General features: G+C 68.1%; 47 protein-coding genes (2 of these 47 cut by a window edge). 26 read left to right on the plus strand and 21 right to left on the minus strand.

Going from position 1 to position 57,671, the window contains the following annotated elements; translation table 11 throughout:
• The 3 genes from FBZ90_RS17190 to FBZ90_RS17200 form a co-directional block, all read right to left on the minus strand.
• Nucleotides 1-640: the 5' end (the start) of an MFS transporter gene (locus FBZ90_RS17190; RefSeq protein WP_145733963.1), read on the minus strand. It extends 686 nt beyond the left edge of the window; the window shows 640 of its 1,326 coding nt (coding positions 1-640); its start codon is at nt 638-640; its stop codon lies beyond the left edge, outside the window.
• Between the two features lie 89 nt (nt 641-729).
• Nucleotides 730-1,935, minus strand: coding sequence for a D-mannonate dehydratase ManD (gene manD, locus FBZ90_RS17195; RefSeq protein WP_145733965.1), 1,206 nt, complete (start codon nt 1,933-1,935; stop codon nt 730-732).
• 203 nt (nt 1,936-2,138) lie between these two features.
• Nucleotides 2,139-3,296 (minus strand): LacI family DNA-binding transcriptional regulator, encoded by a 1,158-nt coding sequence (locus FBZ90_RS17200; protein WP_145733967.1) that lies wholly within the window; start codon nt 3,294-3,296, stop codon nt 2,139-2,141.
• A 178-nt stretch (nt 3,297-3,474) separates the two neighbouring features.
• Between FBZ90_RS17200 and FBZ90_RS17205 the strand changes: the two genes are divergently transcribed.
• The 5 genes from FBZ90_RS17205 (at nt 3,475) to FBZ90_RS17225 (ending at nt 11,849) form a co-directional block, all read left to right on the plus strand.
• The gene (locus FBZ90_RS17205) at nt 3,475-4,215 is read left to right on the plus strand and encodes a GntR family transcriptional regulator (protein ID WP_246130465.1); all 741 of its coding nucleotides are present in this window, start codon (nt 3,475-3,477) and stop codon (nt 4,213-4,215) included.
• 140 nt (nt 4,216-4,355) lie between these two features.
• Entirely contained in the window at nt 4,356-6,719 is a 2,364-nt protein-coding gene (locus FBZ90_RS17210; protein WP_246130466.1) for a glycoside hydrolase family 3 N-terminal domain-containing protein, read from the plus strand.
• Between the two features lie 5 nt (nt 6,720-6,724).
• The gene (locus FBZ90_RS17215) at nt 6,725-9,616 is read left to right on the plus strand and encodes a glycosyl hydrolase 115 family protein (protein WP_145733969.1); all 2,892 of its coding nucleotides are present in this window, start codon (nt 6,725-6,727) and stop codon (nt 9,614-9,616) included.
• A gap of 24 nt (nt 9,617-9,640) precedes the next feature.
• Nucleotides 9,641-10,576 carry a polysaccharide deacetylase family protein gene (locus FBZ90_RS17220; RefSeq protein WP_145733971.1) on the plus strand — a complete coding sequence of 312 codons (936 nt, stop codon included), beginning with the start codon at nt 9,641-9,643 and terminating at the stop codon, nt 10,574-10,576.
• Nucleotides 10,577-10,601: 25 nt separating this feature from the next.
• Complete coding sequence (locus tag FBZ90_RS17225) at nt 10,602-11,849, plus strand: SGNH/GDSL hydrolase family protein (RefSeq protein ID WP_145733973.1); 1,248 nt, start codon at nt 10,602-10,604, stop codon at nt 11,847-11,849.
• A gap of 126 nt (nt 11,850-11,975) precedes the next feature.
• Here FBZ90_RS17225 and FBZ90_RS17230 read toward each other — a convergent pair whose 3' ends face one another.
• Nucleotides 11,976-12,359, minus strand: a complete 384-nt coding sequence (locus FBZ90_RS17230; protein ID WP_145733975.1) for a DUF1636 family protein — start codon at nt 12,357-12,359, stop codon at nt 11,976-11,978.
• A 144-nt stretch (nt 12,360-12,503) separates the two neighbouring features.
• On the opposite strand from FBZ90_RS17230, the gene FBZ90_RS17235 reads away from it, so the two are divergent.
• Complete coding sequence (locus FBZ90_RS17235; RefSeq protein WP_145733977.1) at nt 12,504-13,682, plus strand: winged helix-turn-helix domain-containing protein; 1,179 nt, start codon at nt 12,504-12,506, stop codon at nt 13,680-13,682.
• Here the strand turns inward: FBZ90_RS17235 and FBZ90_RS17240 are convergent.
• Together FBZ90_RS17240 and FBZ90_RS17245 are read right to left on the minus strand one after the other, a co-directional pair.
• Nucleotides 13,665-14,249, minus strand: coding sequence for a DUF4865 family protein (locus tag FBZ90_RS17240; protein WP_145733979.1), 585 nt, complete (start codon nt 14,247-14,249; stop codon nt 13,665-13,667). The two genes, FBZ90_RS17235 and FBZ90_RS17240, sit on opposite strands and share 18 nt — an antisense overlap.
• Nucleotides 14,250-14,374: 125 nt before the next feature.
• Entirely contained in the window at nt 14,375-14,950 is a 576-nt protein-coding gene (locus FBZ90_RS17245) for a helix-turn-helix domain-containing protein (RefSeq protein WP_145733981.1), read from the minus strand.
• Between the two features lie 83 nt (nt 14,951-15,033).
• Between FBZ90_RS17245 and FBZ90_RS17250 the strand changes: the two genes are divergently transcribed.
• Entirely contained in the window at nt 15,034-15,564 is a 531-nt protein-coding gene (locus FBZ90_RS17250) for a GNAT family N-acetyltransferase (protein WP_145733982.1), read from the plus strand.
• Between the two features lie 28 nt (nt 15,565-15,592).
• Here FBZ90_RS17250 and FBZ90_RS17255 read toward each other — a convergent pair whose 3' ends face one another.
• On the minus strand, nt 15,593-17,092 hold the full coding sequence (locus FBZ90_RS17255; RefSeq protein WP_145733985.1) for a CoA-acylating methylmalonate-semialdehyde dehydrogenase: 1,500 nt from the start codon (nt 17,090-17,092) through the stop codon (nt 15,593-15,595).
• Between the two features lie 109 nt (nt 17,093-17,201).
• On the opposite strand from FBZ90_RS17255, the gene FBZ90_RS17260 reads away from it, so the two are divergent.
• The 3 genes from FBZ90_RS17260 (at nt 17,202) to FBZ90_RS17270 (ending at nt 19,273) form a co-directional block, all read left to right on the plus strand.
• Complete coding sequence (locus FBZ90_RS17260; protein ID WP_145733986.1) at nt 17,202-18,107, plus strand: LysR family transcriptional regulator; 906 nt, start codon at nt 17,202-17,204, stop codon at nt 18,105-18,107.
• A gap of 99 nt (nt 18,108-18,206) precedes the next feature.
• Nucleotides 18,207-18,656 carry a DUF3775 domain-containing protein gene (locus FBZ90_RS17265; protein WP_211102127.1) on the plus strand — a complete coding sequence of 150 codons (450 nt, stop codon included), beginning with the start codon at nt 18,207-18,209 and terminating at the stop codon, nt 18,654-18,656.
• A 110-nt stretch (nt 18,657-18,766) separates the two neighbouring features.
• Entirely contained in the window at nt 18,767-19,273 is a 507-nt protein-coding gene (locus tag FBZ90_RS17270; RefSeq protein ID WP_145733988.1) for a YciE/YciF ferroxidase family protein, read from the plus strand.
• A 39-nt stretch (nt 19,274-19,312) separates the two neighbouring features.
• Here FBZ90_RS17270 and FBZ90_RS17275 read toward each other — a convergent pair whose 3' ends face one another.
• The 3 genes from FBZ90_RS17275 to FBZ90_RS17285 form a co-directional block, all read right to left on the minus strand.
• Nucleotides 19,313-20,779 carry an alpha,alpha-trehalose-phosphate synthase (UDP-forming) gene (locus tag FBZ90_RS17275; protein ID WP_145733990.1) on the minus strand — a complete coding sequence of 489 codons (1,467 nt, stop codon included), beginning with the start codon at nt 20,777-20,779 and terminating at the stop codon, nt 19,313-19,315.
• 119 nt (nt 20,780-20,898) lie between these two features.
• Complete coding sequence (locus FBZ90_RS17280; RefSeq protein ID WP_145733992.1) at nt 20,899-21,759, minus strand: alpha/beta fold hydrolase; 861 nt, start codon at nt 21,757-21,759, stop codon at nt 20,899-20,901.
• A gap of 62 nt (nt 21,760-21,821) precedes the next feature.
• Nucleotides 21,822-22,730: a GntR family transcriptional regulator gene (locus tag FBZ90_RS17285; protein WP_145733994.1), complete on the minus strand. Its 909-nt coding sequence runs from the start codon at nt 22,728-22,730 to the stop codon at nt 21,822-21,824.
• A gap of 223 nt (nt 22,731-22,953) precedes the next feature.
• Here FBZ90_RS17285 and FBZ90_RS17290 point away from each other — a divergent pair, with 223 nt between their 5' ends.
• The 3 genes from FBZ90_RS17290 to FBZ90_RS17300 all read left to right on the plus strand — a co-directional run bounded on the left by FBZ90_RS17290 (nt 22,954) and on the right by FBZ90_RS17300 (nt 25,309).
• Nucleotides 22,954-23,739, plus strand: coding sequence for an enoyl-CoA hydratase (locus tag FBZ90_RS17290; RefSeq protein ID WP_145733996.1), 786 nt, complete (start codon nt 22,954-22,956; stop codon nt 23,737-23,739).
• 51 nt (nt 23,740-23,790) lie between these two features.
• Nucleotides 23,791-24,021, plus strand: a complete 231-nt coding sequence (locus FBZ90_RS17295) for a hypothetical protein (protein WP_145733998.1) — start codon at nt 23,791-23,793, stop codon at nt 24,019-24,021.
• 208 nt (nt 24,022-24,229) lie between these two features.
• Nucleotides 24,230-25,309 carry a branched-chain amino acid aminotransferase gene (locus tag FBZ90_RS17300; RefSeq protein WP_145734000.1) on the plus strand — a complete coding sequence of 360 codons (1,080 nt, stop codon included), beginning with the start codon at nt 24,230-24,232 and terminating at the stop codon, nt 25,307-25,309.
• A 13-nt stretch (nt 25,310-25,322) separates the two neighbouring features.
• On the opposite strand, the gene FBZ90_RS17305 is transcribed toward FBZ90_RS17300, so the two are convergent.
• From FBZ90_RS17305 to FBZ90_RS17340, 8 genes are read right to left on the minus strand one after another with little or no spacing between them, the layout of a single operon-like run.
• Nucleotides 25,323-26,834 (minus strand): FAD/NAD(P)-binding protein, encoded by a 1,512-nt coding sequence (locus FBZ90_RS17305; protein WP_145734002.1) that lies wholly within the window; start codon nt 26,832-26,834, stop codon nt 25,323-25,325.
• Nucleotides 26,835-26,860: 26 nt separating this feature from the next.
• Nucleotides 26,861-27,643, minus strand: coding sequence for an ABC transporter ATP-binding protein (locus FBZ90_RS17310; RefSeq protein WP_145734003.1), 783 nt, complete (start codon nt 27,641-27,643; stop codon nt 26,861-26,863).
• Nucleotides 27,643-28,494, minus strand: a complete 852-nt coding sequence (locus FBZ90_RS17315) for an ABC transporter permease (protein ID WP_145734005.1) — start codon at nt 28,492-28,494, stop codon at nt 27,643-27,645. Before FBZ90_RS17315 ends, FBZ90_RS17310 begins: the two co-directional genes overlap by 1 nt.
• Before the next feature lie 3 nt (nt 28,495-28,497).
• A complete protein-coding gene (locus FBZ90_RS17320; RefSeq protein ID WP_145734007.1) occupies nt 28,498-29,505 on the minus strand; it encodes an aliphatic sulfonate ABC transporter substrate-binding protein in 1,008 nt (335 codons plus the stop codon).
• A 16-nt stretch (nt 29,506-29,521) separates the two neighbouring features.
• Nucleotides 29,522-30,301: an ATP-binding cassette domain-containing protein gene (locus tag FBZ90_RS17325; protein WP_246130467.1), complete on the minus strand. Its 780-nt coding sequence runs from the start codon at nt 30,299-30,301 to the stop codon at nt 29,522-29,524.
• Complete coding sequence (gene ssuC / locus FBZ90_RS17330; RefSeq protein ID WP_145734009.1) at nt 30,298-31,077, minus strand: aliphatic sulfonate ABC transporter permease SsuC; 780 nt, start codon at nt 31,075-31,077, stop codon at nt 30,298-30,300. The genes FBZ90_RS17325 and ssuC overlap by 4 nt, the downstream gene beginning before the upstream one ends.
• Nucleotides 31,074-32,288, minus strand: a complete 1,215-nt coding sequence (ssuD, locus tag FBZ90_RS17335; RefSeq protein ID WP_145734011.1) for an FMNH2-dependent alkanesulfonate monooxygenase — start codon at nt 32,286-32,288, stop codon at nt 31,074-31,076. Before ssuD ends, ssuC begins: the two co-directional genes overlap by 4 nt.
• Nucleotides 32,285-33,250 carry a sulfonate ABC transporter substrate-binding protein gene (locus tag FBZ90_RS17340; RefSeq protein WP_145734012.1) on the minus strand — a complete coding sequence of 322 codons (966 nt, stop codon included), beginning with the start codon at nt 33,248-33,250 and terminating at the stop codon, nt 32,285-32,287. The genes ssuD and FBZ90_RS17340 overlap by 4 nt, the downstream gene beginning before the upstream one ends.
• A 374-nt stretch (nt 33,251-33,624) precedes the next feature.
• Here FBZ90_RS17340 and tyrS point away from each other — a divergent pair, with 374 nt between their 5' ends.
• The 7 genes from tyrS to FBZ90_RS17375 all read left to right on the plus strand — a co-directional run bounded on the left by tyrS (nt 33,625) and on the right by FBZ90_RS17375 (nt 44,672).
• Nucleotides 33,625-34,887, plus strand: coding sequence for a tyrosine--tRNA ligase (tyrS, locus tag FBZ90_RS17345; RefSeq protein WP_145734014.1), 1,263 nt, complete (start codon nt 33,625-33,627; stop codon nt 34,885-34,887).
• 267 nt (nt 34,888-35,154) lie between these two features.
• On the plus strand, nt 35,155-35,943 hold the full coding sequence (locus FBZ90_RS17350; RefSeq protein ID WP_145734016.1) for a hypothetical protein: 789 nt from the start codon (nt 35,155-35,157) through the stop codon (nt 35,941-35,943).
• Nucleotides 35,944-36,071: 128 nt separating this feature from the next.
• Nucleotides 36,072-37,538, plus strand: coding sequence for a S10 family peptidase (locus FBZ90_RS17355; RefSeq protein WP_246130468.1), 1,467 nt, complete (start codon nt 36,072-36,074; stop codon nt 37,536-37,538).
• A gap of 287 nt (nt 37,539-37,825) precedes the next feature.
• Nucleotides 37,826-39,982 carry a TonB-dependent receptor gene (locus FBZ90_RS17360; protein WP_186455872.1) on the plus strand — a complete coding sequence of 719 codons (2,157 nt, stop codon included), beginning with the start codon at nt 37,826-37,828 and terminating at the stop codon, nt 39,980-39,982.
• Between the two features lie 101 nt (nt 39,983-40,083).
• Nucleotides 40,084-41,811: a M61 family metallopeptidase gene (locus tag FBZ90_RS17365; RefSeq protein ID WP_145734020.1), complete on the plus strand. Its 1,728-nt coding sequence runs from the start codon at nt 40,084-40,086 to the stop codon at nt 41,809-41,811.
• Between the two features lie 174 nt (nt 41,812-41,985).
• Nucleotides 41,986-43,188 (plus strand): pyridoxal phosphate-dependent aminotransferase, encoded by a 1,203-nt coding sequence (locus FBZ90_RS17370; RefSeq protein ID WP_145734022.1) that lies wholly within the window; start codon nt 41,986-41,988, stop codon nt 43,186-43,188.
• 26 nt (nt 43,189-43,214) lie between these two features.
• On the plus strand, nt 43,215-44,672 hold the full coding sequence (locus FBZ90_RS17375; protein ID WP_211102129.1) for a S10 family serine carboxypeptidase-like protein: 1,458 nt from the start codon (nt 43,215-43,217) through the stop codon (nt 44,670-44,672).
• Nucleotides 44,673-44,685: 13 nt separating this feature from the next.
• Here the strand turns inward: FBZ90_RS17375 and FBZ90_RS17380 are convergent, their stop codons facing one another.
• The 3 genes from FBZ90_RS17380 to FBZ90_RS28145 form a co-directional block, all read right to left on the minus strand.
• Nucleotides 44,686-45,171 (minus strand): Lrp/AsnC family transcriptional regulator, encoded by a 486-nt coding sequence (locus FBZ90_RS17380; protein ID WP_145734024.1) that lies wholly within the window; start codon nt 45,169-45,171, stop codon nt 44,686-44,688.
• Between the two features lie 113 nt (nt 45,172-45,284).
• Nucleotides 45,285-45,770, minus strand: a complete 486-nt coding sequence (locus FBZ90_RS17385) for an Lrp/AsnC family transcriptional regulator (RefSeq protein ID WP_145734026.1) — start codon at nt 45,768-45,770, stop codon at nt 45,285-45,287.
• A 4-nt stretch (nt 45,771-45,774) separates the two neighbouring features.
• Nucleotides 45,775-47,700: an ornithine cyclodeaminase family protein gene (locus tag FBZ90_RS28145; RefSeq protein WP_211102130.1), complete on the minus strand. Its 1,926-nt coding sequence runs from the start codon at nt 47,698-47,700 to the stop codon at nt 45,775-45,777.
• A gap of 385 nt (nt 47,701-48,085) precedes the next feature.
• Here FBZ90_RS28145 and FBZ90_RS17400 point away from each other — a divergent pair, with 385 nt between their 5' ends.
• The 6 genes from FBZ90_RS17400 to FBZ90_RS17425 all read left to right on the plus strand — a co-directional run.
• Nucleotides 48,086-49,366, plus strand: a complete 1,281-nt coding sequence (locus FBZ90_RS17400) for an aminotransferase class V-fold PLP-dependent enzyme (protein WP_145734027.1) — start codon at nt 48,086-48,088, stop codon at nt 49,364-49,366.
• 119 nt (nt 49,367-49,485) lie between these two features.
• A complete protein-coding gene (locus tag FBZ90_RS17405) occupies nt 49,486-50,976 on the plus strand; it encodes a S10 family peptidase (RefSeq protein ID WP_145734028.1) in 1,491 nt (496 codons plus the stop codon).
• An 82-nt stretch (nt 50,977-51,058) separates the two neighbouring features.
• Complete coding sequence (locus tag FBZ90_RS17410) at nt 51,059-52,972, plus strand: alpha/beta hydrolase family protein (RefSeq protein ID WP_246130469.1); 1,914 nt, start codon at nt 51,059-51,061, stop codon at nt 52,970-52,972.
• 210 nt (nt 52,973-53,182) lie between these two features.
• Nucleotides 53,183-55,339 (plus strand): amidohydrolase family protein, encoded by a 2,157-nt coding sequence (locus FBZ90_RS17415; RefSeq protein ID WP_246130470.1) that lies wholly within the window; start codon nt 53,183-53,185, stop codon nt 55,337-55,339.
• 94 nt (nt 55,340-55,433) lie between these two features.
• Complete coding sequence (locus FBZ90_RS17420; RefSeq protein ID WP_145734032.1) at nt 55,434-56,954, plus strand: S10 family peptidase; 1,521 nt, start codon at nt 55,434-55,436, stop codon at nt 56,952-56,954.
• 16 nt (nt 56,955-56,970) lie between these two features.
• A protein-coding gene (locus FBZ90_RS17425; RefSeq protein WP_186455873.1) for an APC family permease crosses the window boundary here: on the plus strand, nt 56,971-57,671 show its 5' portion. Its footprint extends 622 nt past the window's final position; only the first 701 of its 1,323 coding nucleotides appear in the window; the start codon lies at nt 56,971-56,973; its stop codon lies beyond the right edge, outside the window.

Genomic DNA, 57,671 nt, shown 5'->3' on the forward strand with positions numbered 1-57,671 from the left:
CCCGCTCGGCGGCGGACAGGCGCCGGTCCTCCTCAGGACGGCGATAGAAGATCAGCCAGGCGGCCAACCAGGCGAAGCTAACGACACCGGTTACCATGAACGCCATGCGCCAGTCGGCGACGGCGACGAGGGCGGGAACCACCAGGGGCGTGATCACGGCGCCGACGTTGGACCCGGCGTTGAAGACGCCCACCGCCAGCGCGCGCTCGCGCCGGGGAAACCATTCCGCCACGCTTTTCAGGCCGGCGGGGAAGTTGCCGGCCTCGCCCGCGCCCAGCGCCATGCGGACCAGCACGAACTGGACCAGGCCGCTGGCCAAGCCGTGCGCGATGTGGGCCAGGTTCCAGATGACGAAGGTCAGGGCATAGCCCCAGCGGGCGCCAATGCGGTCGATGATCCGGCCGCACACCAGGTAGGCTACGGCGTAGGACGCCTGGAACCAGAAGATGATGTCGGCGTAGTCGGTTTCGGACCAGTGGAACTCCCGCGACAGCAAAGGCTTCAGCAGGCCCAGCATCTGGCGGTCGACATAGTTGATGACGGTGGCGGCGAACAGCAGGGCCACGACGATCCAGCGCCGCCGGCCTATCCGGGCCGGCGGGGGGCTGGGTGCGATGGTGGCTTCCGCTGGCCACGCCATGGACGTTTCACTCCCGTTTATCGCCGCGCCATCGTAGGGCGTGGCCTTTTTTAGCGATGGGCGCGTTCAAGGCCGCGCCCGGTTCCCGCTCACCAACTCCACAAAGTGCCGTCGGTCAGACGGGCCACGGGCAGGTAGGCGGGTTGGTAGGGGTACTTCGCGGCCTCGGTCTCATCGATGTCGACGCCATGGCCCGGCGCCTCGCCCGGATGCATGTAGCCCTGGTCGAAGGTGTAAGCGTGGGGGAAGACGCTGTTGGTCACGTCCTCATGCACCATACGCTCCTGGATGCCGAAGTTCGGCACCCACAGGTCGAAGTGCAGGGCGGCCCCCATGCACACCGGCGACAGGTCGGTGGCGCCATGGCTGCCGGTGCGGATCTGGTAGAGGTCCGCCAGGTTGGCGATGCGGCGCAGATGGCTGATGCCGCCGGCATGCACCACCGTGGTGCGGATGTAGTCGATCAGTTGGTTCTGGATCAGATCCTTGGCGTCCCAGATGCTGTTGAACACCTCACCCACCGCCAGGGGGGTGGTCGTGTGCTGGCGGATCAGCCGGAAGGACTCCTGGTTTTCCGCCGGGGTCGGGTCCTCCATCCAGAACAAGCGATAGGGTTCCAGGCTCTTGCCCAGGCGTGCCGCCTCGATGGGCGTCAGGCGGTGATGCACGTCGTGCAGCAGGTGCAGGTCCCAACCGAAGCGGTCGCGGGCGGCGGCGAACAGGGTGGGGGCGAAGTCCAGGTACGCCTCCGTCGACCAAGCGGACTCCGCCGGCAGCCCCCGCGTCGCCGGCTCATAATTGATGCCCTTGGCGACGCCGTAGACCCCCTTCAGGCCCGGAACGCCCGCTTGGATGCGTATCGCCTTGTAGCCCAGGTCGACATAATGCTGGACCTGGTCCAGCGCGTCGCCCACCGTCTGGCCGTTGGCATGGGCATAGACCATGACGCCGTTGCGGCTTTTGCCGCCCAGCAATTGATACAGCGGCAGGCCGGCCACCTTGGCCTTGATGTCCCACAGCGCCGTGTCCACCGCCGCGATGGCGGACATGGTCACCGGGCCCCGGCGCCAGTAGGCGCCCTTGTACAGGTATTGCCAGATGTCCTCGATATCGTGCGGGTCACGGCCGATGAGGCACGGAATGACATGGTCGGTCAGGTACGACGCCACCGCCAGCTCCCGCCCGTTCAGGGTGGCGTCGCCGATGCCATAGACGCCTTCGTCCGTGCGGATCTTCAGGGTGACGAAGTTTCGCGCCGGGCAGGTGACGATGACATAGGCGTCCGTGATTTTCATATCTTCAGCTCCGAAGGCGGGGTCCAGGCGGGCGCGTGGCCGACGACGCGCGGGGCGGTCGCGGGCAGGCTAGAAGGTCGTGTTTCGGGGCGCCCTGGGGGCGGCGATCTCTCCCTGAGCGGCAGGTGCCGCCGTTTGTCTGTTACCATTCATGTATACTACCATACCAGTTAGGTCAACAGGGCAATCGCGCCCGTCCGGTGTCACGCGCTGTCCCGGGAAACGATGGAAAATCCCAGATCCACCGGGCGCGGGGTTGGGCCCTGGCGCGGCCGGCCCCCCTCCAGACGGTGCAGCAGCAGCCGGGCCGCCCGCTGCCCCATGGCGCGGGCGTCCAGGCGAATGGTGCTGAGCCGGGGATGGGTGTGGGCCGCGAAGTCGGCATCGCCGAAGCCCACCACCGCCAACTCCCGTGGCACGCGCAGGCCCCGGCTCGTGGCCTCGGTCAGGGCGCCCAGGGCCAGCCCGTCGCTGCTGCATGCCACGACATCGGCACGGCCTTGCTCCCCATCGGCCAAATCCAGCATGTCCGCCACGATCTCCCGTCCATGGGCATAGGCATTGCCGGCGGGTACGACATGGTGGGGCAGGGGGCCGGATGCCCTGGCGCCGAAGTCCGCCCGGAATCCTTCCAGCCATGCCAAGGACGGACCGGTCCTTTCCAGGATCAGCAGGGGGCTTCGATAACCGCGTCCAGCCAGCAGGCGGGCCAGGGCCTGACCTGCGGCCCGGTGGGAACAGCCGACCGCCATGTCGATCGGCTCGCCGGGCAGGTCGCCGATTTCCACAACCGGCAGCCCGGCGCGGGCTAGGCGCCGCCTTACCGGGGCGTCGCCATGCAGACCGGCCAGCACGAGCCCGGCCGGGCTGTATGCCATCGCGGCGTCCACGGCCCGGCGCAGGCCGGCATCCTCCCGCTCGGCGGGAATCACCAGGGCGGCCATGGCATGGGCCGCCAATTCCTCCACCACGCCGGCCACCGCCTCCTCCGCAAGCGCGGGGGTGATCACAGCGATCACGCCAGGCGGTTTGGCTGCCCGCTGAATCGGCAGCGTTTTGCTGTTCTCCGCAACGACGATGCCGGAAGCGCCGGCGGGCAGCACCTTTCCAGCGCCTGGCGGCACAGGGGCGGCGCGGCCACCCTCCCGCGCCCGGCGGTGGGCCAGGCTGACAGCCACGGCGTTGGGGACGAATTGGGTCTCCAGAATGGCGTGGCGCACCCGCGCCGTGGTCCCCTCCGCCACCTTGGCCGGGTCATTCAGCACACGCGACACCGTGGCCGGTGACACGCCCGCCAACCGCGCCACGTCTTGCAACGTAGCTTTGCCCGGCTCCGCCATCATGGTTTTGCCCGCCGCCATGCGGCCCCTCCCTGTTTCAGCCGCCAACGCGGCCTTGCTTGTAGTCTAGTATGGTAGTATGTGTCTTGAGCCGGGGCAATGGTGTTGGGAAAAAAGGCGCCGGGTCGGGAAACGCGCCTCTGGAAGGCGACTGTCAAATGCCGCAGGGTGGATGTGTGGGCCCGCGGGACAGAATGGGGTGCGTCTGGTGTTGGCGGAAAATGACCGTATCATCCTGAACCGTATCCAGGCGGACAGCGCGGAGCCCGTGGCCCGGCGCGTGTTCCGGGAATTGCGGGCGGCCATCGTCGCCATGAAGTTCCGCCCCGGCCAGGCCATCTCTGAACAGGACATCGCCGACCAGTTGGGCGTCAGCCGCCAGCCGGTGCGCGAAGCCTTCATCAAGCTGAGCGAGGCGGGGCTGCTATCCATCCGCCCGCAGCGCGGCTCCTTCATCGTCAAGATTTCCGTCCGCCAGGTTTTCGATGCCCGCTTCGTGCGCGAGGCGGTGGAACTGGCGGTGGTGCGCCGCGCCGTGGCGGAGATGAAGGGGCGCGACATCGATCTTTTGCGCGACAACCTGCGCGCCCAGGCCAACGCCGCGGAAGACCGCGACCACGGCGGTTTCCTGGACCTGGATGAACGCTTCCACCGCGACATCGCGCTGCATGTCGGCTGCGAGTACGCCTGGCGGGTGGTGGAGGAGACCAAGGCGCAGATGGACCGCGTGCGCTATCTCAGCATGCCGGAGGCGACGCCGTTTTCGCTGCTGATCGCGCAACACCAGGCCATCGTCGATGCCATCGCCGACCGTGACGCGGATGGGGCGGAGGCGGCGATGCGCCAGCACCTTCAGGAAATCCTGACGTCGTTGCCACAGTTGGCGACCCGGTTCCCCGACCTGTTCGCCGACGACGTGCCTTTAAAACCCTTTGAATAACCCTTTGGCTGTTTGGTCTGGGCCGGCCCTGGCCGGTTCAAGGTTTTGTGACTATGGTAACGGTACCATAGCGGCCCTGACAGGGCCGGGTGTCCGGGCATCCGGATGCCTTAAAAGAATAACGATAGGGAGAAGCCAACGTGCATACCCGCCACACCTCCGTCCGCCGCCTGGTCCTGGCCGGCGTCGCCGCCGTGGCCATCAGCGCCGTCGCCCATGCCGCCGACAAGCCCGCCGTCTATAAGGACCCCGCCGCACCGCTGCCCGCCCGCGTGGACGATCTGCTGGCGCGCATGACCCTGGATGAGAAGGTGGCCCAGTTGATCGCCGTCTGGGATCACAAGCCCGCCATCTTCGACGCGTCCATGAATTTCGACCCCACCAAGGCCAGCGGCGTCTACCCCAACGGCCTGGGACAGTTCACCCGTCCCAATGATGAGAAGGGCAGCGGCTCCCTGCGCACGCAGCGCTGGCGCGACACCAGGGGCACGGTCGCCATGGTGAACGCCGTCCAGCATTGGGCGGTTGAAAAGACACGGCTGGGCATCCCCGTGCTGTTCCATGAAGAAGGGCTGCACGGCTATCCCTCCATCGGCCCCACCAGCTTCCCCCAGGCCATCGCCCAGGCCAGCAGTTGGGACCCGGACCTGATCCGCCAAGTCGATGGCGTTGTCGCCCGCGAGATCCGCGTGCGTGGTGTCAGCCTGGTGCTGTCGCCGGTGGTGGACGTGGCCCGCGACCCGCGCTGGGGCCGTATCGAGGAGACCTTCGGCGAGGATCCCTACCTGGCGGGGGAAATGGGCGTGGCCGCCGTCCAGGGCCTGCAGGGGGACAGCTTGCCCCTGGCCGATGGCAAGGTCTTCGCCACGTTGAAGCACCTGACCGGCCACGGCCAGCCGGAAAGCGGCACCAATGTGGGCCCGGCCTCCCTGGGTGAACGCACGCTGCGCGAAATGTTTTTCCCGCCGTTCGAGCAGGTGATCCACCGCACCAACGTGCGCGCCGTCATGGCCTCCTACAATGAGATCGATGGCGTGCCCAGCCATGTGAACACCTGGCTGCTACAGGACGTGCTGCGCGGGGAATGGGGCTATAAGGGCGCCGTCATTAGCGACTATTCCGGCGTCGACCAGCTGGTCAGCATCCACCATGTGGTGCCGGACCTGCCGGCGGCGGCCATCCGCGCCATCAAGGCCGGCGTGGACGCCGATCTGCCGGACGGCGAGTCCTATGCCAGCCTGGCGGACAGCGTGCGCGCCGGAAAGGTGAAGGAAGAGGTCATCGACCGCGCCGTGCGCCGCATCCTGGAACTGAAATTCCAGGCGGGACTGTTCGAACATCCCTACGCCGATGCCGACCAGGCGGAGGCCCTGACCGGCAACGGCGAGGCGCGGGCCGTGGCGCTGAAGGCGGCGCAGAAGGCGGTGGTGTTGCTGAAGAACGATGGCGTGCTGCCGCTCGACACCGCCAAGGTGAAGACCCTGGCCGTCATCGGCCCCAACGCCGCCGTGGCCCATCTGGGCGGCTATTCCGGCCAGCCCAAGCAGACCGTCAGCATCCTGGACGGCATCAAGGCCAAGGTGGGCGCGCGCGTGAAGGTGACCTATGCCGAAGGCGTGCGCATCACTAAGGGCGACGACTGGTATGGCGACACGGTCGAATTGGCCGATCCGCAGGAAAACGCCCGGCTGATCCAACAGGCCGTCGCGGTGGCCAAGGCCGCCGACCACATCGTCCTGGTCATCGGCGACAACGAACAGACCAGCCGCGAGGGCTGGGCCAAGAACCACCTGGGCGACCGCGACAGCCTGGACCTGGTGGGGCAGCAGAACGACCTGGCCAAGGCGCTGTTCGCCCTGGGCAAGCCGGTGGTCGTGGTGCTGCAGAACGGCCGGCCGCTGTCGGTGGTGGACGTGGCGGCCAAGTCCAACGCCTTGATCGAGGGCTGGTACCTGGGTCAGGAGGGCGGCACCGCCATGGCCGATGTGCTGTTCGGCGACGTGAACCCGGGCGGCAAGCTGCCGGTCACCATCCCGCGTTCCGTCGGGCAATTGCCCATGTTCTACAACAAAAAGCCCAGCGCCCGGCGCGGCTATCTGTTCGACACCACCGACCCGCTGTTCCCCTTCGGCTATGGCCTCAGCTACACCACCTTCGACGTGGGGCCCCCGCGCCTGTCAACGCCCACCATCCGCAAGGACGGCACGGTCACCGTGTCGGTGGATGTGAAGAATACCGGCAAGCGGGCGGGGGATGAGGTGGTGCAGCTGTACCTGCACCAGCAGGTCGCCTCCGTCACCCGGCCGGTCAAGGAACTGAAGGGCTTCCAGCGCATCACCCTGGCCCCGGGCGAAAACCGCACGGTGACCTTCACCGTCGACGCGCAGGCGCTGGGCCTGTGGAACCAGGATATGAAGCGGGTGGTGGAACCGGGGGCCTTCGACATCATGGCGGGCGACAATTCCGTCGACCTGAAGACCGCCGTGCTGACGGTCACGGAGTGAGATCCATGAAGCGCCTTGCCCGCTCGCTTCTGGTGGCCGCCGCCGCCATCGCGCTGTCGCCTCAGGCCTGGGCCCTGGGGCAAGTTCCCTATGTCGAGGGCCAGGCCACGCCCGGTGGCTTCGCCATCGTCCAGGGCGGTGTCGCCGCCCCCCTTCATGTCGATGCCCAGGATTATGCCGGCGTGCAACGTGCCGTGCGCGACCTGGCGGCCGACATCGGCAAGGTCACCGGCGTCACCCCCGCCGTCGCCACGGAGGGGAAGGGTGCCGGCGGCCTGCCCATCCTCCTGGTGGGCACGCTGGGCCACAGCCCCACCATCAACCGGCTGGCGGCGGAGGGGAAGATCGACGTCACCGCCATCAAGGGCAAGTGGGAGGCCTTTCGCATCCAGGTGGTGGCCAACCCGGCACCGGGGATCGCCAGCGCCCTGGTCATCGCCGGCAGCGACAAGCGCGGCACCATCTATGGCCTGTACGACGTCTCGGAACAGATCGGCGTGTCACCCTGGGCGTGGTGGGCCGACGTGCCGGTGCGCCACCGCGACAGCCTGTACGTCAAGGCCGGCACCTATGGCGAGGACCCCGCGCCGGTCAAATACCGGGGCATCTTCCTGAATGACGAAGCGCCGGCCCTGACCGGCTGGGCCCGGGAGAAGTTCGGCGGCCTGAACCACCAGTTCTATGAGCATGTCTTCGAACTGATCCTGCGGCTGAAGGGCAACTACCTGTGGCCCGCCATGTGGGGCAACGCCTTCAACGAGGATGACCCGCTGAACCCCAAGATCGCCGATGAATACGGCATCGTCATGGGCAATTCCCATCACGAGCCCATGCTGCGGTCGCAGCAGGAATGGAAGCGCCACGGCACCGGCCCCTGGGACTATGCCCAGAACGGCGCGGTGCTGCGCCAGTTCTGGACGGACGGGGTCCGCCGCAACAAAGATTATGAGAGCATCGTCACCATCGGCATGCGCGGCGACGGCGACATGCCCATGACCGGCGACGCGGCGGCGGCCAACACCGCCTTGCTGGAAAAGATCGTGGCCGACCAGCGCCAGATCCTGGCCAAAGAGGTCAACCCCGATGTCACCCAGATCCCGCAAATCTGGGCGCTCTACAAGGAAGTGCAGGAGTATTACGAGAAGGGCATGCGCGTGCCCGACGACGTGACCCTGCTGTGGTGCGACGACAATTGGGGTGACGTCCGCCGCCTGCCCACGGCGGAGGAGCGCAAGCGCCCCGGCGGGGCCGGCATGTACTATCACTTCGACTATGTCGGCGATCCCCGGAACTACAAGTGGATCAACACCAACTCCATTCCTAAGATCTGGGAACAGATGAACCTGACCTTGGAATATGGCGCCGACCGGGTGTGGATCGTGAACGTGGGCGACCTGAAGCCCATGGAGTTGCCCATCGAGTTCTTCCTGGATTACGCCCGCAACCCCAGCCGCTGGCCCAAGGAGAAGTTGCCGGAATTCACGGCGGCCTGGGCGGAGCGGGAGTTCGGGCCGGAGCATGCGGCCGAGATCGCGACCCTGGTCACCCGCTACGGCATGCTGATCAGCCGCCGTAAGCCCGAACTGCTGGATGCCAACACCTTCAGCCTGACCGATTACCGCGAGGCGGAACGGGTGGTGGCGGACTACCAGGACCTGGTGGCGAAGGCGGAAGCCATCCACCAGGCCCTACCGGCCGATGCCCGCGACGCCTTCTTCCAACTGGTGCTGCATCCCGCCAAGGCAGCGGCCCAGGTGACGGAGATGTATGTGGCCGTCGGCCGCAACCGTCTTTATGCCGACCAGGGACGCGCCTCCGCGAACGCGGAGGCCGCCAAGGCGCGGGCCCTGTTCCAGGCCGATGCCGACCTGACGAAGCAGTACCACGCGCTGAACGGCGGCAAGTGGAACCACATGATGGACCAGACCCACATCGGCTACACCTACTGGCAGGAGCCGCACGCCAACGTGATGCCGGAGGTGCGCGAACTCACCCTGCCGACCGAAGCGAAGCTGGGTGTGGCGGTGGAGGGGAGCCGGCAGGCCTGGCCCGCCCTGGACGGCAAGCCGGTGAAGGACGCCGCCGTTCTGCCGGACCTGGATGTCGCCAATAAGCCAAGCCGGTACATTGATATCTTCAACCGGGGATCAAAGCCCTTCGCCTACACCGCCAAGGCCAGCGCGCCCTGGATCATCCTGAGCCAGGTCAAGGGCACGGTGACGGCCGACACCCGCCTGCAGGTGGCCGTGGATTGGGCCAAGGCGCCGGCGGGTACCAGCCCGGGCAGCGTCACGATTAGCGGTGCCGGGAGCAGCGTCACCGTCCACCTGCGGGCCCTGAACACGCCAGCACCGCAGGATGGCCAGCCGGCCTTCGTCGCCGCCGACGGCTATGTGTCCATGGAGGCGGAGCACTACACCGGCAAGGCCGACGCCGGCGGGGCCGCCTGGGAGAAGATTCCGAACTATGGCCGCACCCTGTCCGGCCTGGCGCCGTTCCCCGTGACCTCCGCCAGCTTCGCGGCCGGCCAGGGGCCGCGCCTGGATTATCGCGTCTACCTGCCGGCGGGGGGGGCGGTGACGGTGCAGGCCATCGTCGGCCCCACGCTGAACTTTGTGCCGGGGCGCGGTTTGCGCTATGCCGTCGCCATTGATGACGAGGCGCCGCAGGTGGTGGATATCCTGGCCATGAATGGGGTCGCCAACTGGTCGAAGGCGGTGCAGGACAACGCGCGCAAGCCCACCAGCCACCACACGGTGGCCGGCGCCGGCTATCACACCGTCCACGTTTGGATGGTGGATCCGGCGGTCGTGCTGACCAAGCTGGTGGTGGACCTGGGCGGGGTGAAGCCCAGCTATCTGGGGCCGCCGGAAAGCGCCCGGGTGGCGGCACGATAAGAAAAGGGTGGGGAAGGAAACATCATGCGTCTGAAGCGATTGCTGGCCCTGGCCGCCGGGCTGATGCTGACCGCCGCGCCGGTCCTGGCGCGGGAGGGGGCGCAGGACGCGCCCGTGCAGGTGGCCTTGACTATGGACGACCTGCCGGTGCATGGCCCCCTGCCGCCGGGCCTGACCCGGGCGGAAGTGGCACGCCGCGTGCTGGCGGCCTTCAAGACCGCCGGGGTGCCGGAGGTCTATGGCTTCGTCAACGCCAAAGGCTTGGAGGAGGGCGACGATGCGGCCCAGGTGCTGACCCTGTGGCGCCAGGCCGGCTATCCCTTGGGCAACCATGTTTACGCCCATGACGACCTGCACGGCCACGACGTGGCCGCCTTCACCGCCGCCGTCACCGCCGATGAGGCGGCGCTGAAGCACTATATGGGCGATGCGGACTGGCACTGGCTGCGTTTCCCCTATCTGCATATCGGGGAAACGCCGGAAAAGCGGCGGGCGGTCGCGGCCTTCCTGAAGGACCACGGCTATCGCGTGGCCGAGGTGACGCTCAGCTTCAACGATTACCTCTACAACGCGCCCTATGCCCGCTGCATGGCCAAGGGTGACCAGGCGGTGGTGGCGCAGTTGCGCCAGAACTACCTGGACCGGGCGGCCGAATCGCTGACCATCGGGCGGCAGCAGGCGCGGACGCTGTACGGCCGCGATGTGCCCCATGTCATGCTGCTGCACATCGGGGCCTTTGAGACGGTGATGCTGCCGGAACTGCTGTCGCTGATGAAGGCGCAGGGCGCGACCTTCGTGCCGCTGGCCCAGGCGGAAGCGGACCCCATCTACGCCCCCAACCCGGACGCCCCGTCCGACGGCACGGGCGGCCTGCTGGACCGCGAGATGGCCAGCCGCCATCTGCCCACGCCGGCACACAGCCCCGATCCATCCCCCTGGCTGGACACCGTGTGCCGCTGACGCCCCTACATCGAGGATACGCCTGATGCGCTTCCGTTCCCTTTTCCTGGCCGGGGTGTTGTTGGCCTCGACCGCTGCTTTCGGGGTCGCCCAAGCGGCAAATGCGATCCAACCAGACGCCACCAAGTGGGTGGGCAGTTGGATGGCGTCCGCCCTGGCGGGCGGTGCCGATTCCGCGCCGCCGGCGCCCGGCTTCACCGACGCCACCTTGCGCCAGGTGGTGCACCTGACCTTGGGCGGCGCCCGTGTGCGTTTCCGCCTGTCCAACGCCTTCGGCACGGCGCCGCTGACCATCCCCGGCGCCCATGTCGCCCTGTCGGCGAAGGAGGGAAAGACGCCCAGCGCCGCCATCCGCGCCGGCAGCGACCACGCCCTGACCTTCGACGGCCAACCATCCGTCACCATTCCCGCCGGCGGCATGGTCTGGTCCGATCCGGTGGACATGGCCGTGCCCGACATGGCGGACCTGGCCGTCAGCCTGCGCCTGAAGGACGTGCCGGCCACGGTCACCGCGCACCCTGGTTCCCGCGCCACCAGCTATATCGCCACCGGTGACGCCCTGGCCGCCGCCGACCTGCCCGGCGCCGTTCCCGTCACCCACTGGTACATCCTGACCGGCGTGGATGTGCAGGCGCCAGCGGCGGCCAATGCCGTCGTGGTGCTGGGCGACAGCATCACCGACGGACGCGACAGCACGACCGACGGCAACGGCCGTTGGACGGACGCGCTGGCCCGGAACCTGCTGCGGGGCAAAAGCCCCGTGGGCGTGCTGAACGCCGGCATCGGCGGCAACCGCCTGCTGCTGGACGGCATCGGCCCCCGCGCGCTGGACCGGCTGGATCGCGACGTGCTGGACCAGACGGGCGTGCGCTGGGTCATCGTGCTGGAGGGCATCAACGACCTGGCGACGGCCCTGAAGGCGGAGGAACGCAAGGAGGTGGCGGCGACACCGGAAGCCATCATCGGGGCCTACCGCCAGATCATAGCCCGCGCCCATGCGCGCGGGCTGCTGGTCTATGGCGCCACCATCCTGCCCTGCCAGGGCATCGGTTATTGCGCCCCGGCCATGGAGCCGAACCGCCAGAAGGTGAATGCCTGGATTCGCGGCAGCGGCGCCTTCGACGCCGTCATCGACCTGGACCGCACGCTGGAGGATCCCAAGAACCCCGGCCATCTGTTGCCGGAGGCCGACGGCGGTGACCACCTGCATCCGGGGGACACCGGCTATCGCCTGATGGCGGAGGGCACCGACCTCGCGCTGTTCGCTCGCTAAGCGTTCCCTCAATCGCCAGGCGGCCACGTCCGTGGCCTTGGCTTCCTCTCTCCGCCCTGCGGTGCTCGCTTCGGCGGACGCAGTCGCGTCCTAAACAACATGAGGCTAGGCCTCATGTTGTTGGAGTCACAGCGCCGCCGGCGGGATCTTCGCCAGGATGCCGGAGCGGAAGGGGCCGGGGCGGTCGCCCCGCATCAGCACGCCGGTGTCGCTGGCGGCGTACTGCGCGGCCAGGTCCAGGGCGGCGGCGGCCGTTTCGGGCGTCGGCGCCTTGTCGCAGAACAGGTAGCTGGGCTTGCCCGGGCCCGACAGGGCCACGGTGCAGGCGCGGTCGCATCCGCTCATGCACTCCACCCCGTTCAGGGCTACCTGATCGCGCGCAGGCCACTCGGCGTGCAGGGCGGCCACGGCCTCGAACAACAGGCGGCCGTCGCGCACGGCGTCCGGGGACGCGCCCTTGGGGCGGCAGGTGACGCAGATGTGCAGGGTGTGGGAGGGCAGTTCGCTCACCGGGGGACTTCCTCAAGGCCAGAACGCGGGCGACTATGGGCTAGGTGGGGCGGCGGACGTCAAGGGGCATATCCGCCGTCACAGCGGCGGCGTCCGTCCACCGCTACAAGATCAACTTTCCCGTGCCTCCAGGATCGCGGCCCGATGCCAACCACGCCCGTCGAGATTTCCGCCGCCCGCGCCCGCCATCTGTGGCTGGCGGCCCAGCGCCTGCTGGACGCGGCCCCCTTTGGCGCGGGGCCGGAGGCGGTGGCACGGGCGACCGCGCATCTGGGCTATGTCCAGATCGACACCATCAACGTCATCGAGCGCTGCCACCACCACATCCTGCAGACGCGCATCCCCGACTACGCGCGGGCTGACCTGGCGGCGGCGCAGTCGGTGGACAAGTCGGTCTTCGAATATTGGGCGCACGCCCTGGCCTACATCCCCACGGCCGACTATCGCTATTTCGCGCCCGACATGCGCCAGATTCGGGATAATCCGCCGCCCCACTACGCCGCCATCAACCGGCGCGACTACGCCGCCCTGTTGCGCCGTATCGGGGAGGAGGGGGCGCTCAGCATCCGCGACATCGACGATGAGGTGCTGGTGGAGAAGGAGCATCTGTGGGCCAGCCGCAAGCCATCCAAGCGCCTGCTGAACTTCGGCTTCTACAACGGCGACCTCGCCATATCCCGCCGCGACGGCATGCTGAAGGCCCATGAGCTGACCGACCGCCACTTCGGATGGGAGCGGCGGCCCCGCCCGGCGACGCCGGGGCAAGTGGCCGATTATCTGTTGACCCGGGCGCTGCGCAGCCAAGGCGTCGTCAGCCTGGAGTCCATCTGCTACGGCAACCCCAGCCTGAAGGCCCAGGTTCTGCCCCTGATCGAGAAGGCGATGCGCGCCCGCCGCCTGGCGCCAGTGATCCTTGCCGGGGCGGAGAAGGTGCCCCATTGGGCCGAAGCCGCGGTGCTGGAAAGCACGCTGCCGCCCGTGCCGGCCCACCTGGTGCACATCCTGTCGCCTTTCGACCCCCTGGTCATCCAGCGCAAGCGGCTGGAGGCCATCTTCGGCTACGCCCACCGGTTCGAGGCTTATGTGCCGGCGGCCAAGCGGGTGCTGGGCTATTTCGCCCTGCCGGTGCTGGTGGGCGATGAGATCGTGGCCGCGCTGGACCTGAAGACCGACCGCCAGGCCGGCCGCCTGCTGGTGCAGCGCTGGACCTGGATGGTGCCGGAACGGCCGGACCTGAAGACCGCCATCGAGGAAGCGCTGGGCCGCTTCCAGCGCTTCCAGTTGGCGCCCCAGGCGGCAGCGCCGTCAGTCCTGACGGCTTGAGGGCAAGGTTTCCAGCAAGGGCCGGGCCAGCTGCAACACCTGATGGATCACCGCTGTGGGCGGAAGGCCCGTCGGCTCCTCCGCCGTCAGGCGGATACGGGTCAGAGTCCAGGTGCGGGCGTCCACGCCCACGGCGGTGGCGATGATGTCCGCCCCCTCCGCCACCTCGCGGTTCCGCGCGATCTCATCCGTCCACACCCGGCCCAGGGCCGCGTCCACACCGATAGGCGCATTGTCCACCACGGCGAAGCGGGCGTCGCGGGCGGGGCCCTTGCGCGCGTCCAGCGCCACGCGCACGTCGATGTCGGCCCGGCCGAAGCTGTCGGTGACGGTCTTGTAGCGGTCCTGGACCAGGAAATCGCGGAAGGCCGCATCCTGCCGCCACAGGTATAGGGCGGAATATGCGTTGGCGATGGCGCCGTGCCGCCCCGCCTGGCGCAACAGGAAGCCCTTGAAATACAGGTCGGAAATGGCGGCCCAGCGCTCGGCATTGGCGGCGGCCCGCCGGTGCAGGATGTCCAGGTCGTAATCGGCCGTCAGACGGTGGCTGTAGTGCGCGATCAACATCGTGGTTCCTCCCATGGCTGCGATGCGGGGGAGGATAGCGGCGCCTTGAAGATCACATAATCATATGAATTTCTATTTCAGAGATTTGTACTTGAAATGAATGTGCGCTCAGCTCCTTGCCCGCCTCAAGGCTGAAGGATCAGCACCAGATAGGTGCAGGGCCGGTCGCCCCGGTTCTCGAACACACAGTCGGCAGGCGGGCCCAGTTCCAGGCTGTCGCCGGCCGCCAGGCGGTGCTCGATGTCGCCCTCGGTGAAGGTCAGCTCGTTGGTCAGCACGTGGATGATGTGGCGGGTGAAGGCGTAGGCCGAGGCGGGGAAGGGCACGCGGGCGCCCGCCGGCAGGTCGATGTGCACCAGCTCCAGCGGCAGCTCCGACCCCGGCGGGGGTGCCACCAGGCGGCGGACATAGCCGGTGGCGGGGTCGCGCCAACTGCGCTGCTCCCCCGCGCGCAACAGGCGGCGGCGTCCGTCATCCTCCGCGCGGGCCAGCAGCGCCGATAGGGTCATGCCGAAGGCGCCCGACAGCCGGCCAAGCAGAGAGGCGGTCGGGCTGCTTTCCGCCCGCTCGATCTTGTTGATCATGGCGCGCGATACGCCAGCGCGCTCCGACAGGTCGGTCAGCGACCAGCCGCGCGCCTCACGCTCCACCCGGATGCGGGCGCCCAGCCGCGCGTCCAGCTCATCACCGTTTCCCGTCATAGGCTGACCGAACCCCACTTGCCGACAGCAGCATCGTATCACATAGTGGACGCGATGAAACTATAGTGAACGGATCGCCCATCATGACCCAGACCGTTACCATCCGCCCAGCCACCCTGGACGATCTGGAAGGCATCCGCGTCATCTACAACCACGCGGTGGCGCACACGACGGCGATTTGGAACGAGGTGCAGGTGGATCTGGAGAACCGGCGCCAATGGTTCGAGGCGCGTCTGGCCCGGAATTTCCCGGTGCTGGTCGCGGTGGCAGAGGGGGAGGGGCAGGGGCAGGTCGTGGGCTACGCCGCCTATGGCGACTGGCGGCCCTTCGACGGTTTCCGCCATTCGGTGGAGAATTCCGTCTATGTGGCGCCCGAGGCGCAGGGGCGTGGGGTAGGGCAGGCGCTGCTGCGCGCCCTGGTGGATTGCGCGCGGGAGCGCGGCATCCACCGCATGATCGCGGCCATCGCCAGCGAGAACGCCATTTCCATCGCCCTGCACGCCAAGGTCGGCTTTCGCACCGTGGGCGTCTTTTCCGAGGCCGGCACCAAATTCGGGCGCTGGCTGGACCTGACCTTCATGGAACTGGCGGTGGGACGGGGCCAGCCGACCTGAGGCCGGCCCCGTCCTCCCTCCCCAGGCTTCAGCCCATCGTGGGGATCACGAAGCTGGCGCCCTCCTTGGTGCCGGAGGGCCAGCGCGAGGTGACCGTCTTGGTCTTGGTGTAGAAGCGCACGCTGTCCGGCCCGTGCTGGTTCAAATCGCCGAAGCCGGAGCGCTTCCAGCCGCCGAAGGTGTGATAGGCCAGCGGCACGGGGATGGGTACGTTCACGCCCACCATGCCCACGTTTACCCGGCTGGTGAAATCGCGGGCGGTGTCGCCGTCGCGGGTGAAGATGGCCACGCCGTTGCCGTAGGCGTGCTCATTGGGCAGGCGCAAGGCCTGCTCATAGCTGTCGGCCCGCACCACGGACAACACCGGGCCGAATATCTCGTCCTGGTAAATCTTCATGTCCGGGGTGACGTGGTCGAACAGGCTGCCGCCGATGAAATAGCCGTTCTCGTGTCCCTGCATACGGAAGCCACGGCCATCCACCAGCAGCTTGGCGCCCTCCTTGACGCCGGTGTCAATGTAGCCGCGCACGCGGTCCAGCGCCTGGCGGGTGACCAGCGGGCCATAGTCCGCCCCCTCATCGGTGGACAGGCCCACGCGCAGGGATTCCACGCGCGGCACCAGCCGTTCCACCAGGGCGTCCGCCGTGCCCTTGCCCACCGGCACGGCGACCGAGATGGCCATGCAGCGCTCACCGGCGGAGCCATAGCCGGCGCCGATCAGCGCGTCCACCGCCTGGTCCATATCGGCGTCGGGCATGATGATCATGTGGTTCTTGGCGCCGCCGAAGCACTGGGCGCGTTTCCCATGCTGGGCCGCCGTGGCGTAGATGTAGTTGGCGATGTCGCTGCTGCCGACGAAGCCCACGGCCTGGATGCGCGGATCGGTCAGCAGCGTGTCCACCGCCACCTTGTCGCCGTTCACCACGTTGAAGATGCCCTCGGGCAGGCCGGCCTCCAGGAACAGCTCCGCCAGGCGCAGGGGCACCGACGGGTCGCGCTCCGACGGTTTCAGCACGAAGGCGTTGCCGCAGGCGATGGCGGGGGCCGCCTTCCACAGCGGGATCATGGCCGGGAAGTTGAAGGGCGTGATGCCGGCGACCACGCCCAGGGGCTGGCGCATGGAATAGACGTCGATGCCAGGGCCGGCGCTGTCGGTGTATTCCCCCTTCAGCAGGTGGGGGATGCCGATGGCGAATTCCGCCACCTCCAGCCCGCGCTGAATGTCGCCCTTGGCGTCGGCGATGGTCTTGCCATGTTCGGAAGACAGCAACCGCGCCAGGCTGTTCATGTCGCGGTTCACCAGGTCCACGAACTTCATCAGCACGCGCGCCCGGCGCTGCGGGTTGGTCGCGGCCCAGGCCGGCTGCGCCGCCGTGGCGTTGGCGATGGCCGCCTCCACCTCATCCTGGCCGGCCAGCGGCACCTTGGCCTGCACCTCGCCGGTGTTGGGGTCGAACACGTCGCCGAAGCGGCCGGACGTGCCGGCAACGGCGTGCCCGCCGATGAAATGGGTCAATTCCCGGGCCATGGGCCTTCCTCTCCTGCTGTGGGACCGCTGTTGTTTTGCGGAAGTTAAGCATTCATATTCCTGCACGTACAGGGCGGATATTCGCCATTGGTTGTGCATGGATTCCCACATGGAAAGCTCTTTTGACTGGGATGCCCTGCAATCCTTCCTGGCCGTGGTCCGCGCGGGCAAGCTGACCGCCGCCGCCCGGCGCATGGGTGTGGATCATTCCACCCTCAGCCGGCGCATCGCCGACCTGGAGCGCACCCTGCAGACCCAGCTGTTCACCCGCAGCGTCCAGGGCTATGCCCTGACCCCACAAGGGGAGAAGCTGCTGGCCTCGGCCCAGGCCATGGAATCCGTGGCGCTGGGCATCCTGGGCGAGGTCGCGGGCTCCAGCCTCAAGGTGGCGGGCACGGTGCGCATCGGTGCGCCCGACGGCTTCGGCACCGTATTCCTGGCGCCCCGCCTGGGCGACCTGGGCGCGGCACACCCGGATCTGGTGGTGGAACTGGTCACCACCCCCCGCCTGTTCAGCCTGACCAAGCGCGAGGCCGACATCGCCATCGGCCTGGCCCCGCCGCGGGAGGGGCGGCTGCATGCCCGCAAGCTGACGGATTACCGTCTGGGGCTGTACGCCGCCGTCGACTATCTGGAGCGCCGGGGGGCGCCGCAGCGCCGCGCCGACCTGCGCGACCACCGCCTGATCGGCTATGTCGGGGAACTGATCTACGCGCCGGAGCTGGATTACATCCCCCTGATCGAAAAGGATCTGGTGCCCAGCATCACCAGTTCCAACCTGCTGGCCCAATACCACATGACCCTGGCGGGGCAGGGGCTGTGCGTCCTGCCCTGCTTCATGGCGGGGCAGGAGCCACGCCTGCGGCGGGTCCTGCCCGACACGGTGTCCCTGACCCGGTCCTTCTGGCTGATCGTCCATTCCGATCTGCGCGCCTTGGCGAGGGTGCGCATCACCTCCGACTTCATTGTCGAGGCGGTGCGGGCGGAGCGGCCGATCTTCCTCCCGGACGCCTAGCGCCGGCCGACCGGAACTTTGCCGCGCCACCGCCGGTTTCCTTCCGCATTCAGGAGGCCGCATTCAGGAGGCCGCATTCAGGAGGGAGGCATATCCAAGATGACCACGACGCAGGACATGGACGGCGACACCACCCCGGCGGTGGAATTGAACATCAGCCCGGAAAAGGTCTGCTTCATCATCGTCAAGGCGCGGGAATTCGATGTGAAGGTCGATCCGGTGGAGCCGGACCCCGGCTCCAATCCTGCTGACGATGGTGAGCGCGGGGTGCTGGAGGATTACGCCGATGACCCCACCCAGGCGGAACTGGTGGGGGCCATCACCTCCCTGAACGAGGATGAGGTGGTGGATCTGATCACCCTGGCCTGGATCGGCCGGGGCGATTACACAGCCGCCGACTGGGAGGAGGCGCGGGCCCTGGCGGCCGAGCGTCATCGGGGGGTATCGGCCCGCTACCTCATCGGCATTCCCACCCTGGGCGATTTCCTGGAGGAAGGCTTGGCCGCGCTGGGCCACTCCTGCGAGGAGTTCGAGGTCAACCGCCTGTAAGCGCCGGACGGCACGCCCCCGGAACCATTACGGGGGCGTGCCGATTGACTGTCCGTCGGCGCTGACGGTGCCGGCCAGCGAAGATACCCGTCCCATCCCGGAGGAAAACCATGGGCTTGTTCACCAAGGACATCGAGACGATGAACGACCTGTTCGTGCATCAGCTCAAGGACATCTATTACGCGGAAAAGCGCATCCTGAAGGCGCTGCCCGACATGATCGAGAAGGCGACCAACCCGGAACTGAAGCAGGGCTTCCAAACCCATCTGCGCGAAACCGAAGGCCAGATCAGCCGGCTGGAGCAGGTGTTCCGCCAGCATGGCGTGGAGCCCGAGGCCGTGAAGTGCCCCGCGATCGACGGCATCATCGATGAGGCGGACGACATCGCCGGCGACGTCGATGACAAGCAGGTGCTGGATGCCGCCCTGGTCGCCGCGGGCCAAGCGGTGGAGCATTACGAGATCTCCCGCTACGGCACGCTGGTGACCTGGGCCAAGCTGCTGGGCCGCGACGATTGCGCCGCCCTGCTGCATCAGAACCTGGAAGAGGAAAAGGCTACGGACGAGAAGCTGACCATGCTGGCCAAGTCCCACATCAATGCCATGGCCGCCGAATAAACACCGTCCGGCGCGGCGCCTTTTCCTTGTGGGACCGCGTCAGCCGGAGCCTGCCCGTTCCACCATTCCCTCCTTGGCCGCCCCTTTCGCCACCGCGCGGGGGGCGGCCTTTTTCCTCACTGTGCCCCGCTGACCCACGGTGCCCCGGCCCGCCAGCGCCTCGGCAAAGGCTTCACCCCAGGCAAGGGCCGTCTTGTCCTTGATGACGTCCCACAGGCTTTGCCACCGCTCGCGCCGCTCTTCCAGCGGCATGGTCAGCGCACGGCGCAGGGCCGCCTGGATTTGATCAGGGTCGTAGGGGTTGACCTGCAGGGCGGCCTGCAACTGGGTGGCGGCGCCGGCGAAGCGGGACAGGATCAGTACACCGGGATCCGACGGGTCTTGCGCCGCCACGAACTCCTTGGCCACCAGGTTCATGCCGTCGCGCAAAGGGGTCACCAGGCCCACCCGGGCATGCCGCATGTAGCTGGCGACCGTGGTGCGGGTACTGCTTTGCGTCACCAGCTTCAACGGGGTCCAGTCGGGGTCGGCATTGGCGCCGTTGGTGGCGCCCGCGACCTTCTCCAACTCCCGCAACAGGCTGCGATAGGCCTGCACCCCTTCACGCGACTTCGCGGCGATCTGCAGGAAGCTGACGCGCCTGCGCCAGTCGGGCTCCGCCGCCAGGAACTGCTGATAGGCCGTCAGCCGCTCCGCCAAGCCCTTGCTGGGGTCCAGCCGGTCGACACCCAGCACCAGGGCGCGGTCGCGCAGGTTGTGGGCCAGATCCTGGGCCGGCGCACGCTGCATGGCCGCCTCTGTGACGCGCGCGAACTCCCGCGCGTCGATCTCCACCGGGAAAACGCCCAGGCGCACGGTGCGCTCCCCCAGCTTCAGGCCCATGCGGCCCACCCGCCGAGCCCCGGCGTACTGCGCCGCCGTCTGCGCGAAATGCTCCGCATCGGTCGCGGTCTGGAAGCCGATGAGGTCGGCGGACAGGACATCGCGCACCAGGGCCAGCAGGCCCTCCGATATGGCGGCCACCACCGGCGGGGGAAAGGGGATGTGCAGGAAAAAGCCGATGGGGTTGGACACCCGCAGCTCCCGCAGGGCCGCCGGCACGGCCAGCAACTGATAATCCTGCACCCAGATCAGATCACCACGTTTCAGCAGCCCCTTCAGCGCCTGGGCAAAGCGCACATTCACCGCGCGGTAGGTTTCCAGCTCATGCGGGTGGAAGCGCACCACACCGGGCAGGATGTGCATCAAGGGCCACAGGACGCTGTTGGAGAAACCGAGATAGTATTTGCGGTGTTCTTCCGGCGTCAGGTCGATCATGGCGCAACTGACACCCTGCCGGTCGACGAGGCGCGGTTCCGCGGCCGGCTTCTCGGTCAGCGCGTCGCTCCATCCGAACCACAGCCCCTTGTGCCGCCGCAAAAGGTCGGCCAGCGCCACCACCAGGCCGCCGGCCTGTGGCGTACCGGCGGCCGGGACCCGGTTGGAAACGATGACCAGGCGCTTCATGGATGCCCCCTGAATGGTGTCTGCCCACGCAGGCAACATTCCAGGTTCGTTCCGGTTCCCGGCCCCGGCTGAAAAACGCGCGGTGCTTCAAGGGTTTCCCTTCTTGTCAGTCAACCAGGTCAGCCAACCAGGAAGGGCCGCACCACCGCCAGGAAATCCGCCAGCCGGTCGTGATGCGGCCAGTGGCCGGCGTCCGGGATCAGGGCCGTGCGTCCCTGTTTGAACAGGGCGGCGGCACCATTGGTCTCCGGGTCCTGCACCCAGCTTTTGGCGCCGGTGACCAGCAGGGTAGGGCAGGCAACGGCCGCCCACAGGTCCGTCAGTTCATCCACGCTGACGCGGAAAGGAAAGGCGGTGCGGACATAGTTGTCGAATTTCCAGCTGTAGGTGCCGTCCTCGTTCCGGTGCAGGCCATGAACCGTCAGATGGTGCGCCTGCTCGGCCGACAGGAAGCTGTTCTCCGCCTGCATGCGGGCCTCGGCCTCCTCCAGAGTCTGGTATTTGCGCGGGCCGCGGGCGGACAGTTCATGCACCTTCTCCACCCAGGCGCGGAAGCGCTCCGGCAGGGGTTTCTGCTCCCGCAGCTCCTGCAAGGGCCAGGTGCCCTCCACCACCGCCAGCCGCTCCACCAGCTCGGGATAAAAGCTGGCCAGGAACAGTGCCGCCGCGCCGCCGTAGGAATGGCCCATGACCACGACCTTGCGGCCCGCCCGCTGGCGCAGCAACTGCACCAGGTCGGCCACCACCTCCGCCAGGGTGTAGGCGCCGCCCGGCGACCAGGCGGAGTCGCCATGGCCGCGCAGGTCCGGCGCCAGGATGTGGAAGTCGCGCACCAGCTCCTCCGCCACCCAATCCCAGCTGCGGGAGTGGTCGCGGCCGCCATGGACCAGCAGCAGCGTGGGCTTGTCCTCACGTCCCCATTCCACATAGTGCAGACGCAGGCGGTCGGAGAAATAGAAGCGTGACACAGGCCCGTTCATTGGCTTCTTCCCTGTCTTGTTATGAGGGCGGAACGAAATAGGCCGCCCTTTTGTTCGTCCCTTCAATCCCGCGCGGCGATGGACTCCCGCTCCACCTCCGGCGACACCCAGTCCAGCATCAGCCGATTCTGCCGCCGCGCCAGCAGCACGGCCATCTCCGGGTCGCGGGCCAGGATGGCGTCCACGATGCGTAGGCGGCCTGTGCGCCAGTGGGCGCAGCGGTCAGGATGGCCCTGGAAGACACGCAGGTTGGCATCACGCTGGCCGAATTCGAACAGGGTGCGATGAAACAGCTCCAGGGCCGGGTTGCCCGCCATGCGCATGAGGATGGCGTAGAGCGCCACCTCGTCCCGCACCACGTCGGCGGCCAGGTAGGTCACCTCCCGCCGGTCGACCAGATGCTGGCGGAACTCCGCCAAATCCAGCCGGGCGTCCACGGTGTCGGTCAGCGCTGCCAGGCGCGCGGCCTCGACATTCACCAGTTGGAAGGCGTCCAGCACGTCGCGCACCGTGGTCTGGCGCAGCCGCAGGTACAGCGCCGCCGCCTGGGTGACGGCGCCGATGTCGGGCCGCCTACCATAGTAGCCGCCGCCATTGCCCCGGCGGACCACCAGTAGCTGCTCCTGCTCCAGGATGCGGGCGGTCTGGCGCAGGGTGGGACGGCTCAACCCGTAACGGGCCAGCAACTCCTCCTCCGAGCCCAAGGGCGCGCCGTCGGGCAGGGCCAGGATCTCATCACGCATCCGCCGTGCCGCCTGGGCCGGCGCCCCGCCCCGGGAGGGTTGGGCCCGGGGCGTCTTTGCAGTCTGGGTGGTCACGTTGCTAGGTTCACAGGTACCGGTTTGGGGTGGGAGAGCCCGCGGATCGCGCCGGATCATTTCAGGATTGGCGCTAACAGGCAACCTTTCGGGCCTCCACCCTTCGGTGGACCCGTCGCGCGCGTGAGGCGCGCGCGGTTGACCGAGGGCCATTCGCAAACTTCGCAATACCCCTTTCCAGCCTTCACTCCCTTTTCCTAGCCAGGCCTGGCGGATCGCTGAATAATCCCCTCAACCATCGATCTTCGCTTGCCCGTCCGTCACCGAAGGGTAGGGATGACAGGGCAGGCGCGCACGTCACTTGCGGACCCGGCGCAGCCCGGGGTCCCGCCGGCGCCGGCGGGAAGACGCCAATAATCCTGGAGAGGATGCCCCCATGTCCGAGTTCACGTACGAGAACATCCTGGTCGAGGTGCGCGGCCCCGTGGCCCTGATCCGCCTGAACCGGCCCAAGGCACTGAACGCCCTGTCCGACGGCCTGGTGACGGATCTGCAGCACGCGCTGGACCGGCTGGAGGATGACGACGCCATTGGCGCCATCGTGGTGACGGGCAGCGAGAAGGCCTTCGCGGCCGGTGCCGACATCAAGGAGATGAAGGACAAGTCCTACATGGACGCCTATCTGGGCGACTTCATCACCAAGAAGTGGGGCCGGTTGGCCACCTGCCGCAAGCCGACCATCGCGGCCGTCGCCGGTTACGCCCTGGGGGGCGGCTGCGAACTGGCGATGATGGCGGACATCCTGCTGGCGGCGGACACCGCCAAGTTCGGGCAGCCGGAAATCACCATCGGCACCATTCCCGGCGCCGGCGGCACCCAGCGCCTGACCCGCGCCATCGGCAAGGCCAAGGCCATGGAGCTGGTGCTGACCGGCCGCATGATGGACGCCGCGGAGGCCGAGCGCGCCGGCCTGGTGGCGCGCATCGTGCCGGCGGCCGATCTGGTGGAAGAGGCCGTGCGGGTGGCGGAGAAGATCTGCGGCTACTCCCGCCCGGCGGTGATGATGGCCAAGGAGGCGGTGGACCGGGCGTTTGAACTGACGCTGACCGAGGGCCTGCGGTTCGAGCGCCGGCTGTTCCATTCCACCTTCGCGCTGGAAGACCAGAAGGAAGGCATGAGCGCGTTCGCGGAAAAGCGCCCGCCCCAGTTCAAGGGCCGCTGAGGGACTCCAGGCCAGCAGGCCCATGCTTTTCACAGTATTGGAATCGAGATCATGCGTAGTGCCGTGAAAGTGGGTGCCGCCCGCTCCTGGGATGAGGAAAGCCTGGCCCGGCTGATTGCCATGAACGCGGCCGGGCAGGACGACCGGGAAATCGCCCAGGCGCTGGGCAGGACCGTGGCGTCCGTCCAGCACAAGCGCCACCTGCTGCGCCTGGCCACCCCCGTCGATCATCGCCGGGGCCGGCGCATGCGCCTGGACGACGCGACGGCGGCGGCTCTCTGATCCGACCAGCCGGCCCGGTAATGATCGTCCCACGGGGCGCCCGCGCGCGTTCTTTTCGGCGTGCCGCGGGGCTGATTTTGTTTCGATCTGATCCCGCCGCTAGGCAGCTTTGAAAATCCGCCGTACCACCTCGACCCTAAAATGCATGACCGTATCCGGCCGGTGGATCGGTTAGGCTACCGTCCTGGGGACACGAAGGCTTGAGAAGATGACGTTCACGATAAACCGCACCTCCACTCCGACCGACGCCGCCACCCTGGCGCGCATCCTGGAAAACCCGGGCTTCGGCAAGGTCTTTACCGACCACATGGTGACCATCCGCTGGACGGAGGGGCAGGGCTGGCACGATGCCACGGTAACGGCGCGGGTCCCGTTCTCGCTCGACCCGGCTTCGGCCGTGCTGCATTACGCCCAGGAAATCTTCGAGGGGATGAAGGCCTACCGGGCGGCCGACGGCGGCGTGACCCTGTTCCGCCCCGATGCCAATGCCAAGCGCTTCCGGGAATCGGCCGAGCGCATGGCCATGCCCCTGATCCCGGAAGATCTGTTCCTGGAGGCGGTGGAACAGTTGGTGCGCATCGACCAGGATTGGGTTCCCGGCGGTGAAGGCAGCCTGTACCTGCGCCCCTTCATGTTCGCCAATGAGGCCTTCCTGGGCGTGCGGCCGGCGTCGGAATACATCTTCTGCGTCATCGCCTGCCCCGTGGGCGCCTACTTCAAGGGGGGCGCCAAGGCCATCACCATCTGGGCGCCGGAGAACTACACCCGCGCGGCGCCCGGTGGCACCGGTGCCGCCAAGTGCGGTGGCAATTACGCCGCCAGCCTGATCGCCCAGCTGGAGGCCAGCAAGCATGGCTGCGACCAGGTGGTGTTCCTGGACGCGGCGGAGCATCGCTGGATCGAGGAACTGGGCGGCATGAACGTCTTTTTCATCCGCGACGACGGCAGCCTGCTGACGCCGCCGCTGACCGGCACCATCCTGCCCGGCATCACCCGCGACAGCATCATCCAGCTGGCCCGCTCGCTGGGCCGCACCGTGGTGGAACAGCCCTATTCCCTGGCCCAGTGGAAGGAGGACGCCGCCACCGGCCGCGTGCGGGAGGCCTTCGCCTGCGGCACCGCCGCCGTGCTGGCCCCCATCGGCACCGTCCGTACCGCCGAGGGTGACTTCGTCATCGGCAATGGCGAGGGCGGGGCGACCACCGCCGACCTGCGGGAACGCCTGGTCGGCATGCAGCGTGGCAGCCAGGCCCCGCTGGTGGAGAGCTGGGTGCGCCGGGTTATTTGACCGTAACGCGTGTTCAGGCGGGCATCCGGCTGCGGGTGCCCGCCTTGGATTTTTCCGCCCCTGATTTTTCCGGGCCGCCTTGGCCCGGCAGGCGCTTGGCCACGGATCGCGCTACTTCCTCCGCATGGATCAGCACCTGGGGCAGCCCCATCAGCTCACCAAAGGTGGCACGGGCTAGGGGGCCGGCCACCCACAGCGTCTCATCGGGCAGCCCGCGGGCGTCCAGGACGCGGCTTTGCTCATCCACGGCGATGCCCAGCCCCAGCGCGTCGGGGCGCAGGCGGCCCGAGGTGACCAGGGGGGCGAGGGCCGGGACGGCATCAATCAGATGGTCGTGCGCGGGGCCGGTGGCCACCACCACCACGTCCACGATGCGCGTGAGGGCCGCCCCACCGCGTCGGGGGCGCAAGGTGGCGCGGATCCCCTCCGGCCCGGCGGCTATGTCGGCCAGGCTGGCCGCCAAAATCTCAAGCTGTCCCCGCGCCTGCATCTTCTGGATGGTCGCCTCCGGCTGCGGGGCGATGCGATAGCGGTGCGCGTCCCAGAAGGGGCGCAGGTGGCGCAGCACCTTGCGCTTCTCCTCCAAGGGCAGGGCCTGCCAGACGGCGCGGGCGTCGCGGCGCACAGCGTCCAGCACCGCCTGCCACGGCCGGCCCTCCACCTCCGCCGCCGTGACCGTGGCGCGGATGCGGCGCAGCAGGGCCAGGGCCGTCCGCTCCGGCCGGGTGGTGAAATCGCCCACCAGGTCGGTCGCGTCCAGGGCATGCCCCCGGGGCGTCAGCCCACGACGCGAGAAGACGGTGACGGGCCCCCGGTGCCCGCCCGCGTCCAGGCTGGCGACGATGTCCGCCATGGTGAGGCCCGAGCCCACCACCAGCACGCGGGCGTCGGGGGCCACGGCCTCCAAGGCGCCAGGCGCCCAGGGATTGGCGATCAGGCGCGGGTCATCGCCCAGAGCTTGCGTCAGGATGCGGGGCGGGGCGGGCGGGGGATGGCTGGTGGCGATGATGACCACGTCGGCCACCAGGCGGGCGCCATTCTCCAGCGCCACGGCATAGCCGATGGACTGTCCCGGCGGCGCGTCGCGGGGGATGGGGGTGACGGCCGCCGCGCGCCGCTGCACATGCCGGATATGGGCGGGGCCGTCCGAAGCCGCCTGTTCCCGCACCAGCCCGTCGAGATAGCGCCCGAACTCCAGCCGGCTGGCGAAAATATGCCCGCCCTTGACCAGGGCCTGGGGATCGGTGGCCAGCACGCCGGAGCGGCGCAGCCAGCGGTCGAAATGCCCCATGTCGGCGGAAAAGGCACTCATGCGCGCCGCCGGCACGTTGATGCGATGCTGCGGGTCGGGCGTGGAATAGGCGACCCCGCCACCCAGCAGGGGACGCGGCTCCACGATGTCAATGTCCACGGGTACGGTCACGGCCCGGGCCAGGTGCAGGGCGGCGACGGCCCCGCTGAACCCGCCGCCCAGGATGACGACGCGGGGGGCGGCGCGATGGTGGGGCGTGTCACCCAGTGACATGGGGGAACCCGATCAAGTGATACCGTTCATAGGGCGGCGGCGGTCAGGCTGTCGGGTGCCAGAGTGTCAGGCGCCAGCGATTGGTTCAAGGCGGCACGTAGCCGCCTTTTATGAACTTCAAAATTATGGGCGTCGCGGTCCCGGGGGCGGGACAGGGCCACCGTCTGGATGTCGTCGACCCGGCCGGGGCGGGGCCGCAGGGTCACCACGCGGTCGGCCAGCACCAGCGCTTCCTCAATATCATGGGTGACCAGCACCAGGGTCGGCCGGTCGAAGGCCCACAATTCCAGCAGATGGTCCTGCAGGGCGGTGCGGGTCAGGGCGTCCAGGGCCGAGAATGGCTCATCCAGCAGCAGCACTTGCGGCCGAGTGACCAGCGCCCGCGCCAAAGCCGCGCGCTGCGCCTGGCCGCCCGACAGTTCCCGCGGCCAGGCCTGGGCATGTTCGGCCAAGCCCACCCGCTCCAGCGCCAGGGCCACGCGCACGGCGCGCTCGCCGGCATCCAGCGAGGACAATCCGAAACCGACATTCTCCGCAACCGTCAGCCAGGGCAGCAGGCGCGGCTCCTGGAACACCAGGCCCACGGCCGGATGGGGCCCGCGCACCACGTCGCCGCCCACCCTCACCGATCCGGCGTTGGGCGTTTCCAAGCCGGCGACCAAGCGCAACAGTGTGCTCTTGCCGCAGCCGGAGCCGCCGACGATGGCCAGGATTTCGCCCGCCGACACGCTGAGGTCGATGCCAGCCAGGGCGCGCAGGCCATTGGGGTAGGTCTTGGCCAAGCCAGCGATCTCCACCGCGACACTCATCACCGTCCCCCCTGATAGGCGTCCTGCCAGCGCAGGGCCGGCTTGAACAGTGCCATAAGCAGGGCATCCGCCATCTTGCCCAGCAGGGCGAACACCAGGATGGCGGCGATGATCTGGTCCGGCTTGCCCAGTTGCTGGCCATCCACCAGCAGATAACCGATGCCCTCCGACGCGCCCATGTACTCGGCCGCCACCACGAACATCCAGCCGAGGCCCAATCCGGTGCGTAGCGCCACCACCAGCGCCGGCAGGATGGCGGGCAACAGGATGCGCCGCGCCAGGGCCAGTCCGGACAGCCGATAGATGCGCCCCACTTCCACGATCTTGCGATCCACCCCCAGCACCGCCGCCATGACGCCGAGGTAGACGGGAAAGAAGACGCCCACCGCGATCAGCGCCACCTTGGACGTCTCGAAAATGCCCAGCCACAGCAGGAACAGGGGCACCCAGGCCAGGGAGGGGATGGCGCGCAGTCCTTGCAGGGCCGGGTCCACCAGGCGGCGGAACAGGGGCGAATAACTGGCCGCGAGGCCGGACAGGATGCCGGCGGCACCGCCCAGGACGAAGCCCGCGCCAACGCGGGCGGCGGTGGCGCCGACATGGGGCCACAGCTCGCCGGACCGGGCCAGTTTCCACAGGGCTGCGGCCACCCGGCTCGGCGGGGGCACCAGGCGGCCGCTGGCCAGGCCGGCCTGCACCACGATTTCCCACCCCGCCGCCGCCAGCAGCGGCAGGGCCAGGCCCAGCAGCAGGGGGCGCCAGTCCGGCCAGGCCACGCGCCAGGGGCGGGGGCCGGCGGCGGCGGTGGCCAACGTCCCGTTCTCCAGCCCCGCCGTCGCCTCCACCGTCATGGCTCAGCCCACGGCGAAGCGGCTGTCGACCAGCTCAGCCGCCGCCTTGCGCACATCCACCCCGGCCTCGATCAGGCCCACCTGCTGCATGGCAAGACCGGAGGCCACCACGCTGTCAGCCTGCGCCGGCTTCAGATGCCCCTGGCTAAGGTCCGTGCGCTGCAACTGCCTGGCCACCACCGCGTCCGCCAGCTTGGTTTGGGCGGTCAGGCTGGCGGCCAGGGCGTCGGGATGGCCCTGGGCGAAGGTGCGCGCCTTCTCATAGGCGGCCAGCACCTTTTGCACCACACCGGGGTTCTCCGCCGCGAAGGCATCGCGCACGTTCAGGGCGCCCCAGCTGTTGAAAGCCGGATTGCGGTACAGCAAGCGGGCGCCGTTCTCGATCTCCGCCGCCGCCATCAGCGGATCCAGGCCGGCCCAGGCGTCCACATCGCCCCGCAACAAGGCCTGCTTGCCGTCCGGATGTTGCAGCAGGACCAGCTTCACGTCGTCCTGGGTCAGGCCGGCGCCCGCCAGCGCCCGCACCAGGAAGATATGCGGGTCGGTTCCCCGCGTGACCGCGATGCGTTTGCCCTTCAGGTCGGCGATGGTCTTGGCCGGGCTGTCGGCCGGCACCACCAGCGCCGTCCATTCCGGCTTGGAATAGACATAGACGGACCGGATGGGGTTGCCGCCGATGCGGCCCAGCAGCGCCGCCGCGCTGGCGGTGGAACCGAAGTCGAGGCTGCCGGCGTTCAGGAACTCCAGCGCCTTGTTGCTGCCCAGCGATTGAACCCAGCGGACGCCGATGCCATCGGCCTTCAACTCCTCCTCCAGCCAGCCCTTGTCCTTCAGCAGCAGGCTGACAGGGCTGTAGGTGGCGTAGTCCAGGCGCAGTTCGGTGATCTTGGCCGCCGGCTGGGCAAGGGCGGACGCCGGACGCAACAGCGGGGCGGCTGCCAGGGCGACGCCGCCCGCCAGCAGGGTACGGCGCGTCGGGGCGGGGGCCTTGATTATAATCCTGGTCGTCATGGGGGCTTTCCTTCTTCTAGACGGCGGTGAGGATGCGGCGTTCCAGCTCCGCCAGGCGTGGGGTGCCGGCGGCGCGGGCATTGCGGGGGATGTCGATGGCGACATCGTCGGCCACCACGCCGTCGCGCAGCACCAGGACGCGGTCGGCCAGGGCCACGGCCTCCGCCACGTCATGGGTGATGAGGATGGCGGTGAAGCCGTGCTGGCGCCAAACGCGGGTCAGCAGGCGGTGCATGTCCGCCCGGGTCAGGGCGTCCAGGGCGCCGAAGGGCTCATCCAGCAGCAGGATGCCCGGTTCCGTCACCAGGGCGCGGGCCAGGGCCACGCGCTGCTTCTGCCCGCCGGACAGGACGTAGGGCCAATCGCCGGCGCGGTCGGCCAGGCCCACCTCCGCCAGCAGGGCCTGGGCCCGCTCCTTCCAGCCGGGGCCACGGGCGATGCCGACATTGCTCAGCACCCGCTGCCAGGGCAGCAGGCGGGCTTCCTGGAACAGCAGGCGCACGTCGGGCTGCAAGCCCCGGCGGGCCGTGCCGTTGATGCGGATGGTGCCGCCGGTGGGGCTGTCCAGCCCGGCGATCAGGCGCATGAGGGTGGTCTTCCCGCCGCCGGAGCGCCCGACCACGGCGACGAACTGCCCGGCCGGGATGGTCAAATCCAGGCCCCGCAGCACGCCGACGTCGCCGAAGGCCTTGGTGACCCCGTCAAAAGCCAGCTCCAGCCCCCGGCCGGCCCCCCCGTCGGCAGCCGTGGCCGCCGGCTCTTCAACATCCGGAACCGCGCGCAAGGGCACCATCATGCCGCCTCCAGCCCGGTGTGGAAGGAGGGGTTCCAGTCCAGCGCCCTGCGCTCCAGCCAGCGGGACGCGATGTCCGCCAGCTTGCCCAGCAGGGCGTAGACGATGATACCCAGCAGCACCATGTCGGTCTGCAGGAACTCCCGCGCGTTCATGGTCATGTAGCCGATGCCGGAGGAGGCGGAGATGGTTTCCGCCACGATCAGGGTCAGCCACATGATGCCCAGGGCGTAGCGCAAGCCCACCAGGATGTTGGGCAGGGCGCCCGGCAGGATGACGCGCAGGTACAGGGCCACCGGCCCCAGGCCGTAGACCCGCCCCATCTCCACCAAGCCCCGATCAACGGACCGGATGCCGTGGAAGGTGTTGAGGTACATGGGGAACAGCACGCCGACGGCCACCAGGAAGACCTTGGCCTCTTCCCCGATGCCGAACCACAGGATGACCATGGGGATGATGGCCAGGTGCGGCACGTTGCGCAGCATCTGCAGGCTGCTGTCCAGGATGTCCTCGGCCAGGGGCAGGGCGCCGTTGATCAGGCCCAGGGCGAAGCCCAGGCCGCCGCCGATGACGAGGCCCAGGAAGGCGCGCTCCGCGCTGATCCCCACATGGTGGGGCAGGCTGCCGTCACGCAGGGTCGCCCAGAAGGCGACGGCGATATCGCTGGGCGCCGGCAGCACCCGCGCCGACAGCCACCCCACCTTGGCCGCGACCTCCCACCCCGCCAGCAGGGCCAGGGGCAGCAGCCAGGGCAACAGACCGCGCCTCAGCCCGGTCATGATGCCGACGCCTGGCGCAGGGCGACGGTCTCCTTGGCCACCGGGGGCAGGGTGTTGGCGATGCGTTCGCCAAAGGGCCCGTGGTTGGTGGCCTCGCCCCGGTCGCGGCCATTGCCGGGGGCCAGCGGCAGCAGGGGGAACACCAGCTCGGCGAAGCGGTAGGCCTCCTCCAGGTGCGGATAGCCCGACAGGATGAAGCTGTCGATGCCGACGGCCATGTATTCCTTCATGCGCTGGGCCACCGTTTCCGGATCGCCCACCAGGGCGGTGCCGGCCCCGCCGCGCACCAGGCCCACGCCGGCCCACAGGTTGGGGCTGACCTCCAGCTTGTCGCGCCGGCCACCGTGCAGCGCCTGCATGCGGGCCTGGCCCACGCTGTCCATGCGGGCGAAGGTCTTCTGCGCCTGGGCGATGGTGGCGTCGTCGACGTGCTGGATCAGGTCATCGGCGGCCCGCCAGGCGGCCTCATTGGTTTCGCGCACGATGACGTGCAGACGGATGCCGAAGGTCACCGTGCGGCCCTTCGCGGCGGCGGCGGCCCGCACGACGGCCACCTTCTCCGCCACCTGCTCCGGCGGCTCGCCCCAGGTCAGGTACTTGTCCACCGTCTCCGCCGCCACGTCGATGCCGGCGGTGGATGACCCGCCGAAGTACAGTGGCGGGTAGGGACGCTGCAGGGAGGGGAAGAACAGGCGGCCATCCTCGATGCGGATATGCTGGCCTTGGTAATGCACCGTTTCGCCCGCCAGCAGACGGGTCCAGACATCCAGGAACTCCCGCGTCACCTCATAGCGCTCGGCATGCGACAGGAAGATGCCGTCGCCGGCGTTCTCCACCGGGTCGCCGCCGGTCACCACGTTGATCAGCAGCCGGCCGTCGGACACGCGGTCCAGCGTGGCCGCCATGCGGGCCGAAACGGTGGGCGACTGCAGGCCGGGCCGCACCGCCACCAGATAGCGCAACCGCTCCGTCAGCGGGGCCAGGGCGGAGGCGATGACCCAGCTGTCCTCGCAACTGCGCCCCGTGGGCAGCAGCACGCCATAATAGCCCAGGCTGTCGGCGGCCTGCGCGATCTGCTTCAGATAATCGAAGCTGACGGCGCGGGCGCCCTGGGTGGTGCCCAGGTAACGGCCGTCGCCGTGGGTGGGGATGAACCAGAAGACGTTGGCTTCGGTGACGGGTTGGGCGGGGGGAAGGGCGGTGCTGCTCATGACTTCGATCCCGGAATGGCGTCGGAAACAGTGATGGGCTTGGGGATCAGCCCCAACTGATGAAAGGTATCGGCGATCTTCTGCTGGGCGGCGATGACGTCGGGCGTGATGGGCTGGACGCCATACCCCATGCGGGCCAACGCCACCTCCAGCACCGGGGCGGGGATACCCACCTGCGGGGCGAGGCGCTGGGCCACGCCCTTCTGATCGCCGCGTGAGGCGGCGTCGACCTCCCGCAGCGCCGCCAGGATGGCCTGGACCACCTGGGGCCGCGTCTCGTTGAAGCCGCGTTCGGCCAGGTAGAACTGGTGGTTGGCGACCAAGTGGCTGCCGTCGGCGCGCACGCCGTCCGTCAGCACCCGCGCCTGCGTCGCGGCCGCCGCGGCGGCATAGTAGGGGTCCCAGATGACCCAGGCGTCCACGCTGCCCTGCTCGAACGCGGCGCGGGCGTCGGCCGGGGCCAGGTATGTGGGCTGGATATCGCTGTATTTCAGGCCCGCGTCCTCCAGCGCCTTCACCAACAGGTAATGGACGTTGGACCCCTTGTTGAGCGCCACCTTCTTGCCCTTCAGGTCGGCCACGCTTTTCAGCGGGCTGTCCTTGGGCACCAGGATGGCCTCACCCTTGGGTGCCGCCGGCTCCACGCCGACATAGACCAGGGGGGCGCCGGCGGCCTGGGCGAAGATGGGCGGCGCCTCGCCGGTGGTGCCGAAGTCCAGCGCGCCGACGTTCAGCGCCTCCAGCAACTGCGGGCCACCGGGAAATTCCCGCCATTCAACGGTGATGCCTTGTGCTTTCAGCTGGGCGTCCAGCGTGCCGCTTTCCTTCAGCAGAAGCAGCGTGCCGTATTTCTGATAACCTATGCGCACCGGCTTTTCCGCCGCGTGGGCCGCGCCGACGCCCAGGCTCAAGGCCGCAGCGAAAGCCAGGCGGCAAAGGGCGGAGAAGGCTTTACCCATCATCGTCTCCCGCAGGTCAACGGCCGATCGGCCATAATCAACACTATTTTTGATGCTATTTAACAATCGCGGCATGATATTTTACGACTGAACTTGAGGCTAAATTAACGATCCATTAAGAGTCAATCTTGATATTTTGCTTACAAAATTTGTTAAATTAGAAAGGTACACAGGTGGCCTTGACAGGGCGGGTGGGCATGATCACCATCCGCCCATGGTCACGACGCTGCCCCTCTGCTGCACGTATTACGCGCCCTCCTCATAGGAGCGGCGTTGTTCGACCATGTTGAAACGATGCCGCCGCCAAGGCGGCAGTCGTTTTCCTGAAAGCGGTCTTCCTTCCTGGTGGCGGCCCCACCGACGACAGGAAACCGTTCATGGACACGCTGGACCTTCCCCGACATGACCTCCGCTCAACCGCCTTGGAGGTGTTGCGGGCGCGCGGCTACATCCATCAATGCACCGACCTGGGCGGCCTGGATGCCGCCTTCGCGGCGGGCGTGGTGCCGGTCTACATCGGCTTCGACGCCACGGCCGACAGCCTGCATGTGGGCCATCTGCTGCCCATCATGACGCTGCGCCGCCTGCAGCGGGCGGGGCACAAGCCCATCGTGCTGATGGGCGGCGGCACCACGCGGGTCGGCGATCCCAGTTTCCGGGCGACCGAGCGCCCGCTGCTGAGCGACGACCAGATCGCCGCCAACATCCGGGGCATCCGGCGGGTATTCGAACGCTTCCTCACCTTCGGCAACGGGCCCATCGACGCCGTCATGGTGAACAACGCCGACTGGCTGGACCGGCTGGGTTACATCGACCTTCTGCGGGACGTGGGGCGCCACTTCTCCGTCAACCGCATGCTGTCCTTCGATAGCGTCAAGGCGCGGCTGGACCGGCAGGACCCGATGACCTTTCTGGAGTTCAACTACATGATCCTCCAGGCCTTCGATTTCCTGGAATTGCACCGCCGCGCGGGGTGCCTGGCCCAGATGGGCGGATCGGACCAATGGGGCAACATCGTCAACGGCATCGACCTGGTACGCCGGATCGAGGGGCGGGAGGTGTTCGGCCTGACCACGCCGCTGCTGACCACGGCGTCCGGCGCCAAGATGGGCAAGACCGCCGGCGGGGCCGTCTGGCTGAACGCCGACCGGCTGTCGCCTTACGACTATTGGCAGTTCTGGCGCAACGCCGACGACGCCGACGTCGGACGCTTCCTGCGCCTGTTCACCGATCTGCCCCTGGACCGTATCGCCGAGCTGGAGGCGTTGCCAGGCGCCGCGATCAACCAGGCCAAGGTGGCGCTTGCCGACGCCGCGACCACGCTGGCCCACGGCACCGACGCCGCCCAGGCGGCCAGGGACACCGCCGGACAGGCCTTCGCCGGGGCCGTCGCCGACGGCCTGCCCGACGTGGCGCTGACCGCGGCGGAGGTGCGGGACGGCGGCGCCCTAGTGGTCGACCTGCTGGTGCGCGCCGGCCTGGCCACCTCGAAAGGGGAGGCGCGACGGCTGATCCTCGGCGGTGGGGTGCGGACGGACGGCAGGGTGGTGGCGGACACGGACGCCCGCATCACCCAGGCGGCGGTCCCGATCCGCCTATCCCTGGGCCGCAAGCGCCATGTGCGGGTGTGTGGCGTTTGACGCAAAGGGGTGGGCGACAGGCATGCCTTGCGCCCACCCTTGCCCTTGGGCACAGTTCAGGGGGCGAAGCGGGGCGACATCATGGGCAAATGGACGATCATCACCTTATACGCGCGGCATTTGCTCGTGGCCTCCCAAACGCCCCCTCAAACGCCGGGTGCGGGCATCCGCCCGCTTGGCTTCCTCGCTCCGCCCTGCGGTGCTCGCTCCGGCGCCCGCGGTCGCGGGCTACAACGGCAAAAATCATATCTCGGTCCTTTGGTATTGGTGGCCGCCTTGTCGGCCGGCGGCGCGATGGCGGCCGGTGATCCGCCGGTGCCAGGCCTGACAGCGGTGGACTGTGAGGCGCCCACCTCCGCCTCCTTGCAAGCCCTCTGCACGGACCCGGGCCTGCGCCAGCTGGTGGACAGCGTGCAGGACCTGCCCTATGTCCGGCTGGGCCGGGCCTGGACGGTCGATGACGAGATGTTCAAGCGGTGCGACGCCACGCTGGACGCGCGCGCCTGCCTGGATCGGGAATACCGCCAGAAGATCAACGCCGCGCAGGCGGAATCGGCCAAGCGCGCCACGGCCTACGCCCCAGACGGCAACCGGGCTGACGCCAAGGCCCTGCTGGCCCGCATCGCCGGCATCTACCGGCATCCGGTCAGAAGCGCCGATGGCCCCCATGGGGCGGAGGATGTTCTTCAGGTCATGCCGGTGGCGGACGGCGCCACCTATCTCGACATGCGCCTGTCCTTCGACAACGGGCGGAGCTGCACCATCACCGGCATCGCGGAATACAAGAAGATCGGCAGCTTCGTCTTCCAGGACCCTAAGCCCGGGAAGGCGTGCCTGTTGACCATGTCCCTCAGCGGCGATGAGCTGGGATTCAACGATCCCACCGGCGCCTGCGCCAAGTTCTGTGACGACGGGGCCAGCCTGACGGCGGAGACCTTCACGCAGAAACAGAGGAAAAAGCTGCGCGCCACCCCGGCCCTCAAGCAGACGTCCGACTACCAGCAGGCTTTGCAGGCCTATCAGGCCCGCCATGCCACGGCCACCGCAACCCGCTGACGGCCCTATAAAACCGAACGACGCATAAAATTTGCTGCCCGGCGCACGCTGGACGGCATTACGCAAAAACATTCCGCTGCCGGCCGGTATTCTTTTCCCTGACAGGGCTTTGCGACAAGGGGACAAGGATGACCGGGCACCTCAGCCGGCGGAAACTGGGCGGCTTGGCGGCCGCGTTGATGCTGGCGACAGCCTTGCCGGCTTTTGCCGAAACGCCCGTGGTGACCCGCCACGCCACCACCCTGAACGGCCAGAAGCTGACCTACACCGCGACGGTGGAGGGGACGGACGTCAACGATGCCACCGGCAAGCCAGGCGCCCACATCGTCAGCTTCGCCTACACCGTGGACGCCAAGGACGCGGCCAAGCGGCCGGTGACCTTCATCTTCAACGGCGGGCCCATCACCGCCTCCCTCTGGCTGCACCTGGGCATCATGGGGCCCAAGCGCGTGGCGGTGCCGGACAACCTGACGGCCGATCCCGCCACCTTCAGGCTGGTGGACAATCCCTATTCGCCGCTGGACGCCACCGACCTGGTGTTCATCGACCCGGCCTCCACCGGCTTCAGCCGCGTGGCCGATGGCGTCGATCCCAAGAGCTATTTCTCGGTGAAGGCGGATGGCCAGCAGGTCACCGCCTTTATCCAGGCCTGGCTGACGCGGCATCATCGCGAGGGCTCGCCCCTGTATCTGCTGGGCGAAAGCTACGGCACCATGCGCGCGGCGGAGGTGGCGGGGCAACTGGCCGAACTGCCCAAACCCATCCTGCTGAATGGCGTGCTGCTGATGGGGCAGGCGGTCAACATCATCGAATATGTCCAGCGGCCGCAGAACGTCATGAGCTACGTGGTGTCGCTGCCCACGCTGGCGGCCATCGCCTGGTACCACCAGAAAGTGGATCGCCGGGGCCTGTCGCTGGAGGCCTTCGTGGAGGAGGCGCGGCGCTACGCCCAGAGCGATTACATGCCCGCCCTCTACCAGGGCAGCGACTTGCCGGCGGCCGACCGCGACCGCGTCGCCCAACGGCTGCAGGAGCTGACCGGCATCCCCGCCGCCTATTACCGCGAGCATGGCCTGCGCATCAGCAAGGAACAGTACCGGGGTGAACTGCTGAAGGATCAGGGCCTGCTGCTGGGCCGTGCCGACGCGCGCTACACCGCCCCAATCACCGACAAGGGCATCGGCCCCGACCCCTTCGCGGCCGCCGTCATGCCGCCGTTCTCCCGCCTGTTCAAGGACTACCTCCGTACCGACCTGAAGGTCGACCGGGTGGAACCCTATGTGGAGATCGCGGAGGTCGAGGGCCTGGACGATTGGGGATGGGGCTACGCCTCGCCCTTCGCCAACTGGGCCTACAGCGACCGCCTGATGAAGGCCATGAAGGCCAGCCCGGCGTTCCGGCTGCTGATCGGCAATGGCTATTACGATACCCAAACCACCGTGGGGGCGGCCGAACTGCTGGCCCGCCAAGGTGGCTGGCCGGGGGGGCGGGTGCGCCTGACCTTCTACGAAGGCGGGCATATGGCGTACACGGCGGAGCCCGCCGCCCGCAAGTTCGGCGCCGATGTCCGCGCCTTCGTGCAACAGCGTCCCTGATCGCCGCCGACGGGCGGCCGGGGACGCGGGCAGAAAATTTCCGCAGCATCCCCCTGGGGAATAAAATTTTCTCCCCGCCTGGCACGGCAGGCGCAATTTGGGAAGAAAAGCCAACCAGCGGCGATATCATTAATTATCTTTTCCGGCTTTGCCGAATAACAAAACCCTAAAACGGGTGATGGCGGCAGTGGGAGCCCATAAGAACAGGGGGTAGTAAAATGAAGGGAAATCGTGGAATTCGGTCGTTGCTTGCCACGACTGTTCTTACAACTTTCTCTCTTTGGTCATTGACGGGCGTCGCCGCCGACGCGGCGGCGGACGACAGCCTGGATGAACTGCAGGAAATCGTGGTCACGGCGCAGAAGAAGACGGAACGTCTGATGGACGTGCCCGCCTCCATCGCCGTCGTCAACACCCAGTCGCTGTTGCAGTCCAACCAAACCCAGCTGCGCGATTTCTACAGCCAGGTTCCGGGCCTGAACGTGACGTCCAGCGGCAACGGCCGCACCACCATCGCCATCCGCGGCATCACCACCGGCGGCGGCAACAACCCCACCGTGGGTCTGACCATCGACGACGTTCCCATCGGCTCGGCCACCAGCAGCGGTCTGGGCGACGCGGTCGTGCCGGAAATCGACCCGTCCAGCCTGCAGCAGATCGAGGTGCTGCGCGGTCCCCAGGGCAGCCTGTACGGCGCCAGCTCCATGGGCGGCCTCATCCGCTATGTGACGGCGGCCCCCAACCTGACCGAGACCTTTGGCCAGGTGGCCGTGTCCGGGTCCAGCGTCGCCCACGGCGGCGAGGGCGGCGGCGGCCGGGCCTACATCAACGTGCCCATCGTCGAGGACAAGCTGGGCCTGCGGGTCAGCGCCTTCGCCCGCATGGACCCGGGCTACATGACCAACGCCAACAGCGGCCAGACGGAAATCAACGTCAACCGCACGGAAGGCGGCCGCGCCACCCTGCTGTGGCAGATCACGCCCAGCGTCAGCTACCAGGCATCCGCCACCTACCAGCACATGACGGCCGGCGGTTCCGCCAATGAATACGTCTCCATCGACCGCGTGCCCACCTACGGCGACTATACCCAGGCGCCCATTTCCGGCCTGAACACCGGCTATCTCGACATGGGCATCTACAACGGCAACCTGAAGGCGGACCTGGGGTTCGCCAACCTGGTGGCCGTCACCTCCTACAGCCACACGGTGTTCAACGGCCCGCAGGACACCACCGGCACCTTCGGCCGCTACCTGGGCTTCTTCTTCCCCAGTTCGGCCCTGCCGGCGCTGGGCACCGGCATCTACAACTATTACCAGACCAACAAGCTCAGCCAGGAAATCCGCCTGGAATCCCAGCCGGGTGGCATGATCGACTGGATGGTCGGCGGCTTCGCCACCAATGAGGACAATCTGAACCGCCAGGTGGTCTACGTCGCCAACAAGGCCAACGGCCAGAACGTGGGCTTCCCCGACCTCTACACCGTCTTCGGCCCGTCGCATTACCGGGAATACGCCGGCTTCGGCTCGGCCACGTATCACATCATCGAGGACAAGCTGGACTTCACCTTCGGTGGCCGTTTCAGCCGCCAGTTCCAGGAGAACGCCAACGAGGTCGGCGGCGTGCTGCAGGGCGACACCACCTACAGCGACCTGCATTCCAACACCAGCGTCTTCACCTATTCGCTGGGTCCGCAGTACCACATCAACAAGGACATGATGGTCTATGGCCGCGTGTCGACCGGCTACCGCCCCGGTGGCCCGAACGACGCGCCGGGTGAACCCGCTGCCTACACCTCCGACACCACCACCAATTACGAGGTGGGCTTCAAGGGGGTGTTGGTCGACCACCTGCTGACGGTGGACGCCGCCCTGTTCGACATAGAATGGGACGATATCCAGCTGCAAGCGGCGTCGCCCACCGGCTTCTCCTACATCCAGAACGGCGGCACCGCCCGGTCGCGGGGTGGGGAGCTGAGCGTCACCCTCACGCCGTCAGAGGGGCTGAGCGTGGTGGCCAACCTGGGTTACACCGACGCGACCTTGACCGAGACAATCAAGACATCCGGCCTGTACGGCCTGAAGGGGCAGCGCCTGCCGTATTCCGCGAAGTTCACCGGCAGCCTGTCGGCCGACCAGAAGTTCCGCATCGCGGACGGCTTCACCGGCTTCGTCGGGGCCACCGTGTCCTATGTCGGCGACCGCTACAGCGTTTTCCCGACCAAAGCCACGGGCCAGCGCTTCTTCATGCCGTCTTACGAGACGGTGGACGTGCGGGCCGGTGTCAGCCATGACGACTGGAACCTGTCGGTGTACGCCAAGAACCTGAGCAACGAGATCGCCTTCGTCTCGGGCGGGCCGCTGGATACCATCACCCGGACCGGCATCTATTCCGCGGCCATCATTCAACCGCGCACCTTCGGCCTGACCATATCGAAGGATTTCTGATCCAACCCGACCGTAAAGGGTCGCAAGGTCGGTCCGGTGATACCGGGCCGACCTCTTGCATAAAAAGGGCAGGGATGATGCGGCATTTGGCGATAGGTGGAATGGCGGCGCTGCTGGCCCTGTCCGCGGCACCGGTGGCGCTGGCGGCATCGCCGCAGCTGGCGGTGACGCTGAAGCCGGCACCGGTGACCGGCGCGGCGGGAGAGGGCATCGTGCCCTTCGTCGATGTCACGGTCGAAATCCCGTCCCTGGCGGTCGCGGCCGGCGCGCCGCTGCTGCGCCTGCCGCTGGTGACCAACAACGTGCAGAGCGTGGCCGAAACGCTGACGGACCTGACGGCCAGCGACAGCGACGGCCCGGTCACGCTGACCGCCAAGGACGACGCCGACACCCCGACCCGGGCCTACCGCCACTGGACGGCGGCGCGGCCGGTCCAGGGCACGCTGACAGTGCGGTATCGCGCGCCCATCACCACACAGGCCAACCCGCGCGGCGCGGCGCCGCCCCTGGAATTGCGCACCGACGGCGGCGGCTTTTCCGGCGCGGCGGGGACCTTTCTCATCCTGCCGGAGTCCCAGACGGCGTATGGCCTGACGGTCCGCTGGGACCTGTCGGCCGCCGGTCCCGGCGCGGCGGGTGTTTCCAATTTCGGCGTAGGGGACGCAGCCTCTACCGAGGCCTTGGACGTGGAGCAACTGGGCGCCACCTATTTCATGGGCGGCGCCATCCACCGCTATCCCGAGGCGGCCCCCACCGGCACGCTGATCAAAGGCTTCTTCTCCGCCTGGCAGGGCACGCCACCGTTCGACGGCAAGGCGCTGATGCAGTGGACGGAGGGGCTGTACCACCATTACCTGGTCTATTTCAAAGACCCGGGCGCGCGGCCCTATGCCGTTTTCCTGCGGCCCAATCTGGTGAACGCGGGTGGCGGCGTCGAGCTGAACGGCGCCTTCATCGGCACCTTCGACCAGAAGACCGACGTCAAGGACTTCAAGTTCACCCTGGCGCACGAGATGGTGCATACCTTCGTGCAGTCGCTGGATACCGCGGCCGAGGACGCGTCGCAGGGGCTGGACTCGTCCTGGTTCAGCGAAGGCATCGCCGTCTACTACCAGAACCGCCTGCCGCTGCGCGCCGGCATGGTCACGCCAGAGGAGTTTCTGGCGGACCTGAACAGCACTGCCGCCCGCTATTACACCAACGCCCTGAATGGCACGCCCAACCGGGACATCCCGGCACGCTTCTGGGCGGATACCCGCATCCGCGTCCTGCCTTACGACCGGGGCGCCCTGTATTTCGCCCTGGTGGATGAGGAGGTGCGCAAGGCCAGCCACGGCAAGCGCTCCCTGGATGATCTGATCCTGGCCATGCTCGACCGGCGCCGGCATGGCCGGCCCATGGATCACGCCGCCTGGGTGGAAATCATCACCAGAGAACTGGGGCCGCGCGGCAAGGTGGAACTGGACGCCATGCTGGACGGCGCCCTGGTCCTGCCGGGGGAGGACGCCTTCGGTCCCTGCTTCACCCGTACCACCACCCCCTTGCGCCGCTATCAGCTTGGGTTCGAACCGGAGGTGCTGATCCAGCCCAAGCGCGTCGTGCGCGGCCTGGTCCCCGGGTCCGCGGCGGCGGCGGCCGGCCTGCGGGACGGGGATGAAATCGTGCGCCCTGTCCCCCAGGACATGATCCAGGGCGACCAGCACGCCACCCTGACACTGCAGGTCCGGCGCGACGGCCAGGTCTTGCCCATCACCTACCTGCCGAGGGGGGAGACGGTGCAAGCCTACCAGTGGGTTCGGCGCCCCGAAGCGCCAGCCAAATGCGGCTGAGCCCACGCCCCGGTTGAACCAGGTCAGCTTATGCGTCCCGCCATCCAGGCACCGCATAAACTAGCCACCGGCACCCCCGATGCGCTGGGCATACGCAAAAAAGAACCTGCCCAGTCGACTAGAATTTAGGCATCGCGAGGCCCCGCGTGGCCTCGCCCGGATAGGAAGTACGCCTTGAAATCTGCCGGTACGCCTGTTGGATCCGCGCCCGCCGCTCAGCCCGGTGGCGACTTCTTCGCGGCCACCCATTATGCCGACTGGGTGCGCGGGTCCCTGCACGCGATGGCCACCCGGCCCAACGCCATCGCCCTGTATGACAGCACCATCAGCGAACCGTCCCGCCTGTTGGCCGAGTTGGTGGCCAAGGCGCTGGTCATCCCCTCGGACGCGGGCGGGCCGCGCTTCGGCAGCCGCTATGTCAGCGTCTTCGCCAACGGCAACCGCTTCCTGGTGAACGCGCTGTGCGCCCGGTATGGCGAAACGCCGGAGCGGTTGCAGACCGTCACCGGCGTCACCGGCGGCCTGCAACTGATCCTGCGCGCGCTGGTCAAGCCGGGGGAGCGCGTGCTGATCGAGAACCCCGGTTTCAAAATCCTGTCCAACCTGGCGCTGGAAGCCGGGGCGGTGGTGGATGACCTGGAGCGTCCGGCACCGGACTTCGGGGTCGATCCGGCCCAGGTGGCGGCACAACTGACGCCCGACACCCGCCTGGTCATCCTGACCAACCCCCACAACCCCACGGGCACCTGCCTGGACCCCGCCACCCTCACGGCCGTGGCGCGGGCGGCGGCGCGTGTTGGCGCCCTGCTGGTGGTGGATGAGGTCTACGGCGATTTCTCCCGCCGCCCATCCGCCGGCCTCGCGGCCAAGCTGGCGCCCAACATCATCAGCCTGTCCAGCCTGACCAAGGTGTTCGGCCTGTTCGCCCTCAAATGCGGTTGGATGGTGGCCGACCCGGACGTGCTGGCCCGCATTCGCGCCCGGCAGCCGGAGGGGGACGTGGGCGTGTCCAAGCTGGCGCATGCCGTGGCCGCCCATGTGCTGGAAAACGCGGACACCTTCGACCGGCACTGGCAGGCCGTCATGACCGCCACCACGCCGGTGCTGCGCCGGCATGCCGACGCCATGCGGCTGGACGGGCTGATCGAGGGGGCGGTGCCCGCGTCCGGCTGTCTCTACTTCCCCCGCATCGTCGGGGTGGCGGATACCTGGGCGCTGACACGCCATCTGTGGAACCAGGCCGACCTATTGGTGGCGCCGGGCGATTATTTCGGCCTGGCGGGCCATGTGCGGCTGGGCTACGCCGGTGACGCCGAAACGCTGGACAAGGGGCTCACCCGCCTGCACGCGGGCCTGCGCGCCTGGCGGAACCGTTGATTAACCAACAGGGAAAGGGAGCGGGCATGCGAGCGGTGGTACGGGCGGGTGTGAGCGCGATGGCCCTGGCTCTGGTCATCGGATGCGCCACCCAGGATCGCCCGGCGGCACCAGGCGGTATCGCCCAGCAGATCACCCTGGCGGGCAAGCCCCTGCGCTACACGGCCGAGGCGGCGACGCTGGATCTCACGGATGCGCAAGGCGTGGCGCGGGGACATGTGTTCTACGTCGCCTATCGCACGCGCAACCAGGACGGGGGCGTGCGGCCCGTCACTTTCCTCTGGAACGGCGGTCCCGGCGCCAATTCAACCCTGCTGCATTTCGAGGCCTTCGGGCCCAAGCGGCTGGAGGGGGACGGGCTGGTGGACAACGCCCAGACCCTGCTGGCCGACAGCGACCTGGTATTCGTCGATCCCGTGGGCACCGGCTTCAGCCGCCCGGCGACCGCCGAGGATGGTCAGCGTTTCTACAGCACCCTGGGCGACATCGCCGCCATCACCGATTTCGTCCAGGCCTGGATGGGCCGGCATGCCGGCGCTGAGACACCCATTTACCTGGTGGGGGAAAGCTATGGCGTCTGGCGCGCCGCCGGGGTGGCGGAGGCGCTGGAGAAACAGGGCCGCGCGGTCGCGGGCGTCGTCCTGATTTCGGGCGGCATTCCGGTGGGACCGGTGCTGCCCAAGGACCTGGCGACGGCGCTGAAGATCCCCGGCCGCGCCGCCGCCGCCCAGGTCCATGGCCGGCTGCCGGCCAGCCTGGCGGGGGCGGACCCGGCAGCGGCGGCCGAGGCCGCAAGCGCCTGGGCGATACGGACCTACGCCCCGGCGCTCGCGCACCCCGGTGATCTTGACGCGCAGGCGCGGTCGATGCTGGCGCAGGATGTGGCCCGCCACATGGGGCTCGATCCAACGCTGGTCGACAGGACCGCGCTCACCGTCTCCTCCCGGCAGTTCCTGAACAATCTGCTACCAGGCCAGCGGCTGGACACCTTCGACATGCGGATCAGCCGGCCGGCGGGGCAGGGTGAGGCGGCACCGGCGAACGGCCCCGTCATGGTGCGCTACTTGCGCGAAACCCTGGGCTACCGTACCACTTTGCCCTATCTGGGCCTGGAGAAGGACACCGATGCCACGGCCACGCCGGTGGGCGAGCGGTGGGACTACAATTCCGGTGACACCTCGCCCGCCGCGTTCGCCGCTGCCATGGCGGCGGCCCAAGCCGGGGAGGGCCCGCCCGGCGCCGAACCATGGATACGCCGCGCCATGGACCTGGATCCCAAGCTGCGCGTTTTCGCCGCCACGGGGCTTTTCGACAGCCTGAACAGCTGCGCCGCCAATGAGGCGCTAAAGACCCGGCTGGCGCCGGGGCTGGCCGCGCGGCTGTCCGTCCATTGCTATGGTGGCGGGCACATGATGTATCGCGACACCGAGGCCCGCGTGCGTCTCAGTGCCGACCTGGCCGGGTTCATCGCCCCTCCACCCTGAGGGGCAATTTTAGTCACTGAAACGTGCGGGGCTTCAACGGCACGGCCGTGGTGCTCTTGGCCTCCGACAGGGTGACGATGGACCGGATGTCCTGCACGCCGGGCAGCTTCATCAGGCTGTTGAAAATGAACTCCTGGTACCATTTGACGTCCGGTGCCACGACCTTCATCAGGATGTCCATTTCCCCGAATACCGTATAGCACTCAAGGATCTCGGGGATGGTCTCGACTCCCCGGAAGAAGGTCTGCCGTTCCTCGTCCGACAACCGGGCCATCTTCACCTGGGCGAAGATCTGCATGTGAAAGCCCAGCTTGTCCCGGTCGACGATGACCACTTGGCCCTTGATGTATCCCTCATCATGCAGGCGCTGGATGCGGCGCCAGCACGGGGATTGGGAAATCCCAACCTTTTCCGCCAGTTCCGCCGTGGTCAGCGACGCGTCGCGCTGCAGCAGCGTCAGGATTTTCATGTCGATGGCGTCGAGTTCCGCAGCCGGCATATCCTATGTGGTCCCCTGTTCGTTTATCGCATTGCCTATGGGGTTCCGCGCCCCTGCCGGGCATAAATCTACCGCCTGCGGCCAGGCGCCGATAGTGCCGCTTCGCCCGCCTTTTATTGAAACGTGCGGGGCGTCAGCGGGATGGCCGTGGTGTTCTTGGCCTCAGACAGGGTGACGATGGACCGGATGTCCTCCACCCCCGGCAGCTTCATCAGGGTGTTGAAGATGAATTCCTGATACCACCGGACGTCCGGCGCCACGATCTTCAACAGCGCGTCCATCTCACCGAAGACGGTGTAGCACTCCAGCACCTCGGGGATGTTCTGGATGCCGCGGAAAAAGGTCTCCCGCTCCGCCTCCGACAGGCGGGCGATCTTCACCTGGGCGAAGATGGTCATGTCGAAGCCCAGCTTCTGCCGGTCCACCAGCATCACCTGGGCGGTGATGTAGCCCTCGTCATGCAGGCGCTGCACCCGGCGCCAGCAGGGGGACTGCGAGATGCCCACCCGCTCCGCCAGCTCCGCCGTGGTCAGCGAGGCGTCGCGCTGCATGTGGGTCAGGATCTTCATGTCGATGGCGTCGAGTTCGGCGGTCGCCATGGCGTCAATCCTTCTTGGCCAGCACGGGCCAGGCGGCGGCCAGGTCCTGAACCACATGGCCGAGGGACTTGTAGAGCGTCACCTGCTCCGCCGACTGCCGGCCCTCGACCTGACCGGCCAGCACCTCCCCAATCTCCCCGGCGACATGGCCGTCACCGATGAGGCCCGCCGCCTTGGCGCGCAGGAATTCCGCCCCTTGGCGCAGCACATGCTCCCGGCAGTCGGCGATGAAGCGCGACCGGATCACCAAATCGTGATCCACCTCCGCCGGGCCGGCGATGCTGGACCCCACGACGTTGACATGGGTGCCCGGCGGCACCCAGGCCCCGCACAGGATGGGCTCCTTGGCGGCCGTGACGGTACAGATGATGTCGGCGTCAACCACCGCCTCCTGCGCGCTGGTGGCGGCGCGCACGGGCAGCCCAAGCTCCTGACCCAGCCGCGTTGCGAAGGCGGCGGTGCGGCTGGCGCTTCGGCCCCAGACAGTGACACGGCTCAGTCGGCGCACCTTGGCGATGGCCCGGGCGTGGGTCAGGGCCTGCTCGCCATAGCCCAGCAGGGCCAGCGTCTGGGCGTCCGGCCGCGCCAGCGCGTCGGTGGCGACGGCGCTGGCCGCCGCCGTGCGGATGGCCGTGACCTCACCGCCATCGACCACACCCAACGGCCGGCCACTATCGCGGTCGAACAGCACGATGACGCCCTGATGCGAGGGCAGGCCCTTATCGAAATTGTCCGGGAACACGGCCACCAGCTTGGCGCCGAAGGGCCCGCCATTGAGCGCGCCGGGCATGACGCCGAACAGATGGCCCTGGTCCAAGGGCAGCACGCCCCGGGGCAATTGCTGCGTCTCGCCCCGCGACAGGGCCGTCATGGCCTGGCGCACGAGGGGGATGCAGGTGTCATAGTCCAGGCGCGCCGCCGCGGCGGGGCCATCAACGAGGGGCAGGGGCGGGGCGGTGGGGTGGGGGACGGTGTCATACAGCCAGGCCGTCACAGCCAAATCCTGCACGGCGTGGCCCAGGGACTTGTAGAGCGTGATCTGCTCCGCCGTCTGCCGGCCCGGCGCCTGCCCCGCCAGAACGGCGCCAATCTCGGCCGCGATATGGTCGTCGCCGATGACGCCGGCGGCCTTGGCGCGCAGAAACTCCCCGCCATGGGCCAGCACATGCTCCCGATGGTCGACGATGAAGCGGCTGGCGGCCACCAGGGCGGTATCGACCTCCGCCTGGGCGGGACCGCTGGAGCCCACGACGTTGACATGGGTACCGGGGGCGATCCACGCGCCCAACAGGATGGGATCGACGGCGGCGGTGACGGTGCAGACGATGGCGGCGTGTGCCACCGTTTCCGCCACGCTGTCATAGGCCTGGGTGTCGATGCCCGTGGCGGCCTGGACCGCCGCCGCGAACGCCTCGGCCTTCTCCGGCGTGCGGCCCCAGACACGGATGTGACGCAGGCGGCGGACGGTCTTCAGCGCCAAGGCGTGCGCCAGGGCCTGGCGGCCAACACCGACCAGGGCCAGGGTGTCGGCATCCGGCCGGGCCAGCGCGTCGGTAGCGACGGCGCTGGCCGCGGCCGTGCGGAGGGCCGTGACCTCCGCCGCATCGGCCAGGCACACGGGACGGCCGCTGGCGCCGTCGAACAACACCACCAGCCCCTCATGCGCCTTGCCGCCGTGGCCGTCGGCATAGACGCTGACCAGCTTGGCACCGAAATAGCCGGGCCGCTCGCCGCCGACGAAAGCCGCCGGCATAATGGCGAAGGTGCGGCCGGGACCCAGGCTGATGAAGCTGCGCAACTGCTGGCGCACGCCGCCGGTGCTGAGCGCCACCATGGCGCCACGCACGGCGGTGATGGCGGCCTCCGTGCTCAAGCCGGCGCTCACGGCGGCGGCATCGAAAACGGCAAGGGCGGACGGCGCGGTATCCATGGGTGTCTTCCCTGTCATCCTGTTCCGATTCACCTTACGGGACCGACTGGGAATTATCTTTCCGAAGTTCGGGGGGCGATACACCATGGACCGGTAATATTTTCAAAATAGCGGCTGTTATCAGATATTTTTATGCCAGCATCACTTAAAACCAGGTCAGAAGCACCGCGCTCGGCCTTGCCGTTGTCAGGGGCGAGGATGGGACGTGGGCATATCCATGCGTTGACCGCACGGCGACCGACAAAATTTTCCCCACCATGGCGCAAACGCCGGCAACTTCGCCAAAAAAGCCCCGCTGCGATCCGCTAACATCCCCTTCGATCTGTCTTGACTGGGCGAACCGCGCCGGCCGCGCCCCCACCAGCCGTGGATGTTATGGATGAGAATGACGCGCAGGGACGTGATGCTGGCCGCTGGCACCCTGTCCGCCGGTACCTTGACCATGGCTGAAATCGTACCGGCCGCTGCGGCGCCGCAATCCGCGCCCGCCCCGGGGAAATCCGCGCTGCCCCGACAGCTGCCCGACAAATCGTCGTTCCTGACGGGCGAGGGGGTCTACCTGGACTCCGGATCACAGCATCCCATCAGCTTCGGCGCCCGGACCGCCGTCGACACCTACCTGTCCAAGCGCATGCTGGACCCGGCGGCCGCGCACTATGACCTGCCGGACGATGGCGTGCGGGAGAAGTTCGCCCGCCTGGTCAACGCCGATCCCGACGACATCGCCTATGTCCAGAGCACCACGGCGGGGGAGCAGATGGTGCTGCGCGGCCTGGGGCTTCCCCATTCAAACGCGAATGGGTCAGGCGGGCACATCGTCACCGACACGCTGCACTTCTTCGGCTCCCTGCCGCTGTATGAGGAGATGCAGCGCCATGGCGTGGAGGTCACGTGGGTGGAGCCCAAGGACGGCCGCATCCTGCTGGACGACCTGAAGCAGGCCATCCGCAAGGACACCCGGCTGGTGGCCCTGTCTTTGGTCTCCACCATCAATGGCTTCCAGCACGACCTGAAAGCGGTGTGCGACCTGGCGCATGCCCACGGCGCCCTGGTCTATGCCGACATCATCCACGCCGCGGGCTGCGTGCCGGTGGATTTGAAGGGCAGCGGCGTCGATTTCGCCGCCTGCGCCAGCTACAAATGGCTGATGGGCGATTTCGGCCTGGGCTTCATCTACGGCACCAAGGCCGCCCGCGCCCTGCTGACCCGCACCGAATACGGCTATTACGGGATGAGCGCGTTCAAGCCGCACGTCTATCCCTTCGACCCGCCCGGCGACATGATCGCCGACTATGCCTACGCCGATACGGCGGAGGGCACCTTTGCCCATGGCACCCACGCCCATACGGTCATCGCCCAGTTGGACCACTCCCTGGATTACATCCTGGGCATGGGCGTGCCGGCTATCCAGGCGCATGCCCAGGACCTGATCAACCGGCTGAAGCGGGAGCTGCCCAAGCTGGGCTACAGCCTCATGACGCCGCCAGAGGCCACAACGCCCCTGGTCACCTGCGCCTATGAGAACGCGCGGGAGAAGCTGGGGCCGAAGCTGGCAGCGGCCAAGATCAAGATGACGGTCAGCGCCAACCGCTTCCGCGTCACCCCTTCGGTGTTCAACGACCACACCGATATCGACCGGGTACTCGCCGCACTCGGTCACGCCTGAGGTCGTGCGTTCAGGTGGCCTGTTAAAAAGAGAGTTTTGGCAGTTGGGTTCATTATGAAAAGTCCGGTTTGGCGGGTAACGAGCCATCGTCCCCGCCCGCCGGCGGCAGGGGGATTGTCATGCGCGGGCTGATGCGGTGTGTCGTGGCAGGGCTGGCACTGACGCTTATGGCCACCCCTGGATTGGCCGGCGCCCAAGGCGTGCCCGTGCCGGAGATCGCCGGGCCGGTTGTGGGCCCGGTGACAACGCCGCACAGCGTCATGCTGAACGGCAAGACGGTGCGCTACACCGCCACGTTCACGGAAACGGTGCTGAAGGACGCCGCCGGCAGGCCCTTGGCCACCCTTTCCGCCACCGCCTATGTGGCTAGCCCGGTGGTGAAGACGCGGCCGGTGCTGTTCGTGTTCAACGGCGGCCCCGGCGCCTCCTCCTCACCGCTGCATTTCGGCGCCTTCGGTCCGCGCAGCATCGTCAAGGGACCGGATGGCAAACGCGCCATGGCCGACAACCCGCACAGCCTGCTGGCGGATGCCGACCTGGTGTTCATCGACCCCGTGGGCACCGGCTTCAGCCGCGTGCTGCCCGGTGGCGACGGCCACCCCTATTGGAATGCCGATGGCGATGCCCTGGCGGTGTTGGGCCTGATCCGGGACTGGTTGCGCGATCAGGGCCGCGCCGGCTCCCCCCTCTACATCGCCGGGGAAAGCTATGGCGGCTTCCGCCTGGCCACGATGATGAAGTTCGCGGGTGACCTGCCCATCGGCGGCCTGATCCTGATTTCCCCCGCCCTGGACTTCACGGCGACGGCGGAGGCGCCCGGCAACGACCTGCCCTACATCTTCGCGCTGCCGGCCATGGCGGTGACGGCCTGGAAGCACGGCCGCGCCAAGATCGACGCCCAGACGCCGGACCAAGTGTTCCAGATCGCCGCCGACTATGCCGAAGGGCCCTACGCCCTGGCCCTGCTGAAGGGCGGACGCCTGCCGGCGGCGGAACGCGACGCCGTGGCCACCCGCCTGGCCGATTTGATTGGCCTGCCGGCCAAGACCATCGCCGACTCCGGCCTGCGCGTCGGCACCCAAACCTTCCTGGAAACGCTGCTGGCCGATCAGGGCCTGGTGGTGAGCCGTCTGGACGGCCGCGTCACCGGGCCGGCCCCCAGGGACACCCCCGCCGACCGCCCGGCCGCCGCCAAGGACCCGGCGCTGGGCCTGGGGTCCAGCAACGTCATCACCTCCGCCGTCGCCACCGATTACTTCAAGCATGAGTTGGACGTGCCGGTGGATCGCGACTATGTGTCCCTGACCCTTGACGTGAACTTCGGGTGGGACTTCAGGCCGGCCAAGCGCGACGATCAGTTCTACCTCAACGCCGCGCCCGCCATCGCGCCCGTCATGCGGACCCAGCCCAAGACCCGCCTGCTGCTGGTCGGCGGCTATTACGATCTGGCCGTGCCGCTGCTTTCCGCCCGCTATGCCATCGAGCGGGCGGGCATTCCTCTTGACCGCGTGACCGTTGCCGCCTTCGATGCGGGTCACAGCCCCTTCGACGGGGAAGCGGGGCAGGGTCGGATGCAGGAGATGATGCATGGTTTTTTGGTGGGGCGTTGACCGATCGAAAATGGCCCGGCGGGGCGTTGGTCGCTGGGGGACGGGTCAACGGTTCTTGGCGGCATCGGTGGCGGCCGTTGGCGTGTTGGCAGTGACAGGGGCCCATGCGGAAAGCCTGCATCAATATTCCGGCCTGACCCTGTCAGGTAACGGCAAGCGCCTGGCCGTGGTTGAGGCCGACAAGGCGGAAGGCGCAGGCAGCGCCGGCCATGGCGCAGTCGTGGTGCGCGGCACGGACGGCACGGTGGCGCTGAAGGTGGACCCGTGCGACGCCTGCCGCTATGGCAACCCCGCCTGGTCCCCGGACGACAGGACGCTGGCCTTCGTCGGCAGTGCCGGCGGGCAGGCGGTGCTGTACCTCATGGATGGCGCCACCGCGCGCCCCTTGGCCGCCATACAGGGGCTGGCCCACACGCCGCGCTGGTCGCCGGATGGCCGGGAAATCGCCCTGCTGGTGACAGAGAACGCCAAGAAGGAGGCAGGTGCCACCCAGGCCGGCGCCCGCCAGGTAGGGGAGCAGGGCGAGGGCGACGATGTCCAGCGCATCGCCATCGTCACGGTGGCCAGCGGCGCGGTGAAACTGGTCAGCCCGGCGCGGACCTACGTCTACGAATATGATTGGACGCCGGATGGCCAGGGCTTCGTCGCCACGGCGGCGGAGGGCAATGGCGACAACAACTGGTGGATCGCCAGCCTGCGCGCCTTCGGGCGCGATGGTTCCGCCCGCGTCATCGCCAGCCCCGCCACCCAGATCGCCTTCCCGCGTGTCTCGCCCGACGGCAAGACCGTGGCCTTCATCGGTGGGCTGATGAGCGACTTCGGCTCCTTCGGGGGCGATGTCTACACCGTGCCTTTCCAAGGAGGGCAGCCCAAGGACGTGACCGCCGGCTATGCCGGCACGCTGACCTCCCTGGCGTGGCGCGGCAATCGCCTGGTGGCGGGCGTCACGGTTGGTGGCGAGACGGGCAGCGCCGTGGTCGACCCGGCCAAGGGCACCGTCGCCGAGGTCAGGACGGCGCCCGCCACCCGCAGCGCCGGCGACGGCCGCGTGGCGCTGGACCGTGCCGGCACCAGCGCCGCCTGGGTGGCGGAAGGCTTCGATTTCGGTCCGCGCATCGAATACGGCCGCCTGGGTGATCTGGCCGCCATCACCCATGACAACGACGCCCTGGCGCCGCTGGTCACCGTCACCGACCTGACCTGGAAGAACGATGGCATGGCCGTCCAGGGCTGGCTGGTGACGCCCAGGACGCCGGTCGCGGACGGCGCCAAGCGGCCCATGGTGGTGAACATCCACGGCGGCCCCTCCGCCGCGCACACGCCGCGCTTCGTCTGGGGCGACATCATGGCCGCCTTCGCCAAGGCCGGCTATGCCGTGTTCCTGCCCAACCCGCGCGGCAGCTTCGGGCAAGGGGAGGGGTTCACCCGCGCCAACATCCGCGACTTCGGCGGCGGCGACCTGCGCGACATCATGACCGGCATCGACAGGGCGGAAGCGCAGGCCCCCATCGACGACGCGCGGCTGATGATCTTCGGCCGCAGCTATGGCGGCTTCATGAGCATGTGGGCGATCACCCAGACCCAGCGCTTCAAGGCCGCCGCCATCGGCGCCGGCTTGTCGGACTGGTACTCCTATTACGGCCAGAACGGCATCGACCGCTGGATGATCCCCTTCTTCGGCGCGTCGGCGTATGAGGACCCGGAAATTTACGACCGGCTGTCGCCCATCCGGCACGTCCGCGCCGTGAAGACGCCCACCCTGCTGCATGTGGGGGAGCGCGACATCGAAACCCCGGTGATGCAGACGCGGGAGTTCTGGCACGCGCTGCGCGCCCTGGGCGTGGAGACCAGCTTCGTCGTCTACGCCGACGAGGGCCATGTCATGCAGAAGGCGGAGAACATCGAGGACCTGAACCGCCGCACCATCGACTGGTTCGAGCGGCACATCGGCACCGCCGGCGGAACCGCCGGCGCCCATGGCGGGGCCCAGCCCTGACCGGCAGCACCATGACCGGCACCGCTATGCCCGAAGTGGCACCGGGGCGGCATAGTTTATGCGGCCCCGGTCCTGTTCATCCCATATCGGCATAATCTATCCGGCAAGCCCGCGATAGGCTTTTGCCAACACAGGGAATTCCGGCCTGGGCGATGCCTGGGCCGGTCTCGGGCCGGTAACGGCCCGATGGGAAAAGCAGGAGCACCGGGCATGAAAAAGCGCGTTCCCCCCAGAAGTTCCCCGAGCCGTGCGGCATCCGGCACCTGGAAGGTCCAGGCCGTCCTGCTGGCCCTTGCCATGGGTGCCGCCGCGGGGGCGCAGGCCGCGCCGGTGATCGAAAAACTGGTCATCATCCAGAACGGGGAAACGGTGGGCACCGTCACCGGTGTCACCGATGGCGCCTCGGTCAGCGTCGACTACTACGTCGACGACAACGGCCGCGGCCCGAAGCACAAGGAGACTCTGACCATCGGCGCCGGCGGTATCCCCACCCGTTGGACGGTGGCCGGCACCTCGCTGATGGGGGGCGGGGTCAATGAGAGCTTCACGTGGGAAGGGGGCCAGGCAAGCTGGATAAGCCAGGCGGACAAGGGCACGGTGCCCGCGGCCAAGGCGCCGCTGTACGTGGTTAACGATGACAGCCCCTGGGCCCTGGGCGTTTACGCCCGCGCCCTGCTGAAGGCGCCGGGCAACAGCCTGCCGCTGCTGCCGGCCGGCAGCATGCGCCTGGTCAAGGTCAAGGCCACCACGCTGGGCCAGGGCAAGGACGCCGTGCCCCTGACGCTCTACCGGATTGAAGGCGTGAACCTGGCGCCAGACTATGTGCTGCTGGACAAGGCGGGCCGCCTGTTCGCCACCTTCGGCGGACACGAACTGACCATCCGCCAGGGCCATGAGAAGGAGTCGCATGCCATCCAGGCCCTGGGTACCGAAGCAGAGCGCACCCTGGCGCGTGACCGGCAGAAGATGCTTGCCCACCGCTACAGCCAGCCGGTGCGCATCCGCAACGTCCATGTCTTCGACCCGCGCACGGGCACGCTGGGCGGCCTGTCCACCGTCATCGTGCTGCGCGACCGCATCACCGCCGTCCTGCCAGCGGAGCAGGATGGCAGCCCGGTTGACGACCAGGTGATCGTGGACGGGCAGGGCGGCACGCTGCTGCCCGGCCTGCATGACATGCATTCCCACACCACGCTCAATTCCGGCCTGTTCTACCTAGCCGCCGGCGTCACCGAGACGCGGGACATGGGCAACGACAATGCCTTCCTGCAGGACCTGATGCCACGCATCGAAGCGGGGGAACTGGCGGGCCCGCGCATCACGCCCAATGGCTTCCTGGAAGGCCGCAGCCCCTATTCCGCGCGCTATGGCATCATCCCGGAAACGGTGGCCGACGCGGTCAAGGCCGTGGACTGGTATGCCGACCGCGGCTATTTCCAGATCAAGATCTACAATTCCATGACGCCGGACTGGGTGCGCCCTATCGCGGACGAGGCGCACAAGCGCGGCATGACCGTCACCGGCCACGTGCCGGCCTTCGACACGCCCGACCGCTGCATCAGGGACGGCTACAGCGAGATCACCCACATCAACCAGCTGATGCTGGGCTGGCTCCTGAAGCCGGAGGAGGACACCCGCACACCCCTGCGCCTCACGGCCATGGCGCGCGCCGCCGACCTGGACCTGAACTCCGCCCCCGTGCAGGCGACGGTGAACCTGATGGAGGAGGGGCACATCGCCCACGACCCCACCGCCGTCATCCTGGAACGCCTGATGCTGAGCCGCGCCGGCGCAACCCCGCCAGGCGATGTCGATTACCTCGACAACATGCCCATCGGCTATCAACGCTATCGCAAGCGCACCTTCGTGCCCCTGAAGTCGCCGGCCGACGACCAGGCCTATGTGAAAGCCTTCGCCAAGGTGCTGGCGACGCTGAAGCTGCTGCACGACAAGGGCATCCGCCTGCTGCCGGGCACGGACGACGTCACCGGCTTCACCGTGCATCGGGAGATGGAACTGTACACATTGGCCGGGATCAGCCCGGCCGAGGTGCTGCGGCTGTCCACCCTGTCGCCCGAGGAATATATGGGCCACGGCGATTTGGGCACGGTGGAGCGCGGCAAGCTGGCCGACCTGGTGCTGATCGCCGGCGACCCGACGCGGGACATTCGCGCGGTGAAGAAGCCGCGCCTGGTGATGAAGGGCGGGGCGATCTACTACCCCAGCGAAATCTACCAGTCGCTGAGCATCAAGCCCTTCGCCGACGCCCCGCCGGTCACGGCACCCAAGGCGGACGCCGGCCCCGGCGATAGCCTGGGCGCGCCCGGCCTGTTCGGCGGCGGCCACGATGACGACATGGGCGACTGAGCCGAAGCAGGTTTCTGGGGAGCGTAGCGGACTGGAAACCGAGGATAAGCCAAGCCTGCGGATGCAGGCGCCCGGTGCTTGAGGGAACAAAAAAATGGGCAACTACAAGACGGCGTTGATGGTGGGCGTTATGCTGGCCTGCCTGGCAGGCGAAGCTTCGAACGCGGCGGAGGTGGGCGGGGGGCCCGCCACGGCCGGCGCACCGCGCGTGTTCACCTCCGACCACAGCGGCACCTTCAATGGGCGGAAGCTGCGCTATACGGCGACGGTGGCGGAAACCATCCTGACCGATCCGGCCGGGCAGAAGACGGCCAGCGTCTTCACCACCAGCTACATCCGCACCGACGTGCCCAAGGGCACCGTGCGCCCTGTCGTGTTCGTCTTCAACGGCGGCCCGGGTTCCGCCAGCCTGTGGCTGCACATGGGTTTTGTCGGGCCCAAGCGGGTCGACTTCGCCGACCCGGTACACCCGCCGACCACGCCGCCCTTCCATACGGTGGATAACCCCGACAGCCCGCTGGACGCGGCCGACATCGTGCTGATCGACCCGCCCGGCACCGGCTATAGCCGCATTCTGCCGGCCGGCAAGCCGGAGCAGTATTACGGCACCGCCCAGGATGCGCAGATGACCGTCGAGGTGATCGAGCGCTGGACGCGGGAGCATGACCGCTGGAACGCGCCCAAGTACCTCATGTCCGAAAGCTACGGCACCATCAGGGCTGCCGTGGTCGCCCGCCTGCTGGCCGGCGGGCCCATGGCGACCGGCACCATGGACGGCATGACTCTGAACGGCGTCATCCTGCTGGGCCAGTCCATGGACATGAGCGGTTCCGGCGGGGACGACGCCCGGTACCTGACGGCGCTGCCCACCCTGGCCGCCACCGCCTGCCATCACCACAAGGGCCCAGCCGGCTGCACGGCCGAGGGCCAAGTGGCCGCCGCCCGGGCCTTCGCCGCCGACCGCTACCTGAAAGCCCTTTATGCCGGCAACACCCTGCCGGACGCGGAGCGGGAGGCGGTGACGGCGCAGTTGGCCAGCTTGACCGGCCTGCCGCCGGCCGTCATCACCGCCAACGATTTGCGCATCAGCGCCACCACCTTCGCGCACACCTTGCTGGCGTCCGAGGGGCAGGAGATCGGGGCCTATGATGGCCGCTACACCCTGCCGCTGGCTGGCAGCGGCAAGGACCCGGTGGCCGACGATCCGGCCATGGGCCAGTACGTGCCAGGCTTCGTCGGCGCCTTCGACGGCTATATCCGCCATGACCTGGGCGTGACGGTACCGGAGGCGTATGAGGCGATCTCCTTCCGCGCCGTCAACGGCCGCTGGGACTATGGCAAGGGACCGGGTGAGGGGGCGGATGCCAATTTCGCCAAGGATCTGGCCATCGCCATGCGCCGCAACCCGCGCCTGCGCGTCATGGTGGGGGCCGGCTATTACGACTTGGTGACCACGCTGGGCTCCGCCGCCTTCACCATCGCCCACGCCGGCATCCCGCAGGACCGCACCGAAACCCACCTCTACCCCTCGGGCCACATGCCCTATCTGGGCGATGAGGCGCGGGCCACCCTGGCCCGCGACGTACGCGCCTTCCTTGCCGCCGAAACGAAGTAGGGACAAAACAGACCTCATGAGCGACAGCAAGACTGGCCCTGCACCCGCTGGCTTGAAGCAGGGCGTCACCCTGATCGACCTGGTGATGCTGGGGGCGGGTACCGCCATCGGCGCCGCCATCTTCTCTGTGCTCGGCCCCGCCACACAGGTGGGCGGCGCCGGCATCCTGGTGGCGGCCGGGCTGGCCGCCTTACCCATGGTGTTGTTCGCCCTGGTCTACGCCTACATGGCGTCCGCCGTGCCCCGCACCGCCGCCTCCTACGAATGGCAGCGGCAGTTCAGCCACCCGCTCATCGCCTTTTCCATCGTCTGGCTGCGGGTGCTCAGCAATGCCGTGGTCATGATCGTGCTGGGCCGGGTGCTGATGAACTATCTGGGCATGGTGCTGCCCCTGCCGGCGGTGCCGGTCATCCTGGGCCTGTTCACCCTGATCTTCGCCCTCAACTACCTGGGCGTGGCCGTGGCGGCGCGGGCCCAGACGGTACTGATGATCATGCTGCTAGGCCTGTTCGCCGTGCTGGTGGTCAGTGGCGCCCCGGCGATGAAGCCGGAACTGTTCGTGCAGGCGGTGACCGGCGGCTGGACACCCATCCTGGCGGCCCTGCCGCTGATGATCCAGTTGTTCCTGGGCATCGAGACCGCGACCGAGGTGGGGGAGGAGGTCAAGAACGCCAAGGTGGTGGTGCCCTGGGGCATCGCGCTGGGCCTGCTGCTGAC

Source organism: Nitrospirillum pindoramense (genome assembly GCF_007827955.1).
Lineage (GTDB): Bacteria > Pseudomonadota > Alphaproteobacteria > Azospirillales > Azospirillaceae > Nitrospirillum > Nitrospirillum amazonense_B.

What these genes read in the sequence shown, in the direction of transcription:
- manD (WP_145733965.1), bottom strand. Translation starts at nt 1,935, where the DNA reads ATGAAAATCACGGACGCCTATGTCATCGTCACCTGCCCGGCGCGAAAC.
- FBZ90_RS17200 (WP_145733967.1), bottom strand. Translation starts at nt 3,296, where the DNA reads ATGGCGGCGGGCAAAACCATGATGGCGGAGCCGGGCAAAGCTACGTTG.
- FBZ90_RS17215 (WP_145733969.1), top strand. Translation starts at nt 6,725, where the DNA reads ATGAAGCGCCTTGCCCGCTCGCTTCTGGTGGCCGCCGCCGCCATCGCG.
- FBZ90_RS17220 (WP_145733971.1), top strand. Translation starts at nt 9,641, where the DNA reads ATGCGTCTGAAGCGATTGCTGGCCCTGGCCGCCGGGCTGATGCTGACC.
- FBZ90_RS17225 (WP_145733973.1), top strand. Translation starts at nt 10,602, where the DNA reads ATGCGCTTCCGTTCCCTTTTCCTGGCCGGGGTGTTGTTGGCCTCGACC.
- FBZ90_RS17235 (WP_145733977.1), top strand. Translation starts at nt 12,504, where the DNA reads ATGCCAACCACGCCCGTCGAGATTTCCGCCGCCCGCGCCCGCCATCTG.
- FBZ90_RS17240 (WP_145733979.1), bottom strand. Translation starts at nt 14,249, where the DNA reads ATGTTGATCGCGCACTACAGCCACCGTCTGACGGCCGATTACGACCTG.
- FBZ90_RS17245 (WP_145733981.1), bottom strand. Translation starts at nt 14,950, where the DNA reads ATGACGGGAAACGGTGATGAGCTGGACGCGCGGCTGGGCGCCCGCATC.
- FBZ90_RS17250 (WP_145733982.1), top strand. Translation starts at nt 15,034, where the DNA reads ATGACCCAGACCGTTACCATCCGCCCAGCCACCCTGGACGATCTGGAA.
- FBZ90_RS17255 (WP_145733985.1), bottom strand. Translation starts at nt 17,092, where the DNA reads ATGGCCCGGGAATTGACCCATTTCATCGGCGGGCACGCCGTTGCCGGC.
- FBZ90_RS17260 (WP_145733986.1), top strand. Translation starts at nt 17,202, where the DNA reads ATGGAAAGCTCTTTTGACTGGGATGCCCTGCAATCCTTCCTGGCCGTG.
- FBZ90_RS17265 (WP_211102127.1), top strand. Translation starts at nt 18,207, where the DNA reads ATGACCACGACGCAGGACATGGACGGCGACACCACCCCGGCGGTGGAA.
- FBZ90_RS17270 (WP_145733988.1), top strand. Translation starts at nt 18,767, where the DNA reads ATGGGCTTGTTCACCAAGGACATCGAGACGATGAACGACCTGTTCGTG.
- FBZ90_RS17275 (WP_145733990.1), bottom strand. Translation starts at nt 20,779, where the DNA reads ATGAAGCGCCTGGTCATCGTTTCCAACCGGGTCCCGGCCGCCGGTACG.
- FBZ90_RS17280 (WP_145733992.1), bottom strand. Translation starts at nt 21,759, where the DNA reads ATGAACGGGCCTGTGTCACGCTTCTATTTCTCCGACCGCCTGCGTCTG.
- FBZ90_RS17285 (WP_145733994.1), bottom strand. Translation starts at nt 22,730, where the DNA reads ATGGCCCTCGGTCAACCGCGCGCGCCTCACGCGCGCGACGGGTCCACC.
- FBZ90_RS17290 (WP_145733996.1), top strand. Translation starts at nt 22,954, where the DNA reads ATGTCCGAGTTCACGTACGAGAACATCCTGGTCGAGGTGCGCGGCCCC.
- FBZ90_RS17295 (WP_145733998.1), top strand. Translation starts at nt 23,791, where the DNA reads ATGCGTAGTGCCGTGAAAGTGGGTGCCGCCCGCTCCTGGGATGAGGAA.
- FBZ90_RS17300 (WP_145734000.1), top strand. Translation starts at nt 24,230, where the DNA reads ATGACGTTCACGATAAACCGCACCTCCACTCCGACCGACGCCGCCACC.
- FBZ90_RS17305 (WP_145734002.1), bottom strand. Translation starts at nt 26,834, where the DNA reads ATGTCACTGGGTGACACGCCCCACCATCGCGCCGCCCCCCGCGTCGTC.
- FBZ90_RS17310 (WP_145734003.1), bottom strand. Translation starts at nt 27,643, where the DNA reads ATGAGTGTCGCGGTGGAGATCGCTGGCTTGGCCAAGACCTACCCCAAT.
- FBZ90_RS17315 (WP_145734005.1), bottom strand. Translation starts at nt 28,494, where the DNA reads ATGACGGTGGAGGCGACGGCGGGGCTGGAGAACGGGACGTTGGCCACC.
- FBZ90_RS17320 (WP_145734007.1), bottom strand. Translation starts at nt 29,505, where the DNA reads ATGACGACCAGGATTATAATCAAGGCCCCCGCCCCGACGCGCCGTACC.
- FBZ90_RS17325 (WP_246130467.1), bottom strand. Translation starts at nt 30,301, where the DNA reads ATGATGGTGCCCTTGCGCGCGGTTCCGGATGTTGAAGAGCCGGCGGCC.
- ssuC (WP_145734009.1), bottom strand. Translation starts at nt 31,077, where the DNA reads ATGACCGGGCTGAGGCGCGGTCTGTTGCCCTGGCTGCTGCCCCTGGCC.
- ssuD (WP_145734011.1), bottom strand. Translation starts at nt 32,288, where the DNA reads ATGAGCAGCACCGCCCTTCCCCCCGCCCAACCCGTCACCGAAGCCAAC.
- FBZ90_RS17340 (WP_145734012.1), bottom strand. Translation starts at nt 33,250, where the DNA reads ATGATGGGTAAAGCCTTCTCCGCCCTTTGCCGCCTGGCTTTCGCTGCG.
- tyrS (WP_145734014.1), top strand. Translation starts at nt 33,625, where the DNA reads ATGGACACGCTGGACCTTCCCCGACATGACCTCCGCTCAACCGCCTTG.
- FBZ90_RS17355 (WP_246130468.1), top strand. Translation starts at nt 36,072, where the DNA reads ATGACCGGGCACCTCAGCCGGCGGAAACTGGGCGGCTTGGCGGCCGCG.
- FBZ90_RS17365 (WP_145734020.1), top strand. Translation starts at nt 40,084, where the DNA reads ATGGCGGCGCTGCTGGCCCTGTCCGCGGCACCGGTGGCGCTGGCGGCA.
- FBZ90_RS17375 (WP_211102129.1), top strand. Translation starts at nt 43,215, where the DNA reads ATGCGAGCGGTGGTACGGGCGGGTGTGAGCGCGATGGCCCTGGCTCTG.
- FBZ90_RS17380 (WP_145734024.1), bottom strand. Translation starts at nt 45,171, where the DNA reads ATGCCGGCTGCGGAACTCGACGCCATCGACATGAAAATCCTGACGCTG.
- FBZ90_RS17385 (WP_145734026.1), bottom strand. Translation starts at nt 45,770, where the DNA reads ATGGCGACCGCCGAACTCGACGCCATCGACATGAAGATCCTGACCCAC.
- FBZ90_RS28145 (WP_211102130.1), bottom strand. Translation starts at nt 47,700, where the DNA reads ATGGATACCGCGCCGTCCGCCCTTGCCGTTTTCGATGCCGCCGCCGTG.
- FBZ90_RS17400 (WP_145734027.1), top strand. Translation starts at nt 48,086, where the DNA reads ATGACGCGCAGGGACGTGATGCTGGCCGCTGGCACCCTGTCCGCCGGT.
- FBZ90_RS17405 (WP_145734028.1), top strand. Translation starts at nt 49,486, where the DNA reads ATGCGCGGGCTGATGCGGTGTGTCGTGGCAGGGCTGGCACTGACGCTT.
- FBZ90_RS17415 (WP_246130470.1), top strand. Translation starts at nt 53,183, where the DNA reads ATGAAAAAGCGCGTTCCCCCCAGAAGTTCCCCGAGCCGTGCGGCATCC.
- FBZ90_RS17420 (WP_145734032.1), top strand. Translation starts at nt 55,434, where the DNA reads ATGGGCAACTACAAGACGGCGTTGATGGTGGGCGTTATGCTGGCCTGC.